At 42.9% G+C, this 57,671-nt stretch carries 43 protein-coding genes and 1 pseudogene (1 of these 44 running past the window's edge); 33 read left to right on the top strand and 11 right to left on the bottom strand.

The window, feature by feature from the left end:
• The 3 genes from KKC46_05225 to KKC46_05215 form a co-directional block, all read right to left on the bottom strand.
• Positions 1-1,830, bottom strand: partial view of a molybdopterin-dependent oxidoreductase gene (locus KKC46_05225; GenBank protein MBU1053217.1) — the 5' portion only. It extends 252 nt beyond the left edge of the window; the window shows 1,830 of its 2,082 coding nt (coding positions 1-1,830); its start codon is at positions 1,828-1,830; its stop codon lies beyond the left edge, outside the window.
• 137 nt (positions 1,831-1,967) lie between these two features.
• Positions 1,968-2,720, bottom strand: coding sequence for a glucose 1-dehydrogenase (locus tag KKC46_05220; protein MBU1053216.1), 753 nt, complete (start codon positions 2,718-2,720; stop codon positions 1,968-1,970).
• 91 nt (positions 2,721-2,811) lie between these two features.
• Positions 2,812-3,549, bottom strand: coding sequence for an SDR family oxidoreductase (locus KKC46_05215; protein MBU1053215.1), 738 nt, complete (start codon positions 3,547-3,549; stop codon positions 2,812-2,814).
• A 107-nt stretch (positions 3,550-3,656) separates the two neighbouring features.
• Here KKC46_05215 and KKC46_05210 point away from each other — a divergent pair, with 107 nt between their 5' ends.
• Both KKC46_05210 and KKC46_05205 read left to right on the top strand, forming a co-directional pair.
• On the top strand, positions 3,657-5,129 hold the full coding sequence (locus KKC46_05210) for a helix-turn-helix domain-containing protein (GenBank protein MBU1053214.1): 1,473 nt from the start codon (positions 3,657-3,659) through the stop codon (positions 5,127-5,129).
• A gap of 111 nt (positions 5,130-5,240) precedes the next feature.
• The gene (locus KKC46_05205; protein ID MBU1053213.1) at positions 5,241-5,660 is read left to right on the top strand and encodes a DUF1178 family protein; all 420 of its coding nucleotides are present in this window, start codon (positions 5,241-5,243) and stop codon (positions 5,658-5,660) included.
• Positions 5,661-5,678: 18 nt separating this feature from the next.
• On the opposite strand, the gene KKC46_05200 is transcribed toward KKC46_05205, so the two are convergent.
• From KKC46_05200 to hcp, 3 genes are all read right to left on the bottom strand, one after another.
• A complete protein-coding gene (locus KKC46_05200; protein MBU1053212.1) occupies positions 5,679-6,416 on the bottom strand; it encodes a 4Fe-4S binding protein in 738 nt (245 codons plus the stop codon).
• Between the two features lie 22 nt (positions 6,417-6,438).
• Entirely contained in the window at positions 6,439-7,164 is a 726-nt protein-coding gene (locus tag KKC46_05195; GenBank protein ID MBU1053211.1) for an HD domain-containing protein, read from the bottom strand.
• Positions 7,165-7,244: 80 nt separating this feature from the next.
• Positions 7,245-8,873 carry a hydroxylamine reductase gene (gene hcp / locus KKC46_05190; GenBank protein ID MBU1053210.1) on the bottom strand — a complete coding sequence of 543 codons (1,629 nt, stop codon included), beginning with the start codon at positions 8,871-8,873 and terminating at the stop codon, positions 7,245-7,247.
• 126 nt (positions 8,874-8,999) lie between these two features.
• Between hcp and KKC46_05185 the strand changes: the two genes are divergently transcribed.
• Positions 9,000-9,689 (top strand): Crp/Fnr family transcriptional regulator, encoded by a 690-nt coding sequence (locus KKC46_05185; protein MBU1053209.1) that lies wholly within the window; start codon positions 9,000-9,002, stop codon positions 9,687-9,689.
• A gap of 92 nt (positions 9,690-9,781) precedes the next feature.
• Here the strand turns inward: KKC46_05185 and KKC46_05180 are convergent, their stop codons facing one another.
• The 3 genes and pseudogenes from KKC46_05180 to KKC46_05170 all read right to left on the bottom strand — a co-directional run bounded on the left by KKC46_05180 (position 9,782) and on the right by KKC46_05170 (position 12,262).
• Complete coding sequence (locus tag KKC46_05180) at positions 9,782-10,255, bottom strand: ferritin family protein (GenBank protein ID MBU1053208.1); 474 nt, start codon at positions 10,253-10,255, stop codon at positions 9,782-9,784.
• 244 nt (positions 10,256-10,499) lie between these two features.
• A complete protein-coding gene (locus KKC46_05175) occupies positions 10,500-11,777 on the bottom strand; it encodes an alpha/beta hydrolase (GenBank protein MBU1053207.1) in 1,278 nt (425 codons plus the stop codon).
• 374 nt (positions 11,778-12,151) lie between these two features.
• Positions 12,152-12,262 (bottom strand): annotated as a pseudogene (locus KKC46_05170) (helix-turn-helix domain-containing protein).
• A gap of 346 nt (positions 12,263-12,608) precedes the next feature.
• Here KKC46_05170 and KKC46_05165 point away from each other — a divergent pair.
• From KKC46_05165 to KKC46_05075, 19 genes are all read left to right on the top strand, one after another.
• Positions 12,609-13,646 carry a PAS domain S-box protein gene (locus KKC46_05165; GenBank protein ID MBU1053206.1) on the top strand — a complete coding sequence of 346 codons (1,038 nt, stop codon included), beginning with the start codon at positions 12,609-12,611 and terminating at the stop codon, positions 13,644-13,646.
• A 100-nt stretch (positions 13,647-13,746) separates the two neighbouring features.
• On the top strand, positions 13,747-14,889 hold the full coding sequence (locus KKC46_05160; protein MBU1053205.1) for a 2-hydroxyacyl-CoA dehydratase family protein: 1,143 nt from the start codon (positions 13,747-13,749) through the stop codon (positions 14,887-14,889).
• A 45-nt stretch (positions 14,890-14,934) separates the two neighbouring features.
• The gene (locus tag KKC46_05155) at positions 14,935-16,344 is read left to right on the top strand and encodes a 2-hydroxyacyl-CoA dehydratase family protein (GenBank protein MBU1053204.1); all 1,410 of its coding nucleotides are present in this window, start codon (positions 14,935-14,937) and stop codon (positions 16,342-16,344) included.
• A gap of 69 nt (positions 16,345-16,413) precedes the next feature.
• A complete protein-coding gene (locus KKC46_05150) occupies positions 16,414-17,418 on the top strand; it encodes an FAD binding domain-containing protein (GenBank protein MBU1053203.1) in 1,005 nt (334 codons plus the stop codon).
• Positions 17,415-17,891, top strand: coding sequence for a (2Fe-2S)-binding protein (locus KKC46_05145; protein ID MBU1053202.1), 477 nt, complete (start codon positions 17,415-17,417; stop codon positions 17,889-17,891). The genes KKC46_05150 and KKC46_05145 overlap by 4 nt, the downstream gene beginning before the upstream one ends.
• Positions 17,891-20,140, top strand: coding sequence for a xanthine dehydrogenase family protein molybdopterin-binding subunit (locus KKC46_05140; GenBank protein MBU1053201.1), 2,250 nt, complete (start codon positions 17,891-17,893; stop codon positions 20,138-20,140). Before KKC46_05145 ends, KKC46_05140 begins: the two co-directional genes overlap by 1 nt.
• Positions 20,141-20,872: 732 nt before the next feature.
• Positions 20,873-23,167: a xanthine dehydrogenase family protein molybdopterin-binding subunit gene (locus tag KKC46_05135; GenBank protein ID MBU1053200.1), complete on the top strand. Its 2,295-nt coding sequence runs from the start codon at positions 20,873-20,875 to the stop codon at positions 23,165-23,167.
• Positions 23,168-23,195: 28 nt separating this feature from the next.
• Positions 23,196-24,728, top strand: coding sequence for an NAD(P)-binding protein (locus KKC46_05130; GenBank protein MBU1053199.1), 1,533 nt, complete (start codon positions 23,196-23,198; stop codon positions 24,726-24,728).
• An 18-nt stretch (positions 24,729-24,746) separates the two neighbouring features.
• Positions 24,747-26,021: an MFS transporter gene (locus KKC46_05125; GenBank protein MBU1053198.1), complete on the top strand. Its 1,275-nt coding sequence runs from the start codon at positions 24,747-24,749 to the stop codon at positions 26,019-26,021.
• A 44-nt stretch (positions 26,022-26,065) separates the two neighbouring features.
• Positions 26,066-28,282, top strand: a complete 2,217-nt coding sequence (locus KKC46_05120; GenBank protein MBU1053197.1) for a molybdopterin-dependent oxidoreductase — start codon at positions 26,066-26,068, stop codon at positions 28,280-28,282.
• Between the two features lie 120 nt (positions 28,283-28,402).
• Positions 28,403-29,461 (top strand): dihydrodipicolinate reductase, encoded by a 1,059-nt coding sequence (locus KKC46_05115; protein ID MBU1053196.1) that lies wholly within the window; start codon positions 28,403-28,405, stop codon positions 29,459-29,461.
• Between the two features lie 32 nt (positions 29,462-29,493).
• Positions 29,494-30,360: a (Fe-S)-binding protein gene (locus tag KKC46_05110; protein MBU1053195.1), complete on the top strand. Its 867-nt coding sequence runs from the start codon at positions 29,494-29,496 to the stop codon at positions 30,358-30,360.
• Positions 30,361-30,451: 91 nt separating this feature from the next.
• A complete protein-coding gene (locus KKC46_05105; protein ID MBU1053194.1) occupies positions 30,452-32,665 on the top strand; it encodes a molybdopterin-dependent oxidoreductase in 2,214 nt (737 codons plus the stop codon).
• 98 nt (positions 32,666-32,763) lie between these two features.
• Positions 32,764-33,825, top strand: coding sequence for a phosphotransferase family protein (locus KKC46_05100; GenBank protein ID MBU1053193.1), 1,062 nt, complete (start codon positions 32,764-32,766; stop codon positions 33,823-33,825).
• 34 nt (positions 33,826-33,859) lie between these two features.
• Positions 33,860-34,090 (top strand): 4Fe-4S binding protein, encoded by a 231-nt coding sequence (locus tag KKC46_05095; GenBank protein ID MBU1053192.1) that lies wholly within the window; start codon positions 33,860-33,862, stop codon positions 34,088-34,090.
• Positions 34,091-34,114: 24 nt separating this feature from the next.
• Positions 34,115-35,995, top strand: a complete 1,881-nt coding sequence (locus KKC46_05090; GenBank protein MBU1053191.1) for a hypothetical protein — start codon at positions 34,115-34,117, stop codon at positions 35,993-35,995.
• An 11-nt stretch (positions 35,996-36,006) separates the two neighbouring features.
• A complete protein-coding gene (locus KKC46_05085) occupies positions 36,007-36,834 on the top strand; it encodes an SDR family oxidoreductase (GenBank protein ID MBU1053190.1) in 828 nt (275 codons plus the stop codon).
• Positions 36,835-36,886: 52 nt separating this feature from the next.
• A complete protein-coding gene (locus tag KKC46_05080) occupies positions 36,887-37,462 on the top strand; it encodes a flavodoxin family protein (protein ID MBU1053189.1) in 576 nt (191 codons plus the stop codon).
• Positions 37,463-37,611: 149 nt separating this feature from the next.
• A complete protein-coding gene (locus KKC46_05075) occupies positions 37,612-37,947 on the top strand; it encodes a helix-turn-helix domain-containing protein (protein MBU1053188.1) in 336 nt (111 codons plus the stop codon).
• A gap of 72 nt (positions 37,948-38,019) precedes the next feature.
• Here KKC46_05075 and KKC46_05070 read toward each other — a convergent pair whose 3' ends face one another.
• A complete protein-coding gene (locus KKC46_05070) occupies positions 38,020-39,645 on the bottom strand; it encodes a helix-turn-helix domain-containing protein (protein ID MBU1053187.1) in 1,626 nt (541 codons plus the stop codon).
• Positions 39,646-40,127: 482 nt separating this feature from the next.
• On the opposite strand from KKC46_05070, the gene KKC46_05065 reads away from it, so the two are divergent.
• The 9 genes from KKC46_05065 (at position 40,128) to KKC46_05025 (ending at position 51,480) form a co-directional block, all read left to right on the top strand.
• Positions 40,128-41,654, top strand: coding sequence for a DUF1302 domain-containing protein (locus KKC46_05065; GenBank protein ID MBU1053186.1), 1,527 nt, complete (start codon positions 40,128-40,130; stop codon positions 41,652-41,654).
• Positions 41,655-41,719: 65 nt separating this feature from the next.
• Positions 41,720-43,045, top strand: coding sequence for a DUF1329 domain-containing protein (locus tag KKC46_05060; protein ID MBU1053185.1), 1,326 nt, complete (start codon positions 41,720-41,722; stop codon positions 43,043-43,045).
• Between the two features lie 239 nt (positions 43,046-43,284).
• Positions 43,285-45,696 carry an MMPL family transporter gene (locus KKC46_05055; GenBank protein ID MBU1053184.1) on the top strand — a complete coding sequence of 804 codons (2,412 nt, stop codon included), beginning with the start codon at positions 43,285-43,287 and terminating at the stop codon, positions 45,694-45,696.
• A gap of 27 nt (positions 45,697-45,723) precedes the next feature.
• Positions 45,724-46,734: a hypothetical protein gene (locus KKC46_05050; protein ID MBU1053183.1), complete on the top strand. Its 1,011-nt coding sequence runs from the start codon at positions 45,724-45,726 to the stop codon at positions 46,732-46,734.
• A 71-nt stretch (positions 46,735-46,805) separates the two neighbouring features.
• Complete coding sequence (locus KKC46_05045) at positions 46,806-48,662, top strand: aldehyde ferredoxin oxidoreductase family protein (protein ID MBU1053182.1); 1,857 nt, start codon at positions 46,806-46,808, stop codon at positions 48,660-48,662.
• Between the two features lie 45 nt (positions 48,663-48,707).
• On the top strand, positions 48,708-49,517 hold the full coding sequence (locus KKC46_05040; GenBank protein ID MBU1053181.1) for an SDR family oxidoreductase: 810 nt from the start codon (positions 48,708-48,710) through the stop codon (positions 49,515-49,517).
• Between the two features lie 60 nt (positions 49,518-49,577).
• Positions 49,578-49,820 carry a MoaD/ThiS family protein gene (locus KKC46_05035; GenBank protein MBU1053180.1) on the top strand — a complete coding sequence of 81 codons (243 nt, stop codon included), beginning with the start codon at positions 49,578-49,580 and terminating at the stop codon, positions 49,818-49,820.
• Between the two features lie 7 nt (positions 49,821-49,827).
• Entirely contained in the window at positions 49,828-50,607 is a 780-nt protein-coding gene (locus KKC46_05030; protein MBU1053179.1) for an SDR family oxidoreductase, read from the top strand.
• A 6-nt stretch (positions 50,608-50,613) separates the two neighbouring features.
• The gene (locus KKC46_05025) at positions 50,614-51,480 is read left to right on the top strand and encodes a hypothetical protein (GenBank protein MBU1053178.1); all 867 of its coding nucleotides are present in this window, start codon (positions 50,614-50,616) and stop codon (positions 51,478-51,480) included.
• Positions 51,481-51,669: 189 nt separating this feature from the next.
• On the opposite strand, the gene KKC46_05020 is transcribed toward KKC46_05025, so the two are convergent.
• Positions 51,670-53,286 (bottom strand): helix-turn-helix domain-containing protein, encoded by a 1,617-nt coding sequence (locus KKC46_05020; protein MBU1053177.1) that lies wholly within the window; start codon positions 53,284-53,286, stop codon positions 51,670-51,672.
• A gap of 230 nt (positions 53,287-53,516) precedes the next feature.
• Here KKC46_05020 and KKC46_05015 point away from each other — a divergent pair, with 230 nt between their 5' ends.
• Positions 53,517-55,499 (top strand): FAD-dependent oxidoreductase, encoded by a 1,983-nt coding sequence (locus KKC46_05015; protein ID MBU1053176.1) that lies wholly within the window; start codon positions 53,517-53,519, stop codon positions 55,497-55,499.
• 440 nt (positions 55,500-55,939) lie between these two features.
• On the top strand, positions 55,940-57,457 hold the full coding sequence (locus KKC46_05010) for a hypothetical protein (GenBank protein MBU1053175.1): 1,518 nt from the start codon (positions 55,940-55,942) through the stop codon (positions 57,455-57,457).
• Positions 57,458-57,671 lie beyond the last annotated feature (214 nt).

The raw sequence follows: 57,671 nt of genomic DNA, 5'->3' as shown, positions 1-57,671 counted from the left end.
TCCATTAGGTTCGGGCATTTTTTTCTTAAATTTTTCAATCTCCCTGAAAGATGAGTGCGTATATTGGAGTGTTCTGGATCCTGTAGTAAGAATTACCGGGTATTCTTTTGCAAGCTCGGGAGAACCGAAAGGAGATTCTGTCGGTTCATTGTAAACCGGCAAAGGTTCCAACCCGAGTTGTTTCATAACGGAAGAAACTATTTCAATCTTACCCGAAGGCGTTTTAAACCCTTCTTTCTCATACTGTTTATACTTTATTTCTCCAAAGGGTATGCAATTGGTTTTGCCGAATAATGCTTTAAGATCCAGCTCCGTGGGCCCGTAGCTGTATTCAAGCAATTCATTCATATCTTTCCATGGGAAGTACTTTTCATATCCCATACGTTTAGCCAGTTTGATCCAGATTTCCGGATTAGGCATACTCTCATAAAAATCAATTGCTTTATTGCGCAAATTTATAAACGGTTTTGCAAAGGAGATTGAGAGAATTTCCCAGATTTCACTTCTTTCCAAAAAGCTTGCTTCAGGCAGAATAAGATCTGCCAGCTCGGCTGTTTCATTCATTGTTGTCAGTATAACAGCTAAAAAATCCAGTTTTTCCAAAGCGCTTCTCATCTTGTTGGTATTCGGCCAGGTTAAAAGCGGGTTTGACCCTACTACTGCAAGACCTTTAATGGGATAAGGTTTACCGGTTAATATCATATCCGGCAACAACATTCCCTGTGCCGTCCAGCCGCCCTGAACCAGAATCGGAAATTGCTCCTGTCCCATAGATGGCTCCTTGGGAGTGTCTGCTAATCTAAGCGGTGAACAATTTGCAACAGAAGGAATCTCAGGTCCGCCAAGATCAACAGCGAGCAGGCCTCCGGTAATATCAATATTTGCAGTAATTGATTGCAGGATCAGTATTGCTCTCTGGCTTTGAAATCCTGTTGGAACCTGCTGTAGCGTATTAATTCCTTCTACAATACAAGCAGGTTTATTGGCTGCAAAAAGATGTGCCATGCTTCTAATGATCTTTTCGGGAACCAAAGTTATTTGTTCGGTTTTTCCCGGAGGATAAGCTTTTATATGCTCAGCTAATTCATCAAAACCGGTTGTCCATTTTTCAACAAACTGTGTATCATATAAATTATCTGAAATGATTACATTTAACATAGAAAGCGCTAAAGCACAATCAGTACCGGGTCTTATTTGAGCATGGATGTCAGCTTTTTTTGCGAAAGAAGTCTTGCGGGGATCAATCACAATTAGTTTTGCGCCCTTCTTCTTAGCATTCATAATCTGCTCGGCGGTTATAAAATTGGATTCAGCAGGATTATGCCCCCATAAAATAATGCATTTGCTGTTTTCAGGATCAGCGGCAGGAAATTTACCAAGAGTAAGCATATTGGCCGTAATACGTGACAGGTAGCACATGCTTTCCGGAGTTATGAAATTAGGGCTCCCGTAAGCATCACAAAATCTTTGGAGCAAGGTCATTGAAGTAAATCCCTGGCATACAAATGACATACCTTCCAATACCGCCCAGGATTTTGCACCGTAATTCTCCTTTATTTTGTTTAACTCAGTAGCCATAATATCAAATGCTTCATCCCATGAAATTCTTTTAAATTCTCCGTCAACTTTCTTCATTGGATATTTTATGCGATCGGGGGAGTATACATAATCTATGATCCCTGCCGCTTTGGGACAAAGTTTTCCATGATTCCAGGGATGATCTGTATCTCCTTCTATCTTGACGACCTTTTCATTTTCAACCGAAACAACTATTCCGCAAGCCCAGGGACACATTCCGCATAATGTTTTGATTTTTTTTTGGCTAGTCATAATGCTTCTCCTTCCTTCGACATTCATTCCCCCTTAAAAAAGGGGGATTAAGGGGGTTGTTTCCTTGTTCGAAATTCAAATTACTTTCATATAGTTGTTATAGATTAATTAACTTAGCGCTTTTGGGGCATTACAACTCACGGCATACTTACACCGCCGTCAACAGAAATAGTCTGACCTGTAATAAATGAAGCTTCATCCGAAGCCAGAAGTATGGCAATCGCTGTGTAATCATCAACTGTGCCGGTTCTGCGCATCGGTGTCATGTTAATCATAAAGTTAATGTCTTCCTGAGGAAAATTGGTCGTTCGGAAGGTGCTGGTTTCAGGAGTTAAGCCACATGCGATAGCATTCACATTTATCCCGAGAGGGCTGAGTTCAGCCGCCATAGCCCGTGTCATAGCAAGCATAGCGCCTTTGGTTCCCACATAATCCGAATACATCGGCACTCCTATTCTTGCTGTGGATGAGCATATCCCGATAATTTTACCATATTTTCTTTTAACCATTTCTCTTGCTACAAGCTGGGTACAGAAAAAAACTCCCTTTTGATTTATAGCCACCACCTGCTCAAAAGCGGCTTCGTCTTTTTCAAGAAACGGACCCGGTGTATAAACACCGGCATTGTTTACAAGAATATCTATCTTTGAAAATCTTTCTATGGTTTTATTAACCATATTTTTTATATCTGCTATAACGGATACATCAGATTTTAAGGCAAGTACATCCCGCCCGTATGCTTTAATATCCCGCTCTGTTGCCGTAAGCCTTTCTTCAACAAGGTCTGTAATAACGATATTTGCACCTTCTTTTGCCATCGCTATCGCAATAGCTTTTCCTATACCTGAGCCTCCACCGGTGATGATCGCAGTTTTGTCTTTTAATTTCATTTTATGCTCCTTACTCTTAAATCCGGCTTTCTGGTTTATGATTCCTTTGGGCGGGTTTGGAAGCCGCCCCTACAAAGCCGATTTCTGTTAATCAACCGGCGCTTCTTCCTCCATCTATAATATATGTAGCTCCTGTTATATGAGATGCTTCATCCGATGCAAGAAAGAGTGTCAGAGATGCTACTTCGTCCGGTTCGCATAATCTTCCCATGGGTATTTGTGATACAAGAGTTTCTAAAAATCCCGGCGGAGCATCATCGAATATGGGCGTTTTGACAGCACCCGGACAGACTGCGTTTACACGGATGCCGTCATTTACATATTCGAGAGCCGTTGCACGTGTAAGCATATTAATTGCTCCTTTTGAGGCAAGATAAGCCGATACCATAGGGCTTGCCCGAAAAGCGCCGATTGAACTTGTATTAATGATGGAACCACCGCCGCTTTCCAGCATTAGTTTAATTGAATTTTTCATAACGAAGAATGCACCACGTAAATTAACGTTCATTACTTTATCCCACTCTTCAATACTGTATTCATGAAGGCGTTTTGGAGCGACGTTTATTCCGGCATTATTGCATATAATATCAAGTTTACCAAAATTTTTACGACATTCATTTATCATATTGGAAACCTGATCGGGTCTGCTTACATCACATTTAAAAGGAAATACTTCTCCTTGTGCTTCTACTGAAACTTTTTTTTCGCTGCCGTCAATATCGACCGCCATTACCTTTGAACCTTCGGAGGCAAATCTTAACGTAATTGCCCTTCCAATGCCCGAACCGGCACCGGTAACAATAGAAATTTTATTGTCCAATCGTCTCATAATGCAACCCTCATAGTTAGAATATAACTGATTGACAAAGTTACCTGATCTGATTAAAAATCATACAGTGACAATTTATTTATTATTAAATACAAAATGCAGTATTTATGGGCAACTTGCTACGAAAAAACATTGCGTCCGATAATATCAAGTTTTATAAATCGCTTGGGCATCTTATTAAAGATTATCGGAGTTGGCGTGCGCTGACCCAGGAGAAATTCTCAGAGCTTGTTGGAATCAGCTTAAGGGAATTGCAAAATTGGGAAATGGGTCACTGCCGGGCCCGCATCGAAAATCTTCACGACCTTTCCGAAGCATCCGGCATTCCTATGCAGGTGTGCGTCGCGCTGAATGCCGGCCAGCCTTTGTGGTATTCTTTAGGCGAAAGAAGATTTGCCTATTCATCAGCAGAAACTATTAACTTTTCACTGGATGATTTATTTAAAAACCGAAAAGAAATTGATGACGGAATTGTTATAAAACCTGTCAGAATTTCGACAGATAAGCACATTCAAGCTATTCTTTCATGCCATCGTGATTTATATAGTGCAAAGAAATCTTTGGGAAAAGATGTTATCAAAGCGGCAACTATAGCTGCTCCTGAATTGAATTTGATTGCTTTTGACTCCTGGGGACATTATGTGGGACATCATGTATGTTTGCCCTTGAAAATTAATGTATATCAAGAGCTTAAAAAACATACACCAATAGAAAATTACCTTACAGCCGAAAAAATCAGCGCTGTTGCCTCCCTTAATGAAGGAGTTTTTTTCCTTTATTCTTTGTTTGCAGCAAGCTGGAATGTCGGCCATTTGCTTTTTATAAATCCTGCACAGTTTTATAATAAGATTAATCAAAAAGACAGATTCGTAAGTGCTGCCTGGGCAGGTACACAAGAGTTGAATTTGTCTTGTGAAAAGCTTGGAATGGAGAAAATATCAATTTCTTACGAAACAAAAGACAAGCCCATTCCTGAAATTATTCCTGATTTATATGAGATAGGCCTGGATGCATTACTTAAACGGTATGAAAACTTTGAAATTATTGAAAGTTCTGCTGATGTGCCAATCAAAGATCAGGGCAACTTCTTTGTTGCTGATTCGCTTGATAATGGCCCGATAATAGTTGATAAAAAAGCAGGTAAGGTATGTCCTAATCCGGTGTGTACATTGAAAGGAAAGAAAAACAAAGGCAACATAGTTTCAAACGGAACATACCGGACAAAAGACGGCTCGATGTCTTTTAAATTTATTTGCAAAGAATGCAAAAAATCTTTCTGTAGCAGATCAGATTCCGTTTTCTATGACCTTAAAATATCCGAAGATCAGATTCTTCTGGCCCTTAAACTGTTAGCCAAAGGAATGCCTATTAGAGAAGTGGCGGATGTATTGAATGTAAAACGTGATACCGTCAGACATTGGCTCACGATTGCTTCGGAAAACAGCAATAAAATAGATTCTCTTTTAAAAAAACAAATTAAAGTATCCCAGGCAGGTTTAAACGCTTTATGGGCTTTTGCCAAAAAAAATGCCCTTCGAAAAAGAGCAGCTATCTGGCATGAAACAAAAAAAGATCGGTAAGGAGAATGAAACTATTGATTTCGACCACATAATAATTATATTATAGAGAAATGCATTTAAACTGTAGCAGCGGGACTCTTCAACAAATAAACGCTTTTTTAGGGTTAATCTATGATAGTATATGATTTGCAATGTGAACAAGGGCATGTTTTTGAAGGCTGGTTTGAAGACATCAGGACATTTAACAACCAGAACAAAAAGAAACTGATAGCATGCCCGGTCTGTAATAATACTTCTATAATGAAAGTTCCAACTACGTTTGGCATTAAATCATCAGGAAATGGACAGAATATACCTGATAAACAGGCAGTACTTGAAAAAATGACTGAAAAGCTTTCCGAATTTGTAGAAAAAAATTTTGACAATGTCGGAACAAATTTTGCCACGGAAGCTTTAAAAATTCATTATGGTGTATCAGAACCACGAAATATAAGAGGTGTCAGCACCAATCAGGAAGAAAAAACGTTAAAAGAAGAAGGAATTCAGTTTTTCAAGGTTCCTGTCCCGGTACCACCGGAAACAGACTCGTAAACGTATTAAAGCAATTATTTATTCTTTTATACGGCTTATGATTTTTCCTTTTGTGCTTATCACGATTTTTTCCATAGGTATTTTAACACCCGATTGATCCATTCCTTTTTTCACTATCATTGGCAAACCGGAACAGCATGGAACTTCCATGATTACCGTTGTTACACTTTTCATTCCGGCTTCTTTGAAAACCTGCGCAAATTTGTCTATGTATTCTTCAGCATCATCAAACTTGGGGCATCCCATCATTACCGCTTTTCCTTTTAGAAAATCCCTGTGAAGGGTTGGAAAAGATACAGGCACACAATCTGCCAGAACAAGTAAATCCGCTCCTTTCAAAAAAGGTGCTTTTGGCGGAACCAGTTTAATTTGTACTGGCCAGTGGCCAAGAGTAGATTCTTCATTTTGCGCTTGCGAAGAAGAACTGCCGGCATCAGGACAGGACAGGATTTGAACTGTAGAAGATGGACAACCACACGCTAAAGCAGGTTCTTCTGCTATTTTTTTCTTATTCTCGTGAAGTTGTTTTTCAACAGCCTCTTCATCAAACTCTTCCGCATCTCGCTCTATAACCTTTAAAGCACCGGTCGGACATTCTCCGAGACAGGCTCCGAGTCCGTCACATAAGTTGTCTGATATTACTTTTACTTTTCCGTCAACTATCTGAAGCGCACCTTCCGCGCAGGATGGAACGCATTGGCCACAGCCGTCACAAAGCTCGTCATCTATTTCTATTATTTTTCGGGTAACTTTCATAACTGATCCTCATTTATGCCTATTATAATAAGACCTCACGTGCAATGTTTTTGCCGTTTTCGGTCAAAAAAGATTTTTCGATTATTTTAGTTATGTAATCTTTATCAGCAGGTTTTTCCTTATGATTGTCCTCAACATTGACGATTACATCAGCATCGTAAACAACTTTATAATTAATATTATCATCAGGCCGGGGGTGATGATGATGGCCTACTATATCGCATACCTCATCGATTAATTTCTCATTTGCACCAAGCTTTATAAGAATTTCCCTTGCAATAGGCGGCCCAAGCTCTTCCTGATATTTTGGGGCTGTACTGTTATATTTACGTTCAGCCTCGGTTATTCCTATATCGTGAAGATAAGCAGCTGCCAAAATTACAGCAAGATTTCCTTTCTCAAGTTTGCCGATTCTTTCGGCATACCGGGCAACCTTTGAAGCATGACCAATTCTTTTAAAATCGGTTTTAAAATATCGCTTCATTTCTATAGCAACCCTGTCTTTTAATAAATCTTCTTTTTTGGCAAGAAGCTCATCGGGAAGTGTTCCAAGGCATTGTTCTGCATATTCGCAATAAGACGCACATCCAAAATCCATTTTAGGGTTAATAAATCTGTGGCCGCAGTTTCCGCATTTTCTTGCTGTGTCATCTTTAAAAAATTCAACTTTACTACCGCATTTGGGACAGGTTTCATCAAATATGGCCCCCTGTTTCCAATACCGGCTGTCCTGCCCTGGACATTTCATATATTCCTCCAAAAAGTTATATTTCAAATTGTACATAGGGCGGGGGTTTTACACCCCGCCGCAATCCTTATTTACTATCGTTATCCCAATATTGCCTTTAAATCCTCATCAGGAGTTTTTATAGGCATGATATTAAATTTGTCCACCAGCACATTTAAAATATTAGGTGTTATAAAAGCCGGAAGACTTGGCCCAAGCCTGATATCTTTTATTCCAAGATAAAGCAGGGTCAACAGAATCGCAACTGCTTTCTGCTCATACCAGGACAGTACCATAGAAAGCGGAAGATCGTTTACACCGCAATCGAAGGCTTTTGATAAAGCAACTGCAATCTGAACGGCAGAATATGCATCATTGCACTGCCCAACATCAAGAAGCCTTGGTATGCCGCCGATATCTCCAAGATCCTTGTCAAAAAAGCGGAACTTGCCACAGGCAAGAGTTAAGACTACACAATCCTTAGGGACTTTTTCGACAAACTCGGTATAGTAATTACGTCCCGGTTTTGCTCCGTCGCAGCCTGCAACAAGAAAGAAATGTCTTATCGCCTTTGCCTTAACAGCTTCGATAACCTGTCCTGCAACTCCCATAACCGCATTGCGGGCAAATCCAACCATAACGCTTTTGCCGTCATTGTCTTTTTCAAAACCGGGCATGCCAAGAGCTTTATTTATCACCTGAGCAAAGTTTTTATCAGCTATATGTGTTACACCGGGCCAGCCGACAAGACCGGTAGTAAAGATATTGTCTTTATAAACATCTTTCGGCTTTTGAATACAGTTTGTTGTCATAAGTATTGTACCGGGAAATTCGGCAAATTCTTTTGCCTGGTTTTGCCATCCCGTTCCGTAGTGTCCATACAAATGTGAATACTTTTTAAGCCCAGGATAACCGTGGGCGGGAAGCATTTCCCCATGGGTATAAACATTTATTCCCTTGCCTTCGGTTTGTTTCAGTATTTCTTCCAGATCCTTTAAATCATGACCTGAAACAAGTATTGCGTTTCCTTTTTTGGCTCCTAAAGGCACTTTTGTAGGAACAGGGTGTCCGTAAGCACCAGTATTTGCGGTATCCAAAAGCTCCATTGCAAGAAGATTCGCCTCGCCACATCTTAAAACAAGTCCTACGAGTTCATCAGCGCCCAGGTTTTTATTTAATCCGGCAGCAAGAGCTTCATAAATAAATTGATATACTTTATCATCGCTTTGTCCTAATATTCTTGCATGGTCGGCGTAGGCTGCAACACCCTTTATTCCGTATGTTAAAATCTGTTGCAGAGACAAAATGTCAGGGTTAATATCAGGATCACTTTTTGCCCCGACTTTTTCTCCCTGTGCTATAAGTCCCTCGATTGTTTTTTCAGGAACAAAAACTGCCGGGCCTTCTGCATAAGCGGTATTAATCCCGGCTTTTGCAAGCTTTTCCTTAAGGGAATTGCGGAGAACAACACATTGATCAATAAGTTTTTGAAATCTTGCAGGGTCAAAATCCACATTTGTTAAAGTTGAAAAAACCGCCTCGCAGGTAAATATATTTATTTCATCATCTTTAATATTCGCTTTATATCCTTCGATAGCATACAAAGATAATCCTCTTACCGCATAAATCAGAAGATCCTGCAAAGCTGCTACTTCAGAGCTTTTACCGCATACGCCCCCTTTAGTACATCCCTCTCCTTTTGATGTCTGCTCACACTGGTTACAAAACATAATTTATTCCTCCTTATTTATATTTGCTATGGTTTATTAACTTTTGAGCTTATAATACATATTTTAAAATGTCTTTACCTTGACTTAGGTCAAGAAAAAGACAATATTTTTGAAAAAGGAGAATACATGAAAAATATTTTTGAAATAATATCTGCTGTTCCGCTTTTTAACGGCCTTTTAGATGAGCAGCTTAATGATATACAAAATATTGCCGTAAGCAAATATTTTAATAAAGGTGAAACTATTTTTTTAGAAGGTGATCCTGGAAACGGTTTTTATGTTGTTGCAGATGGTCTTGTTAAAATCTACAAAGTATCTTCCGAAGGAAAAGAGCAAATCCTTCACATATTGGGTCCCGGAGAACCTTTTGGAGAAGTTCCGGTATTTGCCGGCCAGGCTTTTCCTGCTAACGCACAAGCGATTGCAAAAAGTCATTGCCTGTTTTTTCCGAGAACGGATTTCATAAACCTGGTAACAAAAAATCCTTCTCTTTCTTTAAGTATGCTTGCCGTTCTTTCCATGAGACTAAGGCAATTTACAGTCCAGATCGAAAATCTTTCTCTTAAAGAGGTTCCGGGTCGGCTTGCATCATATTTATTACACCTTGCCGAAGAACAGGGAGAAAACAACTCTGTCAAATTAAATATTTCAAAAACTCAGCTTGCCAGCCTTCTTGGAACAATTCCCGAAACCATGTCAAGAATTTTTGCAAAAATGGCTGATATGAAATTAATTGAGGTCGAAGGCCGGAACATTAAACTGCTTGACCGTTCCGGACTTGCAACCCTTGGAGAATATGGAAAAAATATGGAGTAAAAACTCTTATACCATACATGATATAAGAACGTTATCATACAACTGACGTTTGGTGCAGGAAAACAAATTAGTATTTAAGAATTTAAAAACTCCTATTTGAGACTTAGCAGCTCAGCGCTTAGCATCCTGATATGCTTCATTTCTTCTTTAATTATAGCTTCAATTTTATCTTTCCCGAATTTTACGGGAACAGCATCTTTAATACCCAAATAAAATACAATTGAGTCTTTTTCGGCTTCAATTGCTGATTTGTAGATCTCTTTAAGAGAGGTATTATCAATCTGTTTTTCAAAAAACACTCTTGTATCAGCTATTGCACGAAGATAAAGAACAGCTTCATCATTAGGATCAAAAACTAAAGGCGCTTTCTCTTTTTCACCAAGACCAGCTCTTAATTCCTTGAAGCTTTTTTCATGATTATCTTCCATATCGGCAAGCTTAAGTAAAAGTGTTTTGCCGGCAGAATCAGAGGTGCTTCCTGCTGCTTTTCTGTAAAAATTTGCACCGTTTTTTTCTAATTGTTCAGCTATTTCAAATATATCATCTGCATTAAAATCATAACTCATTGTCTATACATTCCTTTCTTTTGGCGTAAAATACAACCGGAAGTTTTTTGCAAACCCATTTTAATAACATAAAAATTTTGTACTATTGTACCGTTCTTGTCAATAATTAATTATTAATTAATTATTACCTATATGATAAAATGTGGGTGGCTTTGAACGTTCAAGAGCAGGCGCGGCTTTTGTCGTTCAATACCAAATAGATACGTTGAGATCTACAGGGCAGAAAACAACACCTTTGATAATATCAGGGATTCTTCATAATGCTCTTAAGAGTTGTTATCACATCATCGTTATGAAGAACCGATGTGTGGTTACAGTTAAAACCAAACAGTCTTTTTGCTTCCTGCTGTGCTTTTGGTGTAAGCTGACTGGCCAGACTAACAGTACCATCATTGCTTGCAGGAAGAAAAGCCGATTTTGCCCCTTTAAAAGTAAATAAAAGATAGTAGTCTAATTTGTCTTCTATTTTTTGCTCCATAAGCTCATTGATAAACTGACTGTTCAACTGCATATCAATCCAGGAAGGAATAACTGCCGGAGCACGCTTTACCCCCAGAGCTGCAGCTTCATGCCCGGCCCAGGGAGTAGCAATGGACACAAATTTGGTAATATAGCTGTTTCCTGCCTCAATCCGATTCTTGATGATGAACGAGCGGGAAACAAGGCCGCCCATACTGTGAGCTACAATATATAGTTCCTTGAACCGGTATTTTTTATAAAGGGTCTCTATGATTATATTCAGGGCATCGGCTGTCTGGTTCAGTCTAATTCCGCCGGGATAATGGTAGAACCACTTTTGATACTTATGATCATCAAACCCTTTTAATATGTGTTTCCAATCCTGGGGAGATCCGCCTGCCCCGTGAACGAAAAGAACCGGAATTTTATCAGGATCATATTCGGATAGAAAGTAAACACCAAGTCCGATTTCATTAAGAAAAGAGGCCGGTTCCCATAGACCTTTTTCTCCCATTTGTGCAGAAAATATGGGATCGTTTAGCTCGGCCTGTTTGCCGATGAAAATGGGAACTTGTCCTGAGCCCTTTAGCTCTATATAGCTGCGACCCTTCCGTGCTCTGGCAAAAGCACGGATATCTTCTTTCGTTGGTTTGATTTTGCCTGAAAGCCGAATAATGAGTGTATTACTCCTTCCGTTTCTAAATTCTACCGGACTGGGCTCTCCGTTGAACCATATCCGTTCACCCGGATCATATTCTTCGTTGTTATTTGCATCTTCCAGGGCGCCAACATAATATCGCTCCCCGGGGGGCAGCATAATGACAAACGTTTTGTTTGCATCCAGTTTTTCCGCTTCAGTTATGTCAATTACGCCATCTTCATGTTTTTCCCAGACAAACACCCATACACTCATGTTCGTTTGGAACTCATGGCCAAGCTTACCTCCCAAATAATAGGATTTATCAAGTCGAGCCACTTCCTTCTTTAATATAAAAAATCTTGTGCAGGACATCAGACTGATCGTAAACATTAATGCAATGCAAAACCATATTACTTTTTTCATAACCAAATCCTACGATAATATTATGTCTAATTTATTAATTCTCCCCTTTTGAGCACTATGTAAACACTCTAAACCAAAACAGGCAACTTACTTCTTTCAGAAATTATCCGATTCGTCAAATGAGAAGGGAAGCTTAAATGCCATCTCTTCGTAACCAAAAATTTGAGGGCATTTAATACATTTCTTATGACCATGTTGTTTTTCCTGCCTGGCTTTATCAACGATTAAAGGATTAAAATCAACTATTACGGGCAGTCGTTTGCCTGTTAACTTTGATGGCTGTTGACCTTTTTCCGGGTAACTTAATTTTTTCGGGTTCCTGGCAGAAATTACGGATGTCCGTTTAATTCCGATAGGTCGTAAAGATGCTCAATTCATGCACTGCGATGCTTGGCCTCCCAATTTTGCAATTCACGAACGCTGATGCGGATTGATTCTGCTAGTTTTTTCTGGCTTACCTCCCGCCATTGCCGGTACTCTTTGAGAAAAGCCCCTGAAAATTTGTAAAGTTTGGCATTATTAGACGAAAGCTTCTTTCGTGGTCAAGAAAACTTAGATGACATAACATTTTCCTTAGATATATATAATGTGGTTGATGCCAAGAAATCAGGAGCCACTGAAGAGATCTATAATTATTAATTTTTACTGTTAAAAGATCCAGTTGTCAATCTCATGGTATTCTTGGGAGGTTTTCCCGATTTTGTTTAAGAATTCCTGCTTGATTACGAAAGCATACCCTCGATCCAATGATCCATAGCTACACAACATCAGGCTGCGAAGGAAGCGGCGAAAAAGTTATCCATATTCTTTAACGTTTTGCCGGTACATACTATGAAATACAGAAAGTGTTTAGAAAATACTGATACAATAATAAAGCATTTTGAGTTGGATGAAGAGTTTATAAAGGTTCATACCGATGATCTTTTGGAGACCAACCATAAACTCCAAGAAATTATCAAGGAAAAAGCAAATATTGAAAAGTCCCTGATTGAGAGCGAAAAGCGTTTTAAGAGGGTTCTTGATAATTCATATGATGTAATTTATTGTATAAATTTTGAAACACACCAATTCGAATACCTAAGTCCATCTTCCATACATTTGCTCGGATATACGTCTGAAGAAATAATGCACCTGCAAAAGTCTGAAAATTTGAATTTTCTTCATCCTGAAGAAAAGGAAAATGTCCGTGAGTTTTTTAGAAATTTAGATCTTAATTCAAATGAAATCGACACGAACCGGACGATAATCTTTCGTATGAAGCATAAGACAAAAGGTTATCGATGGGTAAGCAACACCAGATCGGTGATATTGGATGAAAATGGAGGACCAACAGCAATTGTTGGAAATATAAGAGATATTACCGATATAAAAAATGTGGAAGAACAAGAAAGAAAAATGAAGGATGATCTGGAAAAAATAGTTCAACAACGTACGACCGAACTTGAGAAGAACAACACGGCGCTGGAAGTTCTTTTGAAAAAACGTGAAATGGATAAAACAAAGCTGGAAGAAAAACTTATTTTTAATATCAGGCAACTTGTTGTTCCATACCTTGAAAGACTGAACAATACTACTCTAGATGATTATCAGGAGAATCTTATACATATAATTGAAGCTAACCTGAATGATATTCTTACCCCGCTTGTTCCCTATGTATCTGCTTCACAACTGGATTTAACTCCAACCGAAATTCAGGTCGCAAGCCTTATAAGACTGGGCAAAACCACTAAGGAAATAGCAAATATCTTATGCCTGGCTATGAGCACAATTGATTTCCATCGGGATAATATAAGAAAGAAAATCGGCATTAAGAACAAAAAAATTAATTTAAGAAGTTACTTAATGTCTTTGGAACAAAACATACTGTAATTTTAATACCTTTCGAGCCACTTTCAAAACCTGATAGATAATTCATATATACGTGTTCGCCGTAATAACAAAAAATATACTGATATAAGGAGTAAGAAACATGGGAGCAATGAAACGGCTGAAAGATCATTTGTCGGACAGAGCATCGACATTAAGGAAACAAAAAAACGATGGTATCAAAATTATCGGTTACACACCCGGCGGTTTCATGCCTGAAGAACTTGTCCATGCAGCTGGTGCAATTCCGGTTTGCCTTTTAAAAGGTGGCGATGCTGATTCCGTAATCGAAAGTTTAAAGTACAATCCAAGGTTTTTTTGTACTTTTTGCAAAACCCAGATTGCATACCTGATGGGTGGCGATCTGGTATATAATTTGCCGGATGTTCTGATCGTTCCCCACACAGACTGTAACCACAAGATAATTGCCGATTCCTGGAACTACTACGGCGATACAGATGTCATCCGATATGGCGTTCCCCATAACAAAGGAGAGGCGGCGCGTGTGTATTTTAAAGGTGGTTTGGAATTACTGAAGAAAAAGCTTGAAGATCTCACCGGAAACAAAATTACTGATGAAAAGCTTTTTGATGAGATCAAAACCGGAAACACAATAAGAAGCCTTTTAAAAGAAATCAGCTTTACGCGAAAAATAAACCAGGCTGCCATCAGCAGCAGAGATTTCACAATGCTTCAGCATGCATCCACTTTTGCTGATAAAGACTTTTTCATAGAAATTCTTGAAGCTGTTCGCGATGAAGTAATAAAAAAGCCTGTTTCGAACAAAGATCGAAAACGGGTTATGATGATTGCATCTTCTTTGGCGAACGGTGATAATCTTGTGCATGATATTATTGAAAATACTGAAGCTGATATTGTTTATGAAGAGGTCACGGAAGGATACCGTCCTTATCTGGATAATGTGGAAATTAATGGGGCGGACCCGATACAAAACTTGTCCGATACATATTTTGACAAACGGATACTTGCCCCCTGGGATCGCCCCTGGGGAGATCGCATGGAACGGCTTATTACAAAGGCAAAGGAGTTTTCCTGCGGTGGAGTTCTCTGGTATCAGATGATGTACCGTGACGGATTTGATATCCAGGCCCATTATTTTAGTAAAATGTTAGAAGAGGAAGCAGGAATTCCGATGGTCAAGATTGAATCCGATTATGCCCCGGCAGAAAAGGGTCCTGCACGGACAAGAATTGAGACATTAGTTGAAATCATGAAGGGCAACTAGATATTTCAGTTTAAAAAATATCATATCAAGATCAGGAGATTTAGTATGTATACAAATTTATTTAAACTATGCGGGTTCAGCCAGGAAGAAATCAATGAACAGAAATCCAGGATAGAAAAAACCTTAAAAATCATCGGATCAGATACAAAGGAAATGATTGCAAAGGCCGAAAAAAATGTTCAGGCAAATTTTGATTGCTCTTTAGAAGGTATACGCATGCTGCTTAGAGTCCTGATGATGGAGCTCATGGATGCCGTATTGTCGGGTGAAGAATACGAAAAGAGAGTGTATTACAATTGGCCAGGTTTGAGTCCTTTGGCGCAGGCAATCATCGTGGCGGCCCGAGGAACCAATGTATACGGCAGTGTGGCAAAGCAGTATTTGTGGATGACGCTCGGCAACATCTTTGATACTCTTGATGAGCTTCTTGATCTGGGAGAACTTATCGGCCAGACCGCAGGAAGAGCCCACTGTTCCGAATATCAGGCTTATACCGCCTTTTATGAAAGAAAGATATTGCCTGTACCAACCATTGTAGTGAATTGTGGGTGGTGTTGTGACCAGGGCGCTGAGGTTGAAGAACTCTGTAGGAGGTTATACGGTTATGATGTAACCTATCTGGATGGAACCAATGACTGGGAATGGGGAAGCTGGCCGAATATGGATGAGCGCGCCATTGAATACAACGCAAATAGTATAAAGACCTCAGTCGCCCGTGTTAAAGAAGCAACAGGGCTCGATATTACTGCTGAAATCTACAAGACCGCATTGGGAGAAGTAGCACAGATAACCTATGGGCATAAGACGTTAATTGACATGGTTAGCAAAGCTGATCCGCAACCCATCAGCCAGGGGGATGTGGGATTGGGCAAATTGATTCAGGGCGCAGGAACCCGTTATCCCAAGGAGGTAATCAAGGGTATTAACACGCTCATCAGGGAAACAAAAAAGAGAATCAATGCCGGAATCGGTGTTGTACCCAAGGGAGCGCCCAGAGTCTATTGCCAGACGCGGGTTCTTGTGGATCAGAAACCGATGCGGGCCATTGAATCACTGGGGATCGCCATACCGAGGATGTTTGTGGACGATGTACACCCGTATGAGGCTCAACCCTCAAGCTATCCCGATGATCACTGGAAGGCCCTTGCTGAGTTCTGCTTCAGAAAACCGCAGATGAGTTCTGCTGAAGGTGTTTTGCGCTATTGGGAATGGGTAGCTAATGATCAAAAAGTGGACGGCATAATAATGATGCATCCCATATCATGCCGACCCTTTTGCAGTCCAACATTTATGGGGAAAGATTATCTTGAGAAAAAAACCGGGCTTCCAATACTGTTGGTTGAAATGGACGGCTATGACACCAGAAACTATAGTGCAGGTCAAATCAAAACCAGGATTGAATCATTTGCCGAAGTTCTAAAAGCTAATAAAAAGATGGCATCAGATTCTAATTGAAATTACTAAACGAGTGAATCCGTCTGATTTTTTACTGATATAACATGTTTTTCCAAAGGGAGGTAAAAAATGCGTCTTCCGAGGTTTGAGTATCTGAAACCATCTTCACTGCATGAATGCCTGGAGTTATTGGAAGGATCAGGCCATGAGACCCGCGTTATGTCAGGCGGAACAGACTTTCTGGTCAGGCTTAAACAGGGTGTGATTTCTCCTCAAAAGGTCTTAAGCATCCGATCTGTAGAAGAGCTTAACTTTGTTTCTGAAGATGATAAAGGAGATCTTCAGATAGGAGCCTGTACAAATCTGTCGGATTTGCTCAGGCACCCACTTGTATTAACAAAATTTCCCTCCCTACATCATGCTATAAACTCTGTTGGTTCCAAGCACATAAGAAATATGGCCACCATAGGAGGAAACCTTTGTCTTGCACCTCGCTGCTGGTACTATAACCAGACAAAGCAATGGCGTCATGCGATAGAAGTCTGTTACAGGACAGGAGGAAAAGTGTGCCATGCCATAAGCGGTTCAAAGCGCTGCCATGCGATTAACAGCTCAGATACGGTACCGATGCTGATAGCTCTTGATGCCAGAGTCTGCCTTCAAAAGAAAAATAGTGAAAGGTGGCTTTCTCTTAAAGATTATTTCAAGGATGATGGCAGACACCATACCGTACTTGAAAAAGGTGAGATGCTGACTAGTATTGTTATTCCCAGCGAAACCCAAAAGGCTCGCACAACGTTTATAAAGATACAGCATCGTATAGGGCTTGATTTTGCGATAGGCAGTATCGGTGCATCAGTCAAAAGTAATGGCAAGGAAATAAATCTATCTCTTGTCATAAACTCCATAAATTCCGCTCCCCTGATTCTTAACAAAGCTGCACAGATTATAATGGAATCGGGATTTAGTAAAGCAGCCATTGACAAGGCGGCAGAAGTTGCCCGCGGGGAAACCGGAGCTGTTACCAATCTATTTACATCGGCCGGGTATAAGCGGCATATCGTTGAGGTGCTTGTAAAACAGGCTTTGTCGGAACTGAAACTGATGCAGGGAAAAGGAGGTACAAAACATTGAAAAGTATAATAACGCTTAATGTAAATGGTGAAATGCATGAAATTGCGGTTAATCCATGGCGTACCTTACTTGATGTACTGCGGGATGATTTGAGACTGACAGGGACGAAAAGGGCTTGTGAACAAGGCGCATGCGGCGTTTGTACTGTAATAATGGACGGCAAAGCTATTCTGTCATGCCTCACTCTGGCTATGGACTGCGAGGGACATTTCATTTCAACTATTGAATCTCTGGCAAGCTCTGAAGGTTTGCATCCTTTGCAGCAGTCTTTTATCGACAACGGCGCTGTGCAGTGCGGCTTTTGCACCCCTGGTGTTATAATGTCCGCCAAAGCCCTTCTCGATGAAAACCCCAATCCGGATGATACCGATATCAAAGAGGCTTTAGCCGGAACTTATTGCCGTTGTACAGGCCATATCAAGACAGTTGAGGCAGTAAAAAAAGTTGCCGGATCAAACAGGGAGGTAAAATAATGCCTCATAAAGAAAAAGACTTTAGCGTTATAGGAAAAAGGCAACCCAAGCTTGACGGACCGCTTAAGACCAAAGGCCGGTCACAATTTACTGATGATATTGAGTTGTCGGGAATGCTTTATGGGAAGATAGTCAGAAGCCCTATTGCAAGAGGCAGGATTATAAACATTAATACAACAAGGGCCGAAAGTTTGTCGGGTGTAAAAGCTGTCATCACAAACAAGGACTGCCCTGGAGTTAAGGTAAGTCCTGATCGTCTACTGCTCTGCAGTGACAGAGTTAATTTTATAGGCGATGAAGTGGCTGCGGTGGCTGCGATTGATGAAGACACGGCGGCAGAAGCGGCGGAATTGATAAAAGTTGAGTATGAACCGCTTACAGCTGTCTTTTCTTTTGAAGATGCAACCGCAAAGGATGCGCCGGTTATTCATGATGAGTGTAAAAATAACAGCCTGGATGAATACAATATTGATTTTGGCAATGTTGATAAGGCATTTGCCGAAGCAGACCATGTGAGAATCGGTGAATGTATTTTTAACCCGAATCACAATTGTTTTGCAGAACATCATGTCGTAATTGCCGACTATTCCCTGCCTGGAAAACTGAGCATCTGGACTCCGAATCAGTCACCTCTTTACGTACAGAAAAGTATGGGAGGGGTACTGGGCATTTCGGAAAGCAATGTGCGCGTTTTTAACCTTAATACCGGAGGGGCCTTTTCCGGCCGTATAGGACCAAGACAGCAAAGTTTTATAGCAGCGATTCTTTCCCAAAAAGCATCCCGTCCGGTCAAAATCAGATGTGATGCCGATGAAGAGTTTGTTGTTTATCCCGGTGGCGGATATTTTAAGTATATTATCAAAACAGGAGTAATGAAAGACGGAACCATCAAAGCAACTGAAGCAACCTATCTTTTTGATTGCGGCGCTTATTGGAATTTTGCATTTAATGTTCTGCTCCGTTGCAAGTATCATTTAATCCCGCAGGTTTATCATATGGAAGCAATGCGGTGGAACGAAAGAGCGGTTTATACAAACAATCCTCCAAATATGTATCCTCATGGAGCTGCTTTTTTGCAGCTAAAACTTGCTCAGGAAACAGAGCTTGATCTTATTGCAAAAGAAATCGGCATGGATCCGATGGAACTCAAATTAAAAAATGCCGTTGCAAAAGGTGATACAACCCTTACCAATATCCATTATGCAAGCTGCGGTTTAAAGGAATCAATTAAAAAAGCTGCTAAAAAAGCATCGTGGAAGAAAAAGTTCGGAAAGCTGCCGCCATACAGAGGAATAGGCATCGGCTGCGGAGCCATGAACAGCGGCGGCCCGGATAAATCCGGCGCTTTGATAAAAATCGGTGAAGACGGAAAGCTTTCTCTTTTTGTCGGTCTGCCCGATATGGGGCAAGGTTCCCATACGGCAATGGCCATGATAGCAGCGGAAACACTGGGAGTCACAATCGAAGATGTTGAAGTAGTGGCAGGAGATACGAATTCCGCACCGTTTGATATTGGGGCATTTGGCCAGCGAGGCACGTTTTTTACCGGAAATGCGGTAAGGCTTGCCTGCCTTGATGCAAAAAAACAACTTGCGTCAAGTGCAGCAAAGAAGCTTGGCGTTAAGCCGTCACAACTGATTTTTTGTGACCGGAAAATTTTTCCCGCTAAAGCACCGGAACAGGCTCTACTCTTTAAGGATATAGTTTCTGAAACTTTGCATTCTAAAGACGGAAAACATATCATGGGAAAAGGCTTTTACCATACGTCTTCACCTACAAAAGAGCCATGGGTATCAACACTTGCCTATTCTTTCGGCGCGCAAGTTGCCGAGGTCGAAGTTGATCCTGATACCGGAATTGTTATTCTGCTTAAGGTTACCCATGCCCATGATGTGGGCCGGGCAATTAATCCCCTGGCGATTGAAGGACAGATAGACGGGCAGGTTTTCAGCGGCATGGGTCAGATTCTGTCGGAAGAATGCATAATGGAAAAAGGTAAAGTTCTTAACCCATCCTGGCTTGATTACCGGATTGGTCGTTCCTTTGAAGTCCCGGAACTTGAGTATGATATTATTGAAACAAATGATCCTTACGGCCCCTATGGTGCGAAAGAAGTTGGTGAAGGCCCCATAGTCTGCACAATGGCTATAGCAAATGCCGTAAACAATGCTATCGGCATTCCGGTGCGGGAATATCCTATTACCCCTGAAAGAGTTCTGCATGCCATTAAAGAAAAGTCGAAGAAATAATTTGTTTAACAGTAAACCTGAACCTGCCTGAATTCAGGCAGCTTTATCAACACTATTTCAATCAGACATTTATGTGCTAATGGCAACTCATGTTAATGCTACATTCTATGGCCCATAAACGCTAAGTTAATTAATAAATAACAACTATATGAAAGTAATTTGAATATCGAATATAGAACAAGGAAACAACCCCCTTAATCCCCCTTTTTTAAGGGGGAATGAATGTCGAAGGAAGAGGTAAACGATTTGATATCGAGGATCGTTTGATAGATTTTTGCTGTGAGAATAATCAATATTTGTTAGAAGTATTAAAACCGCAATGAGTAAGAATAAAAAATATTCATAATTCGAAATTCCTTGTTCGATATTCGATATTCGTTTTTTTAGATAAACTTAATAGATTAGAGCCACTTTCAAAACGTTTCAGTTTGGTCAAGCTCAAGGCGGGAGAAAATTTTAACCACAGTAATACTTTTAGTATTTCGAGGATTGAAATTTGAGCCCAACGCTTAAGATCGACCAAAATAGGGCGTTTTGAAACTGGCTCGATTAACTTAGCGCTCATGCCTCTATGGCCCTACGCCAGGCATGACTGTTTAGTAGTTGAAAATATTAATCCAGATAAAAACCGAAAACCGCTTCCGTATATTGGATGCGTTAAAGCTTCATCTAAACCTGATTTAATGCGTTTTTTGTTTGTTGGAATTTACGCAGAAAATGGAGGATAAGGTTTTGAAGAATATCGTATCGCTTAAGGAAAATAACTACAGTGTTATAGGAAAAAGGCAGCCCAAGCTCGATGGGCCGCTTAAAACCACAGGCCGTTCACAGTTTACCGATGATATTTATTTACCGGGAATGCTTTATGGAAAGATAGTCAGAAGTCCTGTGGCAAGGGCAAGGATTATCAGCATTGATACTACAAAGGCCGAAAGGTTGCCGGGTGTAAAAGCAGTAATCACTCACAAAGACTTTCCGGGCCTTATGGTAGGTCCGGATGAAGAACTGTTTTGCCGGGAATTTGTCAATTACATAGGCGATGAAGTTGCCGCAGTGGCTGCTGTTGACAAAGATACTGCAGAAGAAGCGGCGGAGCTGATCAGTGTGGAATACGAAAAACAGGGGGCTGCCTTTTCGCTGGATGAGGCCTTGGACGAACGGTCGCCGGTAATTCATAAAGGGCTTAAGAACAATTATGCGGATAAATTTGAGATCAATGTTGGCGATGTGGATAAGGCTTTTTCAGAAGCTGAGCATGTGCGGGTGGGAGAGTATAAACTGAATCATAACCACAATTGTTATGCCGAGCATCACGTGGTGATAGCCGATCATTGTCTGCCGGGAAAACTGAGCATCTGGACGCCCAATCAATCGCCGCTTTTTGTGCAGAAGGGATTGGCCGGACTCATGGGTCTTTCAATGAGTGATGTAAGAATTTTCAATCTTAACACGGGAGGTTCATTTTCCAGCAGGGGTGGCCCCAGAAATCATCATTATATTGCTGCGCTTCTTTCAAAAAAATCATCCAGACCTGTAAATATTTTTTGTACAGCGGATGAGGAGTTTTTTATGCCCAGGGATAGCGGTGAACACAAGTACACTGTGAAAATAGGGGTGATGAAAGACGGGAAACTAAAGGCCATAGAAGTAGTTTCTTTGTTTGATTGCGGCGCGTATTGGAACCCAATATTAACCGGCGTCTTTCGGGGCTTTTCCAACGTACTGGCAATGGATTACCGTTTTGAGGCGATGCGACGCAAAGGAAAGATAGTCTACACAAATAATCCCCCGAATATGGGGCATCATGGGGGAGAAATCCGCCAATTGAATTTTGTCGCAGAGTCCGAGCTTGACCTGATTGCCAAAGATATTGGAATTGATCCGCTGGAGTTAAGATACAAAAATGCCTGGGAAACAGGAGATACTACCATAGCAGGTGTTTATTACGGAAGCTGCGGCCTGAAGGAATGTATGGAGAAAGTTTCCAAAAGCTCGGGATGGAAGCATAAATATGGCCAACTACCTCCCTATAAGGGAATCGGCATTGGCTGCGGGGGAATCTTTTCCGGTGGCAAGTCAGGGATGAAAGATCATGACACCGGCAGCGCAATTATCAGGATCGGAGAGGATGGCAAAGTATTTCTTGATATCGGATTTTCCGATATGGGCCAGGGGTCCCATACGACCATGGCCATGATTGCCGCAGAGACCTTGGGGATAGCGGCAGGAGACGTCACTGTGATCGCCGGGGATACGGATTTGGTTCCATATGATGTTACGGGAAGCAGCCAAAGAGGTACGTTTGCCGTGGGAAACGCCGTTAAGGCGGCCTGTCTTGATGCCGGAAAACAGCTTGCGGAGGGGGCCGCAAAAGAACTTGGCGTAGCTGCTTCGGAGATTGTCTTTTGTGACAGAAAAGTATTTTCTTCCAAGGCACCGGCTAAGTGTATATCCTTTCAAAGCGTGGTGTCTTGCCTGCTTCATTCCGATGAAGGCAGGCATGTTATGGGAAGAGGCTTCTATAACTCGCCAACGAAATCAAGGGAAATCTGGGTCTCATCCCTGGCTTTTTCCTTTGGCGCCCAGATTGCCGAGGTGGAAGTAAATCCTGAGACAGGGATCGTAAAGCTGGTCAAGATGACTGTCGCCCATGATGTGGGGCGTGTCATCAATCCCCTGGGCATGGAAGGGCAATTGGATTCGCAGATATTCGGTGGCATGGGGCAGATCCTGACAGAAGAATGTATCATGGAGAAGGGTCTCATACTTAATCCCTCGCCTCTCGATTACAGGTTATCGCGCCCGTTTGAGGTGCCTGAAGTTGAATGTATTATGGTTGAAACGAATGATCCTTACGGTCCCTTTGGAGCCAAAGAGGGAGGAGAGGGACCCATAGTCTGCACAGTAGCTATTGCCAATGCCGTTAGCAATGCGATCGGTTATCCGATCAGGGAATATCCTATTACACCGGAAAGAGTTTTGCGGGCCATCAGGGAAAAGGAAAAGAAGCAGGAAAGTAAGGCCTGATAAAGTATTTTTCTAAAAGGAGAAAAGAATGAAAGCAAAAAGAATAAGAGCTTTAGATTGGCTGGGGTGGTCATTTATTGTGATAGCTGTTTTGCTTTTTAGTTCCGGTACGGTTTTGGCCGAAACTAAAAAGATGAAATCGCCGGCTGCCAAGCTGGGTGCAAAGGTAGTCAAATATGATGCTATTGTGGTTGGTGCAGGATATAGCGGTCTTATTTCCGGAGCGATTCTGGCAAAAAACGGACTCAAGGTTTTGGTAGTAGAAAAAGCGGATCAGATAGGAGGACGCTTAGGAGCTGTTAACTATAACGGATACTGGCTCGAATGGGGGCCACGTGAATCCAGTGATTTCGAAGACAACTTTGTAATAATTACAGAGAAAGGACAGTATGGTCTTAAAGCAGCAAAAGAAGCCGGAGCCGATGTTTCCTGGGTTGGTCCGATCGATCCCCTCGTGCTGATGCACAATGTTTCTGATGGAAAAGTTGTGCGAATGGATGCGGATGCTGAGGGAGGAAAGAAATTTTTTACCGAAGTGCTTAAACTTACTCCCGAACAGACAACTAAGGTCACGGGGATATTAAATAGATTGGCAGCGGAAGATCCGGAAAAATGGATAGACGTTCCGATGAGAAATTGGCTGGCCACTGTTAAGGACAGGGATGAGGCGTTTGATAAAGCCATTTACTGGCTGGCTATAGTACATCTTGCTTTGCCGCTTGAGGAAACCTCAACTGGTCGCTGGATTCAGATGTTTAGAAATCCGCAACGGCTATACAGGATCAATGATTCCAAGGTTGGAGGTCTGCAAGGATTGGCTGAAGCCTACGCCAGGGTTATAAGAAAGCACGGAGGAGAAATCAAGACAGGCCTTGAAACCGTAGAGATAACAACACAGGATAAAAAGATTACCGGTGTTGTGGCACGGGATAAAATTAATGTCGTTCAGGAATTTGAAGCACCTGTAGTTGTTTATGCCGAACCCTTCTGGGATATCCTCAGTGTTATCGATGAAAGTAATTTTCCGGCAGATATGGTTAAAAACGCGCGGAAGCTGGAGACTGGGTACGTAGGTGATTTCTGGTGTAAAAACATCGGCATCAGTCGTCTGCCAACCATAAGAGCCACGGGAAAAATCGATCAGTACGTAGGCTATAATCAGGTTCTTTTTGATAAAACCATTGGCTGGAGTATTCCATCGCTCAGTTCCAAAAAAGCCGCACCAAAGGGCAAGCATTTATTGTGTCTTAACGGAACCACAAAGGTTCCCGGCAATTTTGCATCTTCAAAAGCCGATGCGGACGCCCTGATGGATTACATGCGCCGCTACTACTCGGATCTTGACGAAATTATTGAATGGGAAAATTACCAGTGGCCAAAAGTGTGGGGGACAGGTAATACCTGGCTGCCTATGCGCCGCAGCCCTATAGAGGCACCCGGAGTTGAAGGACTCTATTTTGTGGGAAATACTGTTGAAGTTGATGGAACGTTTGCCGATATCGGCGCCAACTCAGCTATGCAAGCCAGTAAGCTTATCCTGCAGAAGCAAATTAAAAAGTAATTGAGAAGGAGGAATACTTTGGCCAAAGATAAGATATTTTACGGTTGGATTCTGGTTCCCGTTTTGGGGATTATTTATTTGATAGATGCGGGTTTCCCGTTCATCGGGGCCAGTGTTATGAATACTTACATGGCTGAATCCCTTCATTTAGGGCGAGGTACTCTGGGACTCGGATTTACCGTTTGTGGGCTCTTAAGTGGTCTAATATCACCGATTATTGGTTATAGTATCGGTAAAAAAGGGATCAGGTTAACATTGATTTTCGGTTGTCTGCTGCTGATTTTCGGTTCTTTCTTAATGGCCACGGTGGTTACCAAAGGCTGGCATTATATAGCCGTTTTTGGTGTGATTTTGGGGATCGGCTGCGGATTCGGCGGCTTGATACCGGTACAGGCCGGAGTTACCTTTTGGTTCAGGAAAAAAAAGGCGCTAGCTATGTCCATTGCCGTTACAATAGGCAGTCTGGGGGGATTAATTGCTCCACCCTTATTAAATAAGATCATTTCTTCGGTTAACGGTGATTGGCGGGTTGCCTGGTTTTTCATTACAGGCTTGCTGGTGCTCTCCTTCATTTTGATGTTTTTCTTTGTTAAGAACAAGCCCTCCGATATGGGATTACTCCAGGATGGCGTAGATGAGCATGAGGAACCTGCCCAGACTGACGGTGTTAAAAAAGCCGGAGCAGGAAAAGTATTTTGCAGCACTGAAGAATGGAAAGCGATGGATGCGATAAAAACTCTTACCTTCTGGATGCTATTTATCTCTTCTTTAGCCTTTGTTGGGCCGATGATGATCTTTATTGCCCACGCCGTCATTTATTTACGGGATATGGGGCACCCGGCCGGTATATCAGCTATGGCTATGAGTTATTACATGCTTTTCAGTCTTGGTGGAAGGATGCTCGGCGGAGTTTTGGCAGACCGGTTTGAGCCGCGTTATATCTGGGCTGTGGGGCTTTTGCTCGAAACTGTAGGTATACTTTGCTTTCTTGATGCCAGAAGTGTGTCCAATATCTATCTGTTCTCCATTTTTGTCGGAGTTGGAGTTGGTGCGGCATCGATCTGCTGGCCAACATTAATCGGTAATTATTTTGGCTCTAATTCATTTGCCGGGATTATGGGAATACTCTTTCCTATCGTTCAGCTTTTCGGAGCTTCCGCCCCGTATTTAGCCGGACTGGTATATGATGCCCAGGGAAGTTATTATACCGTGTTTGTTGGTTCAGCGGCTTTGGCATTCATTTCCAGTATTGTTATATTTTTTACCAAACCTCCGAAAGCTTTGACAGCCTGAGGTTTATAATCTGATGACTGTCTCATTTTTTGAGGGATTTTGTCATGAATGAAGTGAGTGAAACAAAGGTGGTTCGCACAGTCTGTACTGTATTGGATGTATTTGCATGCGGATTGTCTGTGGAAGTTGAAAACGGGGTTATTACCAAAATCATCCCGGCTCATATGCCTGATCCGGCTGATCGGGGCGCTTGTAGAAAAGGACTTGCTGCCGCCGAACTGATTTATCACAAGGACCGTCTTCGTTACCCGTTAAAACGCGTGGGAAAACGGGGAGAAGGCAAGTGGGAACGAATTGCCTGGGATGAAGCCATGGATGATATTGCAGGCAAGTTTCGGCAGATTGTACAAAGATACGAATCCCGGTCAATTGCATGGGCCGTTAAAGGATATCCTGAAACACTCAAAGCGGGTGGCTATTTGCGGCTGGCAAGTCTGCTTAAGGGAAGCAGAGTGAGCCTGGCCGGCTTAGGTGACTCGGCCGCACCTTGCGCCGATATTGCCACCTTTGGCTGTTTGTTTGGCGAAGCCCATCTTAGCCGTGTAAAGGATCCAAACTTTACAATCGTTTGGGGCTATAATCCCGATGTAACCGATTGGCGGCGTATGCGCAGAATAATGGAATCAAAAAAGAAAGGCTGCAAAGTTGTTGTTATTGATCCACGCCGCACAACTACAGCTTCAAGAGCTGCCGACTGGTATATCCCAATAAGGCCCGGAACCGATACTGCCCTGGTATTGGCGATGATCAACATAATTCTGGAGCAGGGACTGCATGATAAACAATTTATAACCGAAAGAACTGTAGGTCCTTTGCTGGTAAGAAGTGATAACGGTATGCTGCTACGGGAACATGATGTTAGAGAAGATGGAAGCCCGCAGCTGTTTATGGTGCTTGATGCAAACACCGGAGAAATTCAGGTTGCTGATTCTCCTGGGGTAAAACCTGCGTTAACCGGAAGTTGCTTTCCGGAAGGTATTGAATGCCGGTCGGCATTTCAGTTGCTGTCCGACATGGTTAAGGAATATACACCGGATAGGGTATCTGAAATTACTGAGATTCCGGTTGATATTATCAGGAATCTGGCTATTGAATATGCTATCCAAAAACCGGCTTCTATCCATCGGGGTTGGGGATTGCAGCGGACTTTTTATGGTGATTTGACATGCCGGGCGCTTAACACACTGGCAGCTATCAGCGGCAATATAAATCCGCATATACCATCCTCCTTTATTGAAATAAGCAGTACTTTCTCAATCCCGGCCGGGCGTTGTACCACTATACCTGTAATGTCGGTTTTCGAGCAGATCGCTTCTCAGAAACCTTTTCCCATAAAAGCGCTCTGGTTTGCATCCAATAACTTTGTCAGTCAGTCTCCTAACAGGAAAAGGATCATAGAAAAGTTATTTCCTCAACTGGAGCTTATAGTCGTTTCCGACCTTTTTATGACAGAAACGGCCAGATATGCAGATTATGTTTTTCCCGTAAGTTCTTCCTTTGAATGTACTGATTTTCACTATGGTCTGTTGAGCTGGACAAACCATATGCATTTACAGCAAAAAGTAATAGAGCCTTTGTATGAGACGAAACCTGATTTTATGATAGCTGCCGAGCTGGCCAAAAAAATGGATTTGGGAGAGTACTTTAATAAATCGGAAGAGCAATATCTGGATGAAATTCTTACTGCGCCTCATCCGTTATTGGAAGGCATCTCTCTTGAGAGGTTGAAGGCTGGGCCCGTGCCGGAAAGAATAATTGATAAAGCTCAGAAACTAAGAACTCCCACGGGTAGAGTTGAATTCTATTTGGAGAGGCTGAAAACAGCCGGACAGGAATTGCCGTGTTACATAGAACCGGTAGAAAGCGTTTACAGCAAAAAGGCAAAAGAATACCCGCTTTCTCTTCTGACATCCCATCCCCGGTATCGGGTTCACACAATGATGGGTAATTATCCTGTTCTGATGAAAAAAGATCCCGAACCAAATCTTCAGATCAATCCTTCAGATGCTAAGCATCGCAACATAAAGGATGGAGATATTGTTCGTGTTTTTAATAACCTTGGACAGGTTAAATTAAAAGCAGCGCTGAGTGAAAATATCAAGCCGGGTGTGGTCAATATCGATGAAGGCTGGTGGCCTGAACAGTATATAGAAGGCCATATAAACGAATTGACCCATGATATGATAAATTTGGCGCAAGCTATGATTTTCGAACCCAATGCCGCTTATTGTGATGTTCTCGTGGAAGTTGAAAAGATATAGAAATGATATACGACAGCAAAACCTGTGGTCACCGGAGTTGCCGTGAATTTGGATAAAAGGGATTTTTAGGTCTTTGAGAAAATAAATATTAAAGAAGTAACCAACAAAAGGAGGCGGATTATGGCATATCGAGTGATCCAATGGGCAACCGGGCACATGGCTAAGATGGCTGCCAGGGCAATGGCGGAAAGGTCTGCATATGAAATTGTCGGCGGCTTTGTATACAATCTGGAAAAAGTTGGAAAAGACCTGGGTGAAATATGCGGCACTCGCAACCTGGGTGTTAAGACAACGAATAGCCGGGAAACCATCTTTAATATGGACGCAGATTGTGTGCTTTTCCTTGCGGGAGCGGAAAACGATAATTTGGCTGCACTGGGCGATGTCTGTGATCTTCTTTCATCGGGTAAAAATGTTATTACAACATCGGTTGAATTTATTTATCCCAAAGCCATGGGGTCTGAATTTGAACAACGGATTTTGGATGCATGCATACAAGGACGCAGCACCTTTCATGGACTTGGCGTGGCTCCAGGCTTTGGTGCTGAATCCATGGCACTGTTGCTGACAAGGCTGTCAAACCGTATTGATCAATTAATTTTTTACGAAACATTTCATTATGACAAATACCCGAGTAAGTTCCAGATGTTTGACCTTATGGGGTTTGGTTATGCTCCTGATGACCCTGCTCCCTTATTCAGCAACCTTGAAATTGTCGGCCACGTATGGAAACATTCGGCAATGCTGGTGGCTGACACCGTCGGCCTTAAGATTGATAAAATAGAAAACTTTCGCAATGTCGTTCTCGCCGACAAGGATCTAAATGTGGCAGCGGGTTTGATTCGGAAAGGAACCGTGGGAGCAATGAATTTCGGTACACGGATCATATCGGAAGGAAAACCACGAATTATCATGCAGCACTATACGCGAATGGACCCGGAACTTGCTCCTCAGTGGCCTGTTGGCGATGGTTACTGGACAATTATTATCGAAGGGCTTCCTTCGATTTCTGCAACAATTGAAATAGGTATTCACGGCGAAATTCATTCGGACCAGGCCTGTTTGGCGACAGCCATGCATGCGGTACACGCAGTTCCTTATGTCATCGAAGCTAAACCCGGCATTCTCACTTTGGCACAGACACCTCCTGTGTGGGGAGGAGAAGCTTTCCACCGTTAATTTTAATCAGCATTCAAAAGGAGGAGATTACTTTGAAAAAAAGAAAAGTTGCTTATACTGAAAATTATCAAAATTTAATGGCCAACCTTGCCGCAGGGAGAACTTTCGAAAAGCAGTTACAATGCATCGATGAAACAAGAAATCATGCCCCGGTTTGGTTTTTAAGGGCTGGATTACTAAAAGCCCTTGGTGTTCCTGAACCCAAGAAGAATTCGGAAAACTTCATAACATTCGGTTGTTATGTTCCATTTATGAGCTTATCAAAGTTTGGCGACACGCTCAAGCTTTTAGATCTACTTGGAATTGAATATAACTACTCACCAGACAAGGAGATCTGTTGCGGCGCTCCTCCGTTTCAGGACTGTGTAGAATTTGAGGAAGTTACAGAAGAAGAAAGGCAAAAAATACAGGCAAGATGTAAAGAATATATGCAATTTAATTGGGACATGGGAAAGCAGGCGGGAGCAAAAAACATGGTCTACGTTTGTCATGCGTGCGCTGCTCTTGTGAAAATGGTATTTCCGGAAGATGCCGACATTCATCGATGGGTTTATGATCCGATTATGGACAAGCTTGAAGAGAAAAACCTTGAGATCGAACCAACGGTGATAGGTTATTTTGAGGGATGCCACAAGCATTTCCCATATTTCGGCAGTCTTGATTGGCCGAGATATCGTAAGGTGCTGGGTAGCATAAAAGGATTGACGATTGTAGACCTGGATAAACGTTTTTGCTGCAAACAGCATCCTGACCGCATTTTAGAAGATGCTGAAAAAAAGAATTTGAAGACTATTCTGGTTCCCTGCGGCGATGGTCATTATTTTCTTAAGCAGGCATTTCAGGATAAAATGGAAGTCAAAAATTTTTCGGAAGTATTGTTACAGATTTTGGGAGGATAGTGCTCAATTAAAATAATGGGGATAGAAATATGGAACATAATAAGCAACCCCCGTTATATTTTTATTCCCATTGTTACCATGGAGGCAGATAATGTCTGAGACAAATAATACAAAAACAGTTCGTACTGTATGTGCCTTAAGAGACGGTGCTATGTGCGGAATCATGGCGCACCTTAAGGACGGAAGGATTACAAAGGTGACTCCCGCTGACTTTCCCGACAGTTTTGATCGTGGCTGTTGCACAACTGGGCTTGCCACACCGCAATGGATCTATCATAAGGACAGACTTCGCTACCCATTAAAACGCATCGGAAAACGAGGGGAAGGCAAATGGGAGCGGGTGTCCTGGGAAGAGGCGATGGATGGCATTGCGGATAAACTAAAAGAACTGATTCAGCGGTATGGCCCTAGTTCAATTGTTTGGAATGCGGACCCAAGTGCAACAGGGAACATGAAATGGGCCGGTTATTCAAGGGTAGCAAGCCTCACAAACAGCACATGGCTTGATATTGTCGGCTTTGGCGATTCCGCCGGCCTTTGTGGCAACCTGGCAACTTTTGGGGCACTTGGAGGGCGGTATCTTGTTCCCAACAAAGATCCTAAATTCAGCTTCGTTTGGGGCATCAATCCGGCAAATACCAGTTGGCGCACCATGCGAACGATAATGAGAGACAAAGAAAACGGCTGTAAACTGGTTTGTATTGATCCCCGCTATTCCAGGACTGCTTCCCGCTGTGATGAGCATATCTCAATCAGACCAGGAACAGACGGCGCCCTGGCCCTTGCAATGATACATGTGATTATTGAACAGGGGCTTGAAGAGAAACTGTTTATCACTGATCATACTGTAGGACCTTTACTGGTAAGAGATGATAACGGGATGTTTCTTAGGGAAAGTGACCTGATCAAAGATGGTAAAGCTGATCGATTTATGGTCTTTGATAAGGCTGCCGGCAAGGCTCAGCCAGATGATATGGCACAAATACCTGCCCTAAGCGGAAGCTACACCATTGACGGCATCGCCTGCAAGCCGGCTTTTGTCTTGCTGGCTGATATGACTAAGCTCTATACGCCGGAAAAAGCATCGGAAATCACGGACATTCCGGCTGAAACAATACAGCGTCTGGCTGTTGATTACGCAACAAAAAAGCCTGCTGCTATCCGTTTGGGGCTGGGTTCGCAAAGAAGCTTTTATGGAGATCTTTCCTGGCGGGCGATTAATACGCTGGCAGCACTAACAGGAAATATCAACCTGAACGAACTTTCCCGTTTTGTATTGAATTCGCCTGCCGTTATGATGCCGGGTGAGAAGTATTATCATCTGCCGATTATGAAGCTCGATGATGCCATTACCAAAGGTGATCCCTTTCCGGTAAAAGCCCTATGGATTGCAAGTGAGAACTTTATCAATCAAATGCCGGACATGAACAGGATTGTTAATGATCTTCTGCCTTGTCTGGAACTGATCGTGGTTGTTGATCTTGCCATGACGGTCACGGCTAAATATGCAGACTATGTTCTTCCTGAGGCCTCATTCTATGAATATGTTGATCTGCTTGATAGTTATCCCGTCTACACTCCATATTTACAACTCCAGCAGAAAGTCATCGAACCGCTTTATGAATCTAAATCCGATTTTCAGATTGCTGCCGAGCTGGGCCGGAGAATGGGGTTTAGTGAATACTTTAATAAGACTGAGGAACAATATGTGGAGGAGTTTCTTGCTTCAGATCATCCTTCCATGGAAGGTGTTAATCTTGAAAAATTGAAGAAAGGTCCGTTAAAAGCAAAGCCGACAGAAAAAATACAGGAATTAAAAACACCGACAGGCAGGATTGAATTCTATGTTGAAAGGCTAAAATCCTTCGGCCAACAGTTGCCTGTTTATATAGAGCCTATAGAAAGCGCCAGGAGCGAAAAAGCAAAAATCTATCCGTTAAGTTTTATAACTTCACATCCAAAATACCGAAAAAGCTCGGCAATGGGAAATGTTGAAGCTCTTACAAAGCATGATCCCGAACCGTTTCTTTATATTAATCCAAAAGATGCTGAACCTAGAAAAATTATAGATGGAGATGTGGTCAAAGTCTTTAATGATCGTGGAAAAGTAAAACTGAAAGCTAAACTTAACCCGAATGTAAAGCCCGGTGTTGTTGATATACAGCAGGGTTGGTGGCCTGAACATTATATGGAGGGCCACCACAACCAGTTGACACATGGGATAATTAACCCGGCCCAGGCAGCGATTTTCCAGCCCAATGCCGCATTATTCGATGTGCTTGTTGAGGTGAAAAAGGAACAGTGAATCGACAAATCAAAGTCATCCGGTGGCAATCTGATAAAGACACAATGAAATACTTTATGATGTGAATGCACAAAACAATTATTTCAAAGGAGACGATAATGAAGGAAGAATTAGATCTGGAGGCTATGCGGGTTAATCTCCTGGCTTGGTTTAAGAGCAAACTGCCCAGTGATAGCGAACTTATACTTTCACCGTTGAAAAGACCTGGCGATGGTATGAATGAGACTTTTTTTATCGATCTAAAGTGGTGGCAAGCGGGGAAGACGAAGCTGGAAAACCTGGTAATTCGTTGGCCTCCCAAGGACATTTCGGTGTTTCCCAAGTATCATTATGATATGAAAAAGCAGTATATGCTGCTCGAAAGATTATGGGATACAGTAGTGCCTGTTCCCCGTGTCCGTTGGCTGGAAGAGGATGAGTCGTTGCTGGGTGGCCCTTTCTACATTATGGAGCGGGTTGAGGGATGGGTTCCGGGAGAGTTTCCTCCCTACCATGTTGCCGGCCCGCTTTTTGAGGCGTCAGAGGAAGAAAAAGCCCGTATTTGGTGGAATGCCGTGGAAACGATAGCAAATATTCATACCCTCGACTGGGAGAAAGCGGGCTTGAACTTTTTGGGCGTTCCACGGGCAGGTACAGACTTTATGGAGCGGCAGATTGCTTATTATGATGAGATCTATGCGCTTAATAATGAGCCGATGCCACCGGTGCTTAAAGCAACCAGAGACTGGCTTTTGAAGAATTGTTTTGAGCCAAAATATATTTCGTTATGCTGGGGTGATGCCCGGCTGGGTAATATGATCATCAACGAAGGTGAAGTAGCCGCGGTTATAGACTGGGAAATGGTTCTTCTCGGCGACCCGGAAACTGATCTGGGTTGGTTCGTCCATATGGATTGGGCCACCAGTGTGGGTCGTCCCGATTCGCCTTTTCCCCGCTTGCCGGGACTTCCCGATATGAAGGAGACCATTGCCCACTATGAGAAGGTAACAAACAGAAAAGTCGAGAATCTCTTTTACTACGAGGTTTTTGCTACCTGGCGCATGGCTATCTTTTTTACCCGGATGGAACAGGATGCAAGATATATTGCCAGATCGAAAAGAGCAAAAGGCTTTATTACCATGACCCATTATGAAAAATTGCGAAATCTTTTGGACTTGTAGTGTTATATATAAATATGTCGATAAAGGATTCTTTATGGCTGAATCACAAATAAATATAAAAGCAGAAAACTGCTCGGGCTGCCTTCGCTGCTGTCTGGCGTGTTCATTTTACAACACAAGAGAAAGATTTTTTAGTCTGGAGCAAGCGCAGATCGTAGTTAAGCCGGATGAGAGCAATGCCTGGTTTAAAGTAGAATTTAGGGAAGACTGTATTAGTTGCGGTATTTGTGTGGAGCATTGCGATTTTGGCGCTTTATCTTGGTAATGATGGTTCCTAAAGGAGGGTTTTATGGGGAAATTAGGCGGCTATGCCGGAAAAATCCTGAAAGTAAATCTGAAAGAAAAAGAGATTTGCAGTGAGCCGATTCCCGTCAACTGGATCTCTCGTTTTATCGGGGGTCTTGGTATAAGTTTCAAGTTGGCATATGACAATGCCTCTCCCCAAAAAGATGCTCTGGGGCCGGAAAATGTCCTCATTTTCGGTGCGGGTCCTTTTGTCGGCACATTAATTCCGGGAGCCTGCAAAACTACTGTTGTCGCTAAAACTCCTGTCTCGGGGTTTCTCGGAATTTCCGGCACCGGACATCTGGGGATGTTAAAATTTACCGGTTATGATAATTTAATGATAACCGGCAAGGCGGATCGCCCTGTTTATCTGAAAATAGATGATGATGTGGAAATATGCGATGCGAGCGATCTCTGGGGAAAAGATACATGGGAAACTACTGAAGCGCTGTGGCAGAAACTGGGCAAGCAATATGTAGTTGCAAGTATAGGGCCTGCCGGAGAAAACATGGCCGTCCAGGCCAGCATCATTGTAAACAAGTATTCAGCCTATGCCCAATCGGGTATGGGAGCGGTTATGGGATCAAAAAATCTCAAGGCTATCGCTATCTCCGGTTCTAAATCTATTTCCGTGGCTGACCCGGAAAGATTTTCCGAATTAATGGATAAAGCTTATCAGCAGTCTATTGAAAGTCAAAAAGAAACCATCAATGTTTTTAGAGAATGGGGAACTCTCCGTGCTATGGGTCCGCCTATCTCGCAATTCGGTCCTCATGAATACAAAAATTATAGTGAGATTGTTCCTCCCGATCTGCCTTACAAGTTTCCACTCGACAGATTTATGAGCGAAATAAAAATAGGAGATATTTCCTGCATGGGTTGTCCTATCGGCTGCAAACATCTTATTCGACTGCTGAAAGGAGACAAGGCAGGGGGCAGCATGGCTGTTTCCTGTCTTGTTGGCGGTTTTCACGGATTTGCCGCCCACTGTGCGGTCGAAGGGTGGGAAGACGCCATAAGATGCGATGAGTTATGCAACCGTTTAGGTATGGATTATCTATCTGCCGGTGCAGCTATTAGTTTTGCCATCGAGCTTTACCGGGAAAAAATCATAGATAAAACCGATACCGATGGCCTTGAGTTAGACTGGGGAGCAGCAGATGGGGTCCAGGAACTGCTCCGACAGATGGCTTTCGGGCAAGGATTGGGAAAGATACTCGCACAAGGGTTAAACAAAGGACCTCAGCTTATAGGGAAAAACTCGGAAAAATATGCAGTGCATACAAGAGGGCACGCGATTTATTATGATCCGCGACGGGCAATGTCGCCGGATTTGTTCAGCGACATGATTAATGCTTCGGGAGACAGATTTCACGCACCTGGGTGGGCGGGCAAAGCGATGACCAAAGAGTTTTTAATAAAGCATTTAGGAATGCCACCGGATCAGGCAGATCAAGCCGTCACGGATATAAAAGGTTACGGGCTGGCGCGTTTCGCCAAATGGGCGGAAGATAATGCTACAATGTTTGAATGCCTTGGCCAGTGCCAGATGCCAATGCATCAGCAGGTTGAATTAAGAGTCTGGGCCGGTCTTTATGAAGCTCTCACAGGGATTAAGATGAACGGGGAAAAGCTTTTGCAGGCTGCGGGACGTGTTTGGGATATAAGAAGGATGTTTGATCTTCGTGAAGGCCGCACAAGAAAAGATGATAGCTTTATAGCTCGGCGCTTTGTTTCGGAGCGTCTGGTTTCTAACTGCGAAGAACATGATCCTGTAAGCAAAGAGAGTTTTAATGCGCTGCTGACCGAATATTATAATGAAAGAGGCTGGGATCCTGCAGATGGCGCTGTAAAGCAGCTAAACAATGACAATGGTTTTGTATAAGGGAGAAAACAATGGGAAAACTAAGTGGTAAAGTAGCAATTGTTACTGGCGCTTATTTGGTTGATGGTGGCAACAGTATTGGAGGTGCGACAGCTATGCTGTTGGCGAAAGAAGGCGCTAAAGTGGTGGCCGCGGATATTGTTGATGAACCGGTTGCAAGATTGGTCGCCAAAATTAAGAGTGAAGGAGGAGAAGCAGTGGCCTGCCATGTGGATCTTCGTAATGAAGACACTATCAAGGCTATGGTTGAGACGGCAGTTCGTGAGTTCGGCGGTCTGGACATATTGCACAACAATGCCGCAGCTCTGCCAGGTCCTGGTGATAGAGATATAGTAAATATGGAGGCTGCGACCTGGGACAAGACTATGGAAATCACAGTCAGGGGAACCATGCTGGCCTGCAAGTATGCCATACCTCAAATGATTAAACGTGGTGGTGGTACGATAGTAAATACATCCTCCGGGGCCGGTGTGGCCGGTGACATGGCTCGTACAGCTTATGGAGTATCTAAAGCAGCGGTTATTTCCCTTACCAAGTATGCTGCAACTCAATACGGAAAACAGGGTATACGCTGTAACGCCATCTGCCCTGGGCTGATGCTCACGGCAACGGCCAAAGCCACTATCACTCCCGAAGTGGAAGAAATGATGTTAAAGTATACCCTTACCCCAAGACTGGGTATGCCCGAAGATATCGCAAATATAGTTGCATTTCTTGTTTCAGATGATGCTTCTTTTATTACAGGTGAGATTATTGCGGTGGATGGCGGAATATTTGCCCATGTGCCATCCAGCTCTGAAAGCGCCCTTATCGGCCCTGCTAAACATGGAAATAACTGATATAGGAACGCATTCAAATATTATAATTATATATCGATAGATAGGAGAAAAAATGTCAAAAAAAATAGTTTGTCTGTTCGGAAGTCCCAGACCCAAGGGAAACAGTAATGTTATTGCCAGGCGATTCAATGAAACTGCTGAGAAACTGGGTGCCAAAGTAAAATCCTTTTCCTTAAACAAGCTTCAATACCGTGGTTGTCAGGCATGCATGACCTGCAAAACAAAGTTGGATAAATGTGTCCTTAAAGATGATCTGGCAGAAGTGCTGGATGAGGTTCAGAATTGTGATATTCTGGTAATTGCTACCCCGATTTATTATGGTGAAGTCTCAAGCCAGGTCAAAGCATTTATTGATAGAACTTTTTCCTATTTTGTGCCGGATTTTGGAAGTAATCCTTACCGTAGCCGTCTTAAGCCCGGTAAAAAAATGGTTTTTATACAAACCCAGGGGCATCCCGAAGAAAAACGGTTTGAAGATGTTTTTGAAAGATATGCGTTTTTTTTCGACTGGCACGGATTTGGTGATAACCAGGTAATCCGGGCATGCGAGGTTATGAATGTAGGCGATGCTGAAGTCCGTGAAGATTTAATGAAATTGGCAGAAGAAACAGCAAAAAAGGTTGTATGACAAAATATTAACACCATTATTATGTTTTTGCTCTGTTTGTGTATGAGTGCATATACGGTAAGCACTCATATATATTCATATCAAAGAGAATAAACATAGTAAAGTAAATACAACTTTTACAATACGCAATTTGATAGCGGGAGAATTTAATGAAAGCATTAACTATAAGCAATCAATCAGTGACAAAGAAAGCTCTTCTTGAAATGGCTCAACAGGATCTAAAAACCTGGCTGGGTATTCGTATTACAGCTGGTTTGTTGGTTCTGAATGGATGGACCAGTAGCCAGATAGCTGAACTTTTCGAAGTAAGTCGCTGGACTGCGGTGCAGTGGATACAGAGACTAAATAATGAAGGCGTAAGAGGTCTTATAGAAAAGGAACGCAGTGGTCGCCCGGCACAAATTAATAAGAATGATAGGAGCCAACCTGATCGGGTATTAAGGATAGACAGCCGAGAGGCAGTTGATTTATCCTGCAACAGATAGGATGGAATTGCAGTGGCTGCTGACCGGATATTATATAAAAAAGGTGGGGGCATTTATTTAAGGTGCTCAACCCTATTTTGTTGTTGAATAGGATTTATTTTTCGCCCTGCTTTGAAATGCTCTTGGGCGAAGAGAATTTGTTTTAACAAAAGTCCATAAAGCAGCTAACTCTATAGGAGACACATTGTATTCCTTAATAAGCAGAGCATCTAATTTTTTACTCTGTCTGGTTGCAATGCCTAACCATCGTCGAACCGTGCTGTTAGTAGTACCCAAAGAGTCTGCTACACCTTGTAAAGGCATTCCTTTTAGCAAAAGACTAAGAGACTTTATAACCTTTTCTTCAGGAGAACGGAGGTCATAAAAGATGGTCCCTGTTCTGTGGCAAAATGATTTACTGCATTTTTTGCATAGAAATCTCCGACCTGGCGATCCTTGCTTTGTCCGGTATGTTCCGTTAAAAACGATATTACCTTTTTCTGTTTTACCATAAAGAGTACATTTTGGATTTTTACAGGCTACCATTGTTAAATTAATGTATTGCGTTTTACCATCTTGGATTTTGCGTTTATTTTCATCAACGATTGTAACAAATTTATCAACGATTGCGTGATTATTTTTTTCTGACATATTTGCTGGTGTAAAATTTTTTCCGGGATGGCTGGATTTGTCCTGGTCCTGAGCAGAAAGAACCGGTGACATTTTCTTTTGGTTTTGTTTTTTCTTTTTTTTAACCAAAACTTCTTCCTTAAACTGATCAATGATCCATCCTACCGGCCCATTGGGTCTCAGATAATATTTCAATCCAATCTCGTATATGGTAGAGTGAAGATTATCAAGCATGCACTCATAGTTCCCAACAAACTTCATTCCCGCATTTTCCTGAACAGTCGCGGCTTCTTTTGTGATCGTATGGCTGGCGATCAGGTAGCCATCTTTCTGTTTTATGTCAGAAAGACTACGAGCACCAACTATAATTAGTCGTGATGCTGCGCTTAGATTGGCTCCGAATGTAGAATAGTAGAAGAAAACTCCTTCGTCCAGTGTAGTAATATCACTTATCATTTCACGGGTCAGATAATTTTCGATGGTCTTTTGTTTCTTAAGCGCTTGATATGCTTCCAGCTTTATAGGCAAGCATATCTGATGACCCACAAAATGGTTCCAGGAGTCAAATATCATGTTACTCAGGTTGGGCACTATACTGATAGCAGCTTTAATAATTGAACTTTCCAATGGCTTCTTGGAACCATAAAGATCTTGATGGCATGATAGAATCATTTCGATGTGCTTGTCTTTAGTAATAGAGACTTTCTTTAAAAGATTGTTATCATCAGATGTTTCGCGATGCCTGAATAACTCATGAGAGGAAAACTGTGCTTCTTCTATAGAAGAGTACATAAACAACCTCTTACGCAGTGAATACCAGACAGGCTGATCTGCATTAAGAGCAATCAGCACCTGCATGGGGATTCCGGTAAATTCGGCAATATCATGGAGATTCTCAATTTGGGCACGTCGACGATTGGCTTCCCAATTCTGTAATTCACGAACACTTATTTTTATTGATTCTGCAAATACTTCCTGGCTCATTTTACGCCATTGCCGGTATGCTTTACTAAGAGATCCGAGGGATTTGTATAGCATGACTTTTTCAGACGAAAGTTCATTTCGTTGTAATGAAATCTTAGATGACATAATTTATCCTATGAGGACACAAAGTACCGTTGATGCTTAAAAAGCAGGAAGCGCTGAATAGATGGAATACAATTATTATTTCGATATTTTTATATTTTTTTGACATATACCAAAAGAAAGTTTTTGTGTCAAGTTAGGCTTATAATTAAATAAGTAAAAAGACTAATTCTACTATTACCTGCAAGATTTCTTTATCTACATATACGATTGTTACCATAAACTGAGTGTACAATACATATTGTTTTTGTTCATTGAATTAAAAAAATCAATATTTCTTTATTCAACTTTGAGGAAAAACGCCCATTGCCGGCGTTGAGGCAGCATCAGATTATCTCCGATCGCGCATTATATGATGATGCGATGGTAGCAGAAATTTCTTTAGTGCTGTCAAATACTATAAAAAAGGAGGGGTATAAAAAAAAGAATGGGAGTTGGTATTTGTAAAGTTGTTATCAAAACACTATTCAAAAGGAGACAAGGTTATGAGTAGTAGAGGAGGAAATAGAAAAAGCAGGTGGTTGTATTTTTTTCTTGTTGTAGCCATGGTGGGGCTTTTTGCCACTGGGGTTAGTGCGGAGAGTTCAGTTGGTTTCCACGGTTATTTTGAATCAAACATGGTTATGCGTGATCAGAACGGTATTCAGTATGGTTTCCTGGACCATCTGAACGGAGTTCAGCAGAGAAATACCTTAAAGTTCGATGTTTCAATTGACCCTGATTTAAAATGGAGTAATTTCGCGTTGCAGAAGTTCCAAATAACCTTTCGGGGAGCTTATGACTCGATATTCGATCTTCGGGCCAACAAATATGGTGACATCACGGAGAATATAGGCGCTTCAAGATTTGATTATGGTTTAAGAGATATCAGATTTGAGTCTGATTTGCGCGAGGTATTTATTGACTTTACTTATGGTGGATCACTGGGCAGTGCTTTCTTCCGGCCTGGGAGGCAGCTTGTCTCCTGGGGTGAATCTTCACCTAACGCCACCCTTTTGGATGTTATTTGTCCCAAGGATCAGTCCTATCAGCTGTTTTTTCAGAACCCTGATGACGTTGCGATTCCTCTCTGGATGGCAAGGTTAAACTACAGCGCTCCACCTATAGGGGGTTTAAGACTGAATCTTGATTTGTTGTGGGTTCCGGACATCCGTCCCTCGCAATTTGCACCACTGGACAGTATCGCCGGTAATCCGACGGCAGGCATGAATGCGCCTTATATTTCCATATTACCTTTTGCCGGCCTAAAAGGATTGAATGTCAGACAGGATGTGCCTACCAACAAACAGGAGTATGGAGCAAAGGTAACCGCGGACATTGGGCTGCTCAGCGTATCTGCGGCTTACTACCGGGACGTAAACAATGATCCTGGCGTATTATATACGAATGGGTTTTCTACAGCCTTGCTCACTCATCCGGTCCAGAACGTTTACGGCGCTTATTTCAGCTACCAGATCTCGCCGTTGGACCTGGTCCTCAGAGGCGAGATTGCTCAGCATGACGCTCAGCCGGTCCTGATAGCAGGAGGTACGGGATTCGATTTTTATCCTAACGGGGACGCGGTCAACTTTCGCTTAAAACCGGTCACCCTGTTTATGGTAGCGGTTGACAAGAATGTTTATGTTCGATGGATTACCAGTCATGAGCCGATTGGTTTCTCCCTGGAGTGGATTCACCAGAAGATTAACAGTTGGGAGTCTGCTTTAAATGCGCCTGAAGCTGCTAAAACTGGAAGCCCGGTAAGAGATATGGACATAATTGGATTTACCATGAGTTGGAGCTGGTGGCAGGGTAGAATCGCTCCCGTGTTTGCTGCCGCCTATACTCCCGGAAGGCCGGGGGCAGGAGGAGGCTCGGGTTACATCCATCCGACTGTAGGCTGGCAAATATCTCCTCATCTTTATGCCAATCTGGGTTTACATGCATTTTTTGGAGATAAGACGGCCAAGTCAGGCTTTGCCGGACTTGTAGGTACGAGTGAGTTGACTTTAAAAATGGGTTACGAATGGTGAGCATGAGCAGGAAGAAAATAACAAGCGGCTTATTTAATTCTTACGATAGCTATAAGGAGGGAAAAGTGAGAACTAAAACAATAAGATTTTCAGGATGTTGGATCTGGTCTCTATTTGCAGTGTTGATTATGCTGTTTGGGGCCGGTCCTGTCCGGGCGGCCGGGGAAATTGCCAAGACAATAGATAAAAGCAACGTCTCGCAATATGAGGACATACTCATGCCTGCCCTTTACCGGGCTGTAGAAAGGGGCGACTACATTCTCACCACCGGGAAACTGAACTTTGAGTATAAGCACTGGAATACGTTTTTGGAGGCGGGTCAGAAAAACGCCGGGAAATTTCAAATAAACGCCGAGGGTGATTTAGTTGATAAAACAGGTGAGATTCCTTTGTATCATATTTATGGATTTCCTTTTCCCAATATTGATTCAAAGGATCCCAAGGTTGCTGACAAGATCATGTGGAACGTCTATTTTAATAAAGGCAGGATAGGAGGGTTTCATTATCAGCAACGCATTCAATGGGTAAATAACGAAAAGGGCATCCATCGCTATATACTGTCAGATTCACGTCTTATGGGCATACAGGGGCGGCCGACGTGGCAGGCGGTGCCGGAGAGCGAAAATCCTGAGCATTGGTCTTACGCTGAATTCGGCATAATCAAAGAACCTTACAGTATGCGAAACACCAATCAGCTGGACTGGGATTATATGGATAAACGCGATATGGTTCAGATGTCATATGTACCTGTCATCCGGCGGATTCGGCAAACCTCAGGAGTGAGCAGGTCCGACCCCTGGATGGGATCAGATGGATGGCAGGACCTGACTTTCTTGTGGGGCGGGAAGAACAGAACGATGACATGGAAACTTGCGGGTGAGCAGACGATTCTTGTTCCTTTTGCCGGCCCTGATAAGACCATGGCCAAGAAAGATCCTGATGGAACGCTTTTCCTGCACGCAACTACGAATAAATATGGTTATGACACTCCCGGCTGGACTGGCGTCAAGTGGGCGGTTACCAGCGCAATCTGGGTTCCCAGAAAGTGCTGGGTTATTGAGCAGATGCCAAGAGATCCTTATTATGCCTGGGGGTTGCACAGGAATTGGGTGGATAAGGAAACCAATGAGATCTGGATGAAGGAAATAGATACCAAAGCCGGGGAATTCCGCTCGTGGACATTTAATATGGGAGACTATAACGAAGCCCCGGATGGTGATAATAACGCAGGGGTAATGAATGACCAGACACAAATTGATGAAAAGGCCCGCCATGCCACAGTAACTGTTCACCCTAATGCGCCGGGCGATAAATTCGCGATGTATTTGCCTCTTTCCAGGATGCCGATGTCTTTTTATACGAAAAGTAATTTAATGGCCCTATCCAAATAAATGGCAGGTTAATGCCCTGATGCTTTTAGGATAGGATTAATATGGGGCGATTTTTTGCGGGGACTGATTTCATTGTTTCAAGGCTATAAAATATATGGAATTAGTCCCCAAACGATGAACAATAATTACAAAACATTTTTTCCCGTTAATGCGAGGCACTTAAAGGGCTTGGCTCTATTTGAGAACATTAAAGTTGAAGACACAATTTAAAATTGTGAGGAGTATGTGAGGAGTAATTGATGACAAGCGAACATAAAAAGACAATTTGGTTAAAGTTGGTCGAATTTCATGTAGGTCGTCCTATCCTGATGCTGACGCTGATTGTTTTAGGAACCCTGTTTTTCGGTTACAAGTGCTTCAGCCTAAGAGTCCACACTGATTTTTTTGATCTCTATCCTCCAAAACATGAGTATATCCAGCTTTATAAGCAATATCGCAGCATGTTCGGTACGGCGAATGTAATGACCTTGGCATTAGTGGTGAAAAACGGTGACATCTACAATGTTGAAACTATTAAAAAGGTGGACCGGATCACCAAACAAATCATGGCAGTCAAAGGGGTGGATAATCTGCAGATTATCTCACTGACTCATCCTAGGCTCAAGAACTACGGCGTAGGTGCCGGGGGAATCAATATCGAGCCCATAGTAAAAGGTGTGTTAGAGACTCCGGAGGAAATGAAAATTTTAAAGGAAAAGGTCTATAGCAACGAGGGGGTGCGTGGTATGTATGTCTCCCTCGATGATAAAGCAGCTTTGATATCCGCAGGGTTTTGGGAAGAGGGTCTGGATCTTGGTAATCTTTTCAAGGAAATAAAGAAGATCAAGTCGGAAGCAGACGATGATAACAACACCCTTTACATTACCGGTTACCCAATGCTTTATGCATGGATAGCTCACTATACCCCCCAGCTATACAATGTTTTCATAGTAACCGGGGTAGTTATGCTTATTTTGCTCTGGTGGTATTTTAGAAGTTTTATGGGGGTTTTTATTCCCATGATTTCAGCACTGGTTAGCGCTTTATGGGGCCTGGGGTTTGCCTCTGCCCTGAATATAAGTGTTGACCCTCTGGTATTGGTGGTGCCACTGCTTTTATCAGCCAGGGCCTTGAGCCATTCCGTCCAGTCCATGGAACGGTACCATGAGGAATATGCTGCCGTTGGGGAACAGAAGGAAGCTATTATCAACGCCTACGGCTATTTATACAAGCCCGGCATTTTGGGACTGATCACTGATGGCCTGGGGGTATTAACCATCGCCGTGGCCAGTATCCCGCTTATGCGTAATCTGGCCATCTACGGTAGTTTCTGGATCATCTCTATCTATGTCAGCTCAATTGTCATGCACCCCGTGCTGGTTTCGCTTTTACCTCCGCCGCGGGCAAAACATTTAAAGAAAGGTCAGCTGGCAGGTCTGAGTATAGATGAGGCCAGAGAAAAAATTAAAAGTATCACAACTCGTCCCGGTGATAAAATTTATGTGAAGTTGGGTGAATTGCTGATCGCTCTGTCCCAGGGAAGCAGAAAATGGATTGTCCTGGCACTGGTTATTTTAATTATCTTTGGAGGCGGTTATGTTACACAAAAGTATCTTAAGGTAGGTGATACTAGCGCCGGCAAGGCTATCTTGTATGATGATCATCCCTATAATATTGCAGGCGATCTTATAAATAAGGAATTTATCGGCTCCAGCCAGCTTATTGTTGTCGCCGAAGGCAAAAAGGAAGGAGCGATCGCAGATGAAGAAACAGTAAGACTCATCGATGATATGGGAAGATACGCCACCAATCACATACCCTCCGTTGGAGGTGCAGTTACCATCAGCGACATGATTAAAACTGTTTTCAGGATGTTTCACGAAGGAAATCCCAAGTGGGCTATGTTGCCTGAAAAATCGGGGGATGTGGAACAGGTATTGCGTTTGATAGCCGGGTCTACAAGCGGCAGCGAGATGGACCGTTACGTAGCCGAAGAAAATACCAATGCTACGGTAACACTTTACTTCCGTGATTATAACAATACGTCACTAAAAAATGCCCTTGCGTCTCTTAAAGAATATATCAGGAATAATCCGGCCAAGCAGGTGACCTTCCATCTGGCGGGCGGCATCCTGGGAATTCTTGCTGCCGTAAATGAGGAGGTGGAATGGTCCTACTGGATTAACATGGGCCTTATATTTGGCGCCACTTTCCTGTTCTGCACAATTGCTTACAGAACCTGGTGGGGGGCGGTAGTGCTTTTTATACCGCTTTTGGTTTCACAGGTGTTGAGCGATCTTTTGATGCTGACGATGGGAATTGATTTGAATATCAATTCGCTGCCGGTGGCATCGGTGGGTGTAGGCATAGGTGTAGACTACGGCATTTATATCTTAAGCCGGCTGGCGGAAGAATATCAGTTCAGCAACGGCGACTACAGGAAGGCCCGCTATATGGCTATTACAACAACGGGAAAAGCCATCATCTTTACTTCCACCACACTGGTTGTATCGGTCATATTTTTTGTTTTTGCCAGCTTCAAATTTCAGGCGGAAATGGCAATGTTGCTGGCCTTTCTTCTGGTTGCCAACATGGTGGGGGCTCTCACGGTTTTGCCTGCGTTGGTTTCCATCATAGGTCCGGAAAAGATTTTACATAAATACAGAGCTTAGAATAAAATAATCATGAAGAGGGTGGCGATGAAAAAGATGAAACAGAAAAGAATCCCTTTTGTTATATTAGTATTTTTATCAGTGTTGCTGGTTCTCACCGGCAGTTCGGTTTATGCTGCGGAAGAAAAGCAAGTCTATGGCGATCACCTTTATTCAGTATGTTTTATCGGTGACAAGGAAGGATGGGCCGCAGGCGCCAGGGGCTCTGTGTATCATACTACAGATGGAGGAATGAACTGGGAAAGGCAAACCATAGCAACGGAAATTCTTCTTTTGTCCATTTCTTTCTGCGATTCCAAAACAGGCTGGGTTGTAGGGAAATCCGGGACAATATTTCATACTGTTGATGGCGGCAAAACCTGGGAGGAGCAGAAGGCTCCCAAAAGAAAGCAACTGCTTGCGGTTAAGGCCGTAAGCCCTCAAAAGTGCTGGGCATCAGGGGATTGGGGAGCTGTTTTCTATACGGAAGACAGCGGCAAGACCTGGGAGGACAGGAGCTACCCGGAGGATGTTATCATATACGCTATCGATTTTAAGGGGGAAGAGGAAGGCTGGATGGCCGGGGAATTCGGGTCGATACTGCATACGGAAGACGGTGGTAAGAACTGGTCTCCCCAAAAGTCAGGCACGGAAACGACCCTTTTTGGGATATCCTTTTCTTCAAAGCAGCACGGGGTAGCCGTTGGTTTGAGCAGCATCATGCTGATAACAGATGACGGAGGTCATACCTGGCAGCCTATTAAAGCCAATACCGGCGAATCGACAGAGGGGCAGGCCCTTTATGATGTTAAATTGGGCGAGAATTACGGAATCGCTGCCGGAGATCGTGGTACGATTGTCACAACCAACGATAGCGGCAAGACCTGGAGCTCCATTCCCGTGCCATTGGAGGTAAAACTTAATTGGTTTTCCGGCACTGCTCTTCTTGGCGGCAACAGAGGTTTTATTGTGGGCACACGTTCTGCGGCTATTATAACAGAGGGCAACCAGATAAAAGTTATGGGTGCTATACCGGTTGTCGGATCTCAGGCAAAATAAGTCCCGGTATCGCTTTTGTAGAAAAAGTAAGTTTTTGTACTTTTATATGCCAGAAAATAGGAGGTACCCTTATGTTTAGTGGATATGTAGGCAAAATTCTCTTTGTCGATCTAACCGCAGGCACCATCACCGAAGAGATACTTGACGATCACCTTGCTATGTATTTCTTTGGGGGATATGGAATCGGTGCCAGGGTTTTATATGACAGGATGAAACCCCGTACCGATCCTTTGGGCCCGGATAACATTCTGGGATTCGTAACCGGTCCTGTGACCGGGACTGGGGCGGTCCTAGGAGGACGCTACACAGTTGTATGTAAATCGCCGGTTACCGGCGGCTTTAATGACGCCAACTCCGGCGGTTACTTTGGTCCGGAGTTAAAGAAGGCCGGTTATGATGCTGTGTTTATCTCAGGAATATCTCAAATACCGGTATACCTGTGGATTAAAGATGGACAGGCCAAACTCCGCGACGCAAGTCGCCTCTGGGGTCTCGATTCTAAAGATACCCAAAAGGCTCTTGAAAAGGAGACGGGCGAGAGCAAGCTGCGGGCAGCAGTTATCGGGCTTGCGGGTGAAAAGCTGTCGCTGATATCCTGTATTATAAACGACGGGCACAGAGCTGCGGCCCGTGGCGGTGCTGGTGCCGTGATGGGATCAAAGAATCTTAAAGCCATCGCCGTCCGTGGGACCGGTAAGATTCCGGTGTCTGATCGGGCAAAAGTAAATGAACTGAACAAGGCCTGCATGGCGATTATAAAAAATCCTCCTGATGATCCTATTGGCTGGTATGTGACCGGTTTCAAGACGCTGGGTACAGGAGCGACTACCACGGCTTCAGCCCTGTCCGGGGACTCGCCGGTGAAAAACTGGGCAGGTGTCGGTATTGTTGATTTCGGAGAGGAGAAGGCGCAGAAAATCGGTTCGCAGTCGTTTGACACCAAGTATAAGACTGCCAAATATGGCTGCGCAAATTGCCCGCTCAAGTGTGGGGCAGTATATCGTGTGGATTCGGGCAAGTGGCCTTTGGGAGAGACCGAACGGCCGGAATACGAAACAGCAGCCGCCTTTGGCACGCTTCTTTTGGTTGACGATGTGGAAGCAATCCTTAAGTGCAATGAAATTTGCAATCGGTACGGCCTGGATACTATATCGGCTGGTTCTACCATAGCCTGGGCAATGGAATGCTATGAGAATGGGGTGCTCACCAAAGAGGACCTGGACGGCATTGATTTAAGATGGGGAAACGCCGAGGCCGTGGTGGAAATCACACAAAAGATCGCCGATCAGGATGGATGCGGTAAAGTACTGGCCCGTGGGTCGGCAGGCGCTGCTAAAATCTGTGGCAAGGGGACCGAGTACCTTATAACTTTTTCAGGTATAGAGCCCGGCATGCACGATCCCAGACTACAGCCTGTTGTGGCCCGGACCTTCCAATACGATCCGACACCGGGTCGCCATTGTAAAGGTGGTGGCGGATTGTCAGGGATTCCGCCTTCCGATCCTTCTTTTGGTCAAGCTGACGTGGGAGGCACTTGTTATATGGAGGTACTCAATGCTTCAGGTTTCTGCATGTTCTTTATGTTTGCATCTCCATTCGGCTCTCTGCCGTCTTATATAGCGGCTATCACCGGAATGCCCTTTAGCGATCAGGACATGTACCAAACCGGTCTGCGCATTTTGACTATGAGGCATGCCTTTAACCTGCGTGAGGGTCTGGTACCTGCAGGCATTCAAATGCCTGCCCGAATTGTGGGAGAGCCGCCTTTGAAAGAAGGGCCCACCGCCGGTGTAGCAGTTGACCATAAGATGATGGGAGAAAAGTTCTTTGCGGCACTGGGTTGGAATCGTGAAACCGGAAAACCTGAGCAAAGCGCGCTGGAGGCTATGGAGGGTATGGATGACGTTGCGCGGGATCTATATGCATGACTATGCGTTAAACAACAATCAACCTAAATTCAAAGGATATTTAATATGAAAGAAAGCTACTGGGGCTATAAAGGAAAACAAGTGGTGATCGACGGCGCTGCCTCCGGAATGGGGTTGGCAGCTACCGAGATGTTGCTGGAGCTGGGGGCGGAGATCTATGCTCTTGATGTCAAAGAAGTACCGGTCAAAACGAAAAAGTACATTCCCGTGGATCTTGGAAAGAAAGCATCAATTGACGAGGCATTGCAACAGCTTCCCAGGAAAGTGGATAGCATCTTTTGCTGCGCCGGCTTGCCGGGTCCTCCATTTTCTGACCTGGATACTGTCATGGTAAACTTTGTAGGACACCGGCATCTCATAGAAAGCCTTCTGCCGAGGCTGGAGGCTGGAGGCGCGATTGCAATCATTTCGTCACTGGGTGGCGCAAATTGGCGGGCGAATCTGTCGAAATACCGTGAATTGTTGGCCACACCCGGCTTTGATGAAGCGCAGGCTTGGCTAAAAGCTGATCCTGCCAGACTCGCAGCAATTCCTGGTGGAGGATATACCGTATCGAAAGAGTGTATCAACGCCTATGTGAGGATGAAAGCGGGCGAATTGATAGAAAAAGGAATCCGTATCAACAGCCTGAGCCCTGCTTCAACAGCAACTCCATTACTATCGGCCTTTATTGCCGCTCACGGGGAAGAAATGATAAAGAGCTACGCGATCGGCCGGTATGCCACAGCAGAAGAGATGGGGCACCCCCTGGTTTTTCTGAATAGCAATATGGCAAGCTTTATCAATGGCATGGACTTGCAGATTGACAATGGGTTCATGGCAATTGCCGAAACGCAGATGCTTTCAGCGGTATAGCACTGCCCAAATAGCTGAAACATCTCCAAAGAAATATCGCTGAATATGTGGGGGTGTTCTATGATTATTACGGTCAAGTTATATTTGTCCGGAAAGACCATGGGCGGTAAAGAGGCGTATTCGGTTGAGTTACCCCAAGGCGCAACTGTGGACGATCTGGCACTATCTCTGAACGAGCAGATAGGCAATATTGCAATTGATGACGGAACGTGCTTCATGATCAAGCAAAGAGCTGTAGCAAAAGAGAAAGTTCTATGCGATGGAGATTGTGTCCTCATACTAAAGCCGTTGGCAGGCGGATAGTATTGCCATGGACGGGCAATTTAAAGACAAAGTAGCATTGGTGACAGGTGGAGGCGCAGGAATCGGTCGGGCTACAGCTTTGGAATTCGCCAAGGAAAGGGCGAATGTTGTAGTATCAGACATTATAGTCAAAGGAGGGGAAGAAACGGTTCGGATAATCAGAGAAGCTGGAGGAAAGTCGGTCTTTATCAAAGCAGATCTTTATCAGGAAAGTGAGACTGAGGCATTAATTCTAAAGGTGATTGAGAGGTACGGCCGGATTGACTTTGCATTTAATAATACCTGCATTGGGCAGCCTCTTACTTTGACGGCTGATTACGGCAAGGAAACCTGGGATAGTATTATCTGCACGAATAGTGTCTGGTTGTGTATGAAGTATGAGATTTTGCAAATGCTTAAGCAAGGGGTCGGAGCTATTGTCAATAAATTATCTGACGCTGAATTGGTTTTTGTGCCACCTATGTCCGCTTACTCAACAACTGAACATGGGATTCTTGGGCTGACAAAAACAGCAGCGTTGAAATATGCCATGACTGGTATCCGCGTAAATGCCATATATCCCGGCTCTATTCCTACAAAAAAGAATAAAGCATGCATATCAACACATCCTAAGCTTCAGATTAATTTGAAACGATTTAGAACGCCTGAGAAATATGCAGCAGCAGTCGTGTGGTTATGCTCAGATTCGGCTTCACATATTACAGGCATTGCAATGCCGATAGATATGGACAGGCAGCACGATTCTAAGTGGGATAGCAGCAAGAAATACTTTATGAAAAGGAGATAACACACAATGAAAGAGAGAAATGTTTCTTATACCGCATTTTTTCAAGAGTTGATCGCGTACTTTGCAGATGGGAGAACACTACAAGGACAGTTGGAGGATATTAAACAAACCGGGAATCATGCTCCTGCCTGGATGTTAAGAGCAGGACTGTTAAAAGCCATAGGTGTTCCCGAGCCTAAAAAAGATGCGAAAAACTTTTTGACATTCGGCTGTTATGTTCCTTTCTGGATACCATCTCAGGTACTCAACATGTTCAATATTCTGGATCTGCTTGGAATTGAATATAACTACTCATTAGAAAAAGAGTTATGCTGCGGTGCCCCGGTGCTTGAGGATAGTATTGAATTTGTAGATATTACAGAAGATGAACGTCAAAAAGTAAAAAAACAATGTAAAGGATTAATGCAAATTAATTGGGACTTGGGCAAGCAGTTAGGAGCAAAAGACATGGTCTACATGTGTCATGTATGCGCCGCTTTGGTGAGAAACACCTTTCCTGAAGATATCGGTTCCCATAGGTGGGTTTGGGACGTAATCATGGACAAGCTTGAAGAAAAAAAGCTTGAGATTGCTCCTACGGAAATGGGATATTATGAAGGCTGTCACAGGCAGTTCCCGTATAATACAAATCTCGATTGGCCAAGGTATCGCAAGGTATTAGGTAATATAAAAGGATTGGCACTCATAGATTTACCCAACAAATATTGCTGCAAACAACAGCCTGACCACATTTTGGAAGAAGCCGAAAAAAAGAAATTAAAGGCCATTTTAGTTCCCTGCGGTGATGGCGAATTCATATTGAGGCAGGCATCCCAGGGGAAAATCGAAATAGTTTCTATTTCAAAAATAGTGATGCAGGCTTTAGGAATGTAGCAAATATAAAGGAGGAGAAATCAAATGAGAAGGAAAGCAAGAATTTTGACCACCGCAATATAATAAGTATTTAAGGGGTAGCGCTGAAGGTTAGTGCTTATGCTTCATTACATGTCAATTCGTGCGAAATTTGAGCCTGACGAAGTAATCGGCCAAAAAGGGGGGTGGGTCTTCAAATGCCTCCGTTTTCTATTCAGTTGCATAAGATTTGTTTTTTCCCCTGTAAATTGATGGCCTATGGCGATTAGATTTTTTTTTGACAAAGTTCCATAATGTATCTAACTCAGTCATGGAAATATCAGGTTCATTGATCAGTAAGACATTTATTTTTTCTTTTTGTAAAGCGGCCAGTTCGAGCCAGCGACCGATCGTATGGAATTTAACTCCCATAAATTTTACTACGTACTGCAATGTCATTCCTTTGGCTAAAAGTTTAAGAGCTTTTAAAACCTTTTCTTCCGGAGAGCGGATATCATAAAAGATGGTCCCTGTTCTGCTGCAAAATGATTTGCCGCATTCCTTGCACAAGAATCTACGGCCCGGCGTTCCTTTTTGTGTCCGGTATGTCCCGTTTGAAACTATATTTCCTTGTTTAGTTTTACCATAAAAAGTGCATTCGGGGTTTTTGCAGGTTTCTGTTTTTAAATTAAAGTTTCCCGCTTTTTCAGAATGTTTATCATTCTTTTTTTTATCAACTATTAAAGGCAAAGCATCAACTATTAAAGGCAAACAGTTTTCTGCTTTTCGGGTGATTTCGCTTGATTGGTAGATTTTCTCCGAGTTTTGAAAAGAATTGGCCGGCGATTGTTTCTGTTTGATTCCGTTAATCAGTTTATTTGTCGATGCTTTCTTTTTGGTTGGATGCAACATCCATCCAAAAGGCCCGTCAGGTCTCAGTTGAAAATCCAATGTTGTCTCATAGATTACCGGGCAAACTTCATCATCGTTTGGATTAGGATAATTACGCACATAATTCATTTGCATATTGTTTTGTATGATCGATGTTTCTTTTGTGACTGTATGAGTGGCAAGAAAGTATTTTTCTTTTTGTTTTATTTTGGAAAGGAATCCTACACCATCTAAAATCATTTTGTATAATGTGTTTACATTAGCAGAAAAGGTAGAATAATTAAAAAAAACCCCTTCACCCAGCTTTATGATGTCACTAATCATTTCACTTGTTATATAGTTCTCGATGGTCTTTTGTTTTATAAGTTCCCGATATACATCCATTTTTAAAGGCCAGCAGATTCGATGACCTACATAATGGCCAAAATAATCAACGATAATGACATTTATGTCAGGAAATTGCCTTGCTGCTGCCAGAATTACATCTTTTTGCAATGTTTTTTCCGTACCGTAAAGATCCCGGTGACATGAAAGAATCATATCAAGGTGTTTTTCTTTTTTAATTGGGATTATATTAAGGAAAGAATGATCTTCCGGCTTTTCATTTGGCCTGAATAATTTCTGAGAGGTAAACTGTTCTGTTTCGATCAAAGAATATGTAAAACGACGTTTCCGTATGAAATACCAGACAGGCAGATCCGAATTAAGAGACACCAAAGCCTGCATCGGGATTCCTGTAAACTCGGAAATATCGTGGAGATTCTCCATTCTGGCATGGCTACGTTTGGCTTCCCAATTCTGTAATTGCCGAACACTGATTTTAATTGATTCTGCGAATACTTCCTGGCTCATCCCCCGCCATAACCGGTATTCTTGGATTATAGATCCAAGGGATTTGAAAAGTTTGACATCTTCAGGCGAAACGTTATTTCGTGGTTTTACAATTCTATGTGACATAATCTTTATACCAAAATATAAAATGCAATTGATGTTAAGAAGCTCACATACATGACATGAATCTAATAAATAATTATTCGAAATATATTTTATTTATCAAGTAATACTAAAATTATACTAAAAAAATCCCTGTGTCAACTTGGGAAACACAAACTCAGAAAATCTCGCTGAATGTAATTATTCAATCAGAAAAAGTATAAAAGTGAATTAAATATAAAGGACCTATAATTATGGCTGAAGAGATATTTAAATACCTGTTCACCCCAATTTCTTTAGGGCCTGTAGTTATTCCTAACCGGATCGTCAGCACTCCTGTGAGCACTAATTTCGCAACTACGGAAGGATTGCCCAGCGAAAGGCATATCTATTTTCATGCTGAAAAGGCCAAAGGCGGGGTGGGGTTGATAGAGATAGAAGCGCCTTTAGTGATGCCTGAGCCTTACCTTCATGGGTTTCGACCAATTTTGGGTTACGATAAGCAGTGCATTCCCGGTCTTGCCAGGATTGCCGATGCTATACATGTGCATGGGTCTAAGGTTTTTTGTGAGCTAGTCAATATTGGAGTATGGGGAAGCGGTAAAGGTCCATCAGCCGTTCCCGGCTTGGGAAACAATATCACAGCCGCGGAACTCACAATAGAAGAAATTACAGGATGGGTTGAATGCTATGGTAATTGTGTCCGCAATATCAATCAGACAGGCATTGATGGGGTCGAGATTCATGCCTGTCATGGTTTGGCCGCAAATCAGTTTCTTTCGCCCCTTTGGAATCATCGTACCGATAGATATGGCGGTTCACTTGAAAATCGCTTTTTGTTTTTAAGGGAATTAATCGAGTGCGTACGAGCAGAAATGAACAATGGCATGGCCCTTGGTGTGCGTTTGAATGCCGATGAAATGTTTCCCGGAGGGAACACCATAGAGGATATGAAGCGCATAGCCCAAATGATAGAGGAAACCAGACAAGTAGATTATTTGAGCATAGATATAGGCATCGAACCGCATCAGCTTCATATAGCAGTTGCGCCCTTGTACGCTCCCGTGGGCTATATGCTATATGGAGCTACAGCCATCAAAGAAGCATTAAACGATCTTCCGGTTATTGCCGTTGGCCGGATCACTGATCCCCTCTATGCCGAGAAGGTGCTTGCCAATGGACAAGCTGATCTGGTGGGAATGACACGGGCAACCATTGCCGATCCGGAGCTTCCCAACAAGGCTCGGGAAGGACGCTTTGAAGATATTCGGCCATGCTTGGGAGACAATGAGAATTGTGTAGGCAGGCTCTTTGTCGGAGCCCCCCTTCAGTGTACTGTCAATCCAACCCTTGGGGAGGAGATGGCGCTAGGTGTAGGAACCCTTAAAGCGGCAAAGATGCAAAAAAGAGTTCTTATCGTAGGGGGCGGCGTTGCCGGAATGGAGGCGGCTCGGGTGGCTGCTATGCAGGGCCATGCGGTGTCAGTGTATGAGAAGGAAAACACCTTAGGAGGGCAGGTGAATCTTGCTGCCAAGCTTCCGGGCCGGAATGAAATAGAAGGAATTGGACGATGGCTCCGTGGGCAGGTATCCAAATTAGGGGTAGACATAAAACTTGGCCACGAAATAACCGCTGACGAAATTCTGGCAGCAAAACCCGATGCCGTGGTTCTTGCTACCGGCGCCTCTTATTACAGAAATGGTTTCAGCCCCGGTACGTTTGCTCCTATTGCCGGTTGGGAACAGGAAAATGTAACAACACCGGAAGAGATCTTGAGTGGGAGGAAGGAAGCCGGGAGTAAAATAGTAATCCAGGACGAGACACGCTATATTGTTGGGCCGGGTCTGGCCGAATGGCTGGCCGACCAAGGCAAGCAGGTCGAAATTCTGACCTCATTCTTTTACGTGGGTGCGGATCTGCTTATTACCAATCATCTTCCATGGGTCTATTCCCGTATCTTGCCTAAAGTTACCTTGACTCCCCAAACCCTCATCCGGGAGATTTCCGGAAATAGCCTGAAGGTCATCAATGTCTTTACACATCAGGAAAGGGTAATAGAGGGTATTGACACCGTGGTGTTGATAACCGGCAAAGAGCGAAACGATTCGTTGTACAAGGCATTACGGGGAAAAGTCAGTGAGCTTTACATTGTGGGTGACAGTGCTTTCCCGCATGGATCCCTTTCCGGTATAGGGGATGCCATAAGAGACGGGCATCGGGTGGGCAGGCTGTTATGAAAGTGAAGCTCCACATAAATCCGGTGGTTCCGATCATATGGAATCGGGCATACAATAAATTTTACTATAAATTCAAATAGAACAGTCTTTGCGTATAGCATTATAAACTGAATCGATACATAGATAACGGTATATCTGATTAATTTATTTCCTTCTCGAGTTGCCCCTGCATATAGCACTTAATGCTGAGACAAGTGTGTGATCACAGATTTTTAAAGAACTCATAATTTAAAGCCTTTTAAGAGCAAAGAATACGTTCACCTTAGCTATGCTGCATAGAGGGGGGTTAATATATGTTGTTAGCTTATTATTTGGAACACATCATACAACAAGAAAGGGGGGCAATTTAGAATACTGAAAAAAGCATAGGGAGTAAATGGGATAAATATTTGTAAGCTTGTTATTTTAGAACAGTACTTACAGAAAAGGAGAGCAATTAAATGCATAGGAAAAGAAGATATTTTTATTTTATTGCAATAGCGTCAATTCTACTGATGTTTTCAGCAGAGGTAATGGCGGAAACTACCTTTCATGGTTATTTCGAATCTAACTTTGTTCTGCGTGATACAACAGGAATCCAAAACGGTTTTTTCGAAGAAGCAGAAGGGGTTCAGCAGAGAAATACCTTGAAATTCGATGTTGACGTTTATCCTGATAGTATGGAGATTGGACCTTTCTCAGTCTCTAAAGTTCATTTGACCTTTCGCGGGGCTTATGACTCTATATTTGATTTGCGGGCTAATGAATATGATGACAACATCCGTGACAATATGGGGCTGTCGCGCTTTGACTACGGCAAGAGGGATATCAAATTTGAGTCTGATTTACGCGAGGCTTTTGTTGACTTTGTATATAGCGGGTCTTTGGGCAGTGCTTTTTTCAGGCCGGGGAGGCAGCTAGTATCCTGGGGCGAGGCCTCGGGCAATACCACTATTCTGGATGTAATCAACCCCAAGGATCAATCCTATCAGATGTTTTTTCAGAATCCTGATGATGTAAAAATACCTATCTATATGGCGCGTTTAAACTACGGCCTTCCGGAAATGAAGGGTTTGAATATTAATTTTGATTTTCTCTGGATTCCCGATATCCGCCCGTCACAATTCGGGCCTCTTGACAGTGTTGCCGGTCAACCGTCTGTAGGCATAAACGCACCTTATGTTAAAATATTACCTTTTACCGCCTTTAGAGGAAGGAATGTCAAACAACATGTACCTACGAATGAAAGTGAGTACGGTGCAAAAGTAACTGCGGACATAGGGGCCAGATTAAGTGTTTCAGCTGCGTACTTCCGGGACATAAATAATGATTCCGGCTTCGTGTATAATCCTGCAGACACAACAATGTATGGTACCCACAATGTACAGCATGTTTACGGCATGTATTTCAGTTATAATCTTACAGAACTGGACCTTGTTATCAGAGGTGAGATTGGCCATCATACAGGTGATGTAATTAGTAAGCGCAACGGCATGGAAGCAAGCCGAGAAATAGCCGGAGGTTTCGATACCTTTGCTATCAAGCCCACTACCCGGTATACATTGATGCTTGACAAGAAGTATAAGATACCATTTATCACCGATCATGAGAGAACAAGTTTCGGATTCGAGTGGATACACGAAAAGATCAATGAATGGGATAAGGCTGTTTTAGATAGATCTGGTGTTTTAAAAACGGGTAGTAGTATGAAGGATCTTGATATCTTCGCCTTTAGCATGATGTGGAGCTGGTACGAAGGCAGGGTTGGTCCTCTGATTGCTGTATCATGCAACCCCGGTCGGCCGGGAGCAGGAGGAGCATCCTGGATGATTCACCCTGTTGTAAACTGGCAGATAAGCAACAATCTTTATGCCAACTTTGGTCTTCACGCCTTTTTGGGAGACAAAACGGCCAAGACCGGTTATTCCGGATTGGTTCCTACAAGCGAGTTTACCGTAAAACTTGGATACAACTGGTAATGATGAAAGAAAGTAAAACCATACAGCAAGTTCTTCTATAATAGGGAAAGCTATAAAGGAGGAAAAAGTGAGTAAAAAAACAATAAGTTGCATAAAGTATTTCATATTGCCGTTGTTTCTGGCATTGATAATGTTTTTAGGTGGCGTTTCTATGTCTGCTGCCGAAGAACTCGCTAAGGTAATCGACAAGAGCAACTGCGCCCAATATAAAGAC

The organism is Pseudomonadota bacterium, from assembly GCA_018817425.1.
Classification (GTDB): Bacteria; Desulfobacterota; Desulfobacteria; order Desulfobacterales; family RPRI01; genus RPRI01.
Note: the sequence above shows the minus strand (reverse complement) of the source record. Positions and strands in the feature narration are given on the sequence as shown.

Bases quoted from the DNA above. Each gene is read 5' to 3' on its own strand.
- KKC46_05030 (MBU1053179.1), top strand. From the start codon at position 49,828: ATGGACGGGCAATTTAAAGACAAAGTAGCATTGGTGACAGGTGGAGGC.
- KKC46_05155 (MBU1053204.1), top strand. From the start codon at position 14,935: ATGTATACAAATTTATTTAAACTATGCGGGTTCAGCCAGGAAGAAATC.
- KKC46_05115 (MBU1053196.1), top strand. From the start codon at position 28,403: ATGGCATATCGAGTGATCCAATGGGCAACCGGGCACATGGCTAAGATG.
- KKC46_05025 (MBU1053178.1), top strand. From the start codon at position 50,614: ATGAAAGAGAGAAATGTTTCTTATACCGCATTTTTTCAAGAGTTGATC.
- KKC46_05150 (MBU1053203.1), top strand. From the start codon at position 16,414: ATGCGTCTTCCGAGGTTTGAGTATCTGAAACCATCTTCACTGCATGAA.
- KKC46_05185 (MBU1053209.1), top strand. From the start codon at position 9,000: ATGAAAAATATTTTTGAAATAATATCTGCTGTTCCGCTTTTTAACGGC.
- KKC46_05045 (MBU1053182.1), top strand. From the start codon at position 46,806: ATGTTTAGTGGATATGTAGGCAAAATTCTCTTTGTCGATCTAACCGCA.
- KKC46_05180 (MBU1053208.1), bottom strand. From the start codon at position 10,255: ATGAGTTATGATTTTAATGCAGATGATATATTTGAAATAGCTGAACAA.
- KKC46_05055 (MBU1053184.1), top strand. From the start codon at position 43,285: ATGACAAGCGAACATAAAAAGACAATTTGGTTAAAGTTGGTCGAATTT.
- KKC46_05215 (MBU1053215.1), bottom strand. From the start codon at position 3,549: ATGAGACGATTGGACAATAAAATTTCTATTGTTACCGGTGCCGGTTCG.
- KKC46_05220 (MBU1053216.1), bottom strand. From the start codon at position 2,720: ATGAAATTAAAAGACAAAACTGCGATCATCACCGGTGGAGGCTCAGGT.
- KKC46_05100 (MBU1053193.1), top strand. From the start codon at position 32,764: ATGAAGGAAGAATTAGATCTGGAGGCTATGCGGGTTAATCTCCTGGCT.
- KKC46_05035 (MBU1053180.1), top strand. From the start codon at position 49,578: ATGATTATTACGGTCAAGTTATATTTGTCCGGAAAGACCATGGGCGGT.
- KKC46_05070 (MBU1053187.1), bottom strand. From the start codon at position 39,645: ATGTCATCTAAGATTTCATTACAACGAAATGAACTTTCGTCTGAAAAA.
- KKC46_05040 (MBU1053181.1), top strand. From the start codon at position 48,708: ATGAAAGAAAGCTACTGGGGCTATAAAGGAAAACAAGTGGTGATCGAC.
- KKC46_05140 (MBU1053201.1), top strand. From the start codon at position 17,891: ATGCCTCATAAAGAAAAAGACTTTAGCGTTATAGGAAAAAGGCAACCC.
- KKC46_05075 (MBU1053188.1), top strand. From the start codon at position 37,612: ATGAAAGCATTAACTATAAGCAATCAATCAGTGACAAAGAAAGCTCTT.
- KKC46_05120 (MBU1053197.1), top strand. From the start codon at position 26,066: ATGAATGAAGTGAGTGAAACAAAGGTGGTTCGCACAGTCTGTACTGTA.
- KKC46_05015 (MBU1053176.1), top strand. From the start codon at position 53,517: ATGGCTGAAGAGATATTTAAATACCTGTTCACCCCAATTTCTTTAGGG.
- KKC46_05090 (MBU1053191.1), top strand. From the start codon at position 34,115: ATGGGGAAATTAGGCGGCTATGCCGGAAAAATCCTGAAAGTAAATCTG.
- KKC46_05095 (MBU1053192.1), top strand. From the start codon at position 33,860: ATGGCTGAATCACAAATAAATATAAAAGCAGAAAACTGCTCGGGCTGC.
- KKC46_05160 (MBU1053205.1), top strand. From the start codon at position 13,747: ATGGGAGCAATGAAACGGCTGAAAGATCATTTGTCGGACAGAGCATCG.
- KKC46_05050 (MBU1053183.1), top strand. From the start codon at position 45,724: ATGAAAAAGATGAAACAGAAAAGAATCCCTTTTGTTATATTAGTATTT.
- KKC46_05105 (MBU1053194.1), top strand. From the start codon at position 30,452: ATGTCTGAGACAAATAATACAAAAACAGTTCGTACTGTATGTGCCTTA.
- hcp (MBU1053210.1), bottom strand. From the start codon at position 8,873: ATGTTTTGTAACCAGTGTGAGCAGACATCAAAAGGAGAGGGATGTACT.
- KKC46_05195 (MBU1053211.1), bottom strand. From the start codon at position 7,164: ATGAAATGTCCAGGGCAGGACAGCCGGTATTGGAAACAGGGGGCCATA.
- KKC46_05080 (MBU1053189.1), top strand. From the start codon at position 36,887: ATGTCAAAAAAAATAGTTTGTCTGTTCGGAAGTCCCAGACCCAAGGGA.
- KKC46_05085 (MBU1053190.1), top strand. From the start codon at position 36,007: ATGGGAAAACTAAGTGGTAAAGTAGCAATTGTTACTGGCGCTTATTTG.
- KKC46_05020 (MBU1053177.1), bottom strand. From the start codon at position 53,286: ATGTCACATAGAATTGTAAAACCACGAAATAACGTTTCGCCTGAAGAT.
- KKC46_05130 (MBU1053199.1), top strand. From the start codon at position 23,196: ATGAAAGCAAAAAGAATAAGAGCTTTAGATTGGCTGGGGTGGTCATTT.
- KKC46_05010 (MBU1053175.1), top strand. From the start codon at position 55,940: ATGCATAGGAAAAGAAGATATTTTTATTTTATTGCAATAGCGTCAATT.
- KKC46_05205 (MBU1053213.1), top strand. From the start codon at position 5,241: ATGATAGTATATGATTTGCAATGTGAACAAGGGCATGTTTTTGAAGGC.
- KKC46_05210 (MBU1053214.1), top strand. From the start codon at position 3,657: ATGGGCAACTTGCTACGAAAAAACATTGCGTCCGATAATATCAAGTTT.
- KKC46_05165 (MBU1053206.1), top strand. From the start codon at position 12,609: ATGAAATACAGAAAGTGTTTAGAAAATACTGATACAATAATAAAGCAT.
- KKC46_05065 (MBU1053186.1), top strand. From the start codon at position 40,128: ATGAGTAGTAGAGGAGGAAATAGAAAAAGCAGGTGGTTGTATTTTTTT.
- KKC46_05200 (MBU1053212.1), bottom strand. From the start codon at position 6,416: ATGAAAGTTACCCGAAAAATAATAGAAATAGATGACGAGCTTTGTGAC.
- KKC46_05175 (MBU1053207.1), bottom strand. From the start codon at position 11,777: ATGAAAAAAGTAATATGGTTTTGCATTGCATTAATGTTTACGATCAGT.